Source organism: Pseudomonas sp. AFG_SD02_1510_Pfu_092 (assembly GCF_003331055.1).
GTDB lineage: Bacteria > Pseudomonadota > Gammaproteobacteria > Pseudomonadales > Pseudomonadaceae > Aquipseudomonas.
This window is the reverse complement of sequence record NZ_PUQD01000043.1, coordinates 1-46,359: the sequence shown is the minus strand read 5'-3', so window position 1 is coordinate 46,359 and position 46,359 is coordinate 1. Positions and strand designations below refer to the sequence as shown.

Annotated in this window: 42 protein-coding genes and 1 pseudogene; 31 read left to right on the top strand and 12 right to left on the bottom strand. The window is 66.0% G+C overall.

The window, feature by feature from the left end:
• Positions 1-394 precede the first annotated feature (394 nt).
• Positions 395-1,273: a LysR substrate-binding domain-containing protein gene (locus tag C6A77_RS17705; protein WP_114170629.1), complete on the bottom strand. Its 879-nt coding sequence runs from the start codon at positions 1,271-1,273 to the stop codon at positions 395-397.
• Positions 1,274-1,370: 97 nt separating this feature from the next.
• On the opposite strand from C6A77_RS17705, the gene C6A77_RS17700 reads away from it, so the two are divergent.
• The 4 genes from C6A77_RS17700 (at position 1,371) to guaA (ending at position 5,943) form a co-directional block, all read left to right on the top strand.
• The gene (locus C6A77_RS17700; protein WP_114170628.1) at positions 1,371-2,126 is read left to right on the top strand and encodes a sulfite exporter TauE/SafE family protein; all 756 of its coding nucleotides are present in this window, start codon (positions 1,371-1,373) and stop codon (positions 2,124-2,126) included.
• 47 nt (positions 2,127-2,173) lie between these two features.
• Positions 2,174-2,731: a sugar ABC transporter ATPase gene (locus tag C6A77_RS17695; RefSeq protein ID WP_114170627.1), complete on the top strand. Its 558-nt coding sequence runs from the start codon at positions 2,174-2,176 to the stop codon at positions 2,729-2,731.
• Positions 2,732-2,817: 86 nt separating this feature from the next.
• Positions 2,818-4,287, top strand: a complete 1,470-nt coding sequence (gene guaB / locus C6A77_RS17690; RefSeq protein WP_114170626.1) for an IMP dehydrogenase — start codon at positions 2,818-2,820, stop codon at positions 4,285-4,287.
• 78 nt (positions 4,288-4,365) lie between these two features.
• Positions 4,366-5,943: a glutamine-hydrolyzing GMP synthase gene (guaA, locus tag C6A77_RS17685; protein WP_114170625.1), complete on the top strand. Its 1,578-nt coding sequence runs from the start codon at positions 4,366-4,368 to the stop codon at positions 5,941-5,943.
• A 123-nt stretch (positions 5,944-6,066) separates the two neighbouring features.
• Here the strand turns inward: guaA and C6A77_RS26185 are convergent, their stop codons facing one another.
• Positions 6,067-6,402 (bottom strand): hypothetical protein, encoded by a 336-nt coding sequence (locus C6A77_RS26185; RefSeq protein ID WP_346330248.1) that lies wholly within the window; start codon positions 6,400-6,402, stop codon positions 6,067-6,069.
• Positions 6,403-6,448: 46 nt separating this feature from the next.
• On the opposite strand from C6A77_RS26185, the pseudogene C6A77_RS26180 reads away from it, so the two are divergent.
• Positions 6,449-6,637 (top strand): annotated as a pseudogene (locus C6A77_RS26180) (type II toxin-antitoxin system death-on-curing family toxin); the annotation flags it as partial.
• A 297-nt stretch (positions 6,638-6,934) separates the two neighbouring features.
• Here C6A77_RS26180 and C6A77_RS17670 read toward each other — a convergent pair.
• Complete coding sequence (locus tag C6A77_RS17670) at positions 6,935-7,879, bottom strand: AraC family transcriptional regulator (RefSeq protein WP_114170623.1); 945 nt, start codon at positions 7,877-7,879, stop codon at positions 6,935-6,937.
• 177 nt (positions 7,880-8,056) lie between these two features.
• Here C6A77_RS17670 and C6A77_RS17665 point away from each other — a divergent pair, with 177 nt between their 5' ends.
• The 6 genes from C6A77_RS17665 (at position 8,057) to tadA (ending at position 13,273) form a co-directional block, all read left to right on the top strand.
• The gene (locus tag C6A77_RS17665; RefSeq protein WP_114170622.1) at positions 8,057-8,497 is read left to right on the top strand and encodes a hypothetical protein; all 441 of its coding nucleotides are present in this window, start codon (positions 8,057-8,059) and stop codon (positions 8,495-8,497) included.
• 2 nt (positions 8,498-8,499) lie between these two features.
• Positions 8,500-9,159 carry a hypothetical protein gene (locus C6A77_RS17660; RefSeq protein WP_114170634.1) on the top strand — a complete coding sequence of 220 codons (660 nt, stop codon included), beginning with the start codon at positions 8,500-8,502 and terminating at the stop codon, positions 9,157-9,159.
• Positions 9,152-9,817 (top strand): hypothetical protein, encoded by a 666-nt coding sequence (locus C6A77_RS17655; RefSeq protein ID WP_178082390.1) that lies wholly within the window; start codon positions 9,152-9,154, stop codon positions 9,815-9,817. Before C6A77_RS17660 ends, C6A77_RS17655 begins: the two co-directional genes overlap by 8 nt.
• Positions 9,814-11,322 carry a M48 family metallopeptidase gene (locus C6A77_RS17650; protein ID WP_241507437.1) on the top strand — a complete coding sequence of 503 codons (1,509 nt, stop codon included), beginning with the start codon at positions 9,814-9,816 and terminating at the stop codon, positions 11,320-11,322. Before C6A77_RS17655 ends, C6A77_RS17650 begins: the two co-directional genes overlap by 4 nt.
• 89 nt (positions 11,323-11,411) lie before the next feature.
• A complete protein-coding gene (locus tag C6A77_RS17645; RefSeq protein WP_114170621.1) occupies positions 11,412-12,794 on the top strand; it encodes a multicopper oxidase family protein in 1,383 nt (460 codons plus the stop codon).
• The gene (gene tadA, locus C6A77_RS17640) at positions 12,794-13,273 is read left to right on the top strand and encodes a tRNA adenosine(34) deaminase TadA (protein WP_114170620.1); all 480 of its coding nucleotides are present in this window, start codon (positions 12,794-12,796) and stop codon (positions 13,271-13,273) included. The genes C6A77_RS17645 and tadA overlap by 1 nt, the downstream gene beginning before the upstream one ends.
• A 111-nt stretch (positions 13,274-13,384) precedes the next feature.
• Here the strand turns inward: tadA and mltF are convergent, their stop codons facing one another.
• Positions 13,385-14,842: a membrane-bound lytic murein transglycosylase MltF gene (gene mltF, locus C6A77_RS17635; protein WP_114170619.1), complete on the bottom strand. Its 1,458-nt coding sequence runs from the start codon at positions 14,840-14,842 to the stop codon at positions 13,385-13,387.
• 245 nt (positions 14,843-15,087) lie between these two features.
• On the opposite strand from mltF, the gene purL reads away from it, so the two are divergent.
• Positions 15,088-18,987, top strand: a complete 3,900-nt coding sequence (gene purL, locus C6A77_RS17630) for a phosphoribosylformylglycinamidine synthase (RefSeq protein WP_114170618.1) — start codon at positions 15,088-15,090, stop codon at positions 18,985-18,987.
• A 3-nt stretch (positions 18,988-18,990) separates the two neighbouring features.
• Positions 18,991-19,302, top strand: a complete 312-nt coding sequence (locus C6A77_RS17625) for an NGG1p interacting factor NIF3 (RefSeq protein WP_114170617.1) — start codon at positions 18,991-18,993, stop codon at positions 19,300-19,302.
• 106 nt (positions 19,303-19,408) lie between these two features.
• Here C6A77_RS17625 and tatC read toward each other — a convergent pair whose 3' ends face one another.
• From tatC to tatA, 3 genes are read right to left on the bottom strand one after another with little or no spacing between them, the layout of a single operon-like run.
• A complete protein-coding gene (gene tatC / locus C6A77_RS17620) occupies positions 19,409-20,167 on the bottom strand; it encodes a twin-arginine translocase subunit TatC (protein WP_114170616.1) in 759 nt (252 codons plus the stop codon).
• A complete protein-coding gene (gene tatB, locus C6A77_RS17615; protein ID WP_114170615.1) occupies positions 20,164-20,454 on the bottom strand; it encodes a Sec-independent protein translocase protein TatB in 291 nt (96 codons plus the stop codon). Before tatB ends, tatC begins: the two co-directional genes overlap by 4 nt.
• Positions 20,454-20,684 carry a twin-arginine translocase TatA/TatE family subunit gene (tatA, locus tag C6A77_RS17610; RefSeq protein ID WP_114170614.1) on the bottom strand — a complete coding sequence of 77 codons (231 nt, stop codon included), beginning with the start codon at positions 20,682-20,684 and terminating at the stop codon, positions 20,454-20,456. Before tatA ends, tatB begins: the two co-directional genes overlap by 1 nt.
• Positions 20,685-20,830: 146 nt before the next feature.
• On the opposite strand from tatA, the gene gspK reads away from it, so the two are divergent.
• Positions 20,831-21,796 carry a type II secretion system minor pseudopilin GspK gene (gene gspK, locus C6A77_RS17605; protein ID WP_114170613.1) on the top strand — a complete coding sequence of 322 codons (966 nt, stop codon included), beginning with the start codon at positions 20,831-20,833 and terminating at the stop codon, positions 21,794-21,796.
• A 258-nt stretch (positions 21,797-22,054) separates the two neighbouring features.
• Here the strand turns inward: gspK and C6A77_RS17600 are convergent, their stop codons facing one another.
• Positions 22,055-24,115, bottom strand: coding sequence for a PhoX family phosphatase (locus tag C6A77_RS17600; RefSeq protein WP_114170612.1), 2,061 nt, complete (start codon positions 24,113-24,115; stop codon positions 22,055-22,057).
• Positions 24,116-24,339: 224 nt separating this feature from the next.
• Between C6A77_RS17600 and C6A77_RS17595 the strand changes: the two genes are divergently transcribed.
• The 12 genes from C6A77_RS17595 (at position 24,340) to gspN (ending at position 34,948) form a co-directional block, all read left to right on the top strand.
• On the top strand, positions 24,340-25,980 hold the full coding sequence (locus tag C6A77_RS17595; protein ID WP_114170611.1) for a lipoprotein UxpA: 1,641 nt from the start codon (positions 24,340-24,342) through the stop codon (positions 25,978-25,980).
• On the top strand, positions 25,977-26,402 hold the full coding sequence (locus tag C6A77_RS17590) for a pilus assembly protein PilZ (RefSeq protein ID WP_114170610.1): 426 nt from the start codon (positions 25,977-25,979) through the stop codon (positions 26,400-26,402). Before C6A77_RS17595 ends, C6A77_RS17590 begins: the two co-directional genes overlap by 4 nt.
• A 3-nt stretch (positions 26,403-26,405) precedes the next feature.
• Positions 26,406-28,196, top strand: coding sequence for a type II secretion system secretin GspD (gene gspD / locus C6A77_RS17585; protein ID WP_114170609.1), 1,791 nt, complete (start codon positions 26,406-26,408; stop codon positions 28,194-28,196).
• Entirely contained in the window at positions 28,196-29,644 is a 1,449-nt protein-coding gene (locus tag C6A77_RS17580) for an ATPase, T2SS/T4P/T4SS family (protein ID WP_114170608.1), read from the top strand. The genes gspD and C6A77_RS17580 overlap by 1 nt, the downstream gene beginning before the upstream one ends.
• 3 nt (positions 29,645-29,647) lie before the next feature.
• On the top strand, positions 29,648-30,850 hold the full coding sequence (gspF, locus tag C6A77_RS17575; RefSeq protein WP_114170607.1) for a type II secretion system inner membrane protein GspF: 1,203 nt from the start codon (positions 29,648-29,650) through the stop codon (positions 30,848-30,850).
• 17 nt (positions 30,851-30,867) lie between these two features.
• Positions 30,868-31,302: a type II secretion system major pseudopilin GspG gene (gspG, locus tag C6A77_RS17570; protein WP_114170606.1), complete on the top strand. Its 435-nt coding sequence runs from the start codon at positions 30,868-30,870 to the stop codon at positions 31,300-31,302.
• A gap of 3 nt (positions 31,303-31,305) precedes the next feature.
• The gene (gene gspH, locus C6A77_RS17565) at positions 31,306-31,743 is read left to right on the top strand and encodes a type II secretion system minor pseudopilin GspH (RefSeq protein WP_114170605.1); all 438 of its coding nucleotides are present in this window, start codon (positions 31,306-31,308) and stop codon (positions 31,741-31,743) included.
• Positions 31,740-32,108 (top strand): type II secretion system protein GspI, encoded by a 369-nt coding sequence (locus C6A77_RS17560; protein ID WP_114170604.1) that lies wholly within the window; start codon positions 31,740-31,742, stop codon positions 32,106-32,108. The genes gspH and C6A77_RS17560 overlap by 4 nt, the downstream gene beginning before the upstream one ends.
• Positions 32,109-32,245: 137 nt before the next feature.
• Entirely contained in the window at positions 32,246-32,836 is a 591-nt protein-coding gene (locus tag C6A77_RS17555; protein ID WP_114170632.1) for a prepilin-type N-terminal cleavage/methylation domain-containing protein, read from the top strand.
• Entirely contained in the window at positions 32,833-33,909 is a 1,077-nt protein-coding gene (gene gspL, locus C6A77_RS17550; protein ID WP_114170631.1) for a type II secretion system protein GspL, read from the top strand. The genes C6A77_RS17555 and gspL overlap by 4 nt, the downstream gene beginning before the upstream one ends.
• Entirely contained in the window at positions 33,906-34,292 is a 387-nt protein-coding gene (gene gspM, locus C6A77_RS17545; RefSeq protein WP_114170603.1) for a type II secretion system protein GspM, read from the top strand. Before gspL ends, gspM begins: the two co-directional genes overlap by 4 nt.
• Entirely contained in the window at positions 34,289-34,948 is a 660-nt protein-coding gene (gspN, locus tag C6A77_RS17540; protein ID WP_114170602.1) for a type II secretion system protein N, read from the top strand. Before gspM ends, gspN begins: the two co-directional genes overlap by 4 nt.
• A gap of 33 nt (positions 34,949-34,981) precedes the next feature.
• Here gspN and C6A77_RS17535 read toward each other — a convergent pair whose 3' ends face one another.
• The 4 genes from C6A77_RS17535 to C6A77_RS17520 form a co-directional block, all read right to left on the bottom strand.
• A complete protein-coding gene (locus C6A77_RS17535) occupies positions 34,982-39,508 on the bottom strand; it encodes a hemagglutinin repeat-containing protein (RefSeq protein WP_114170601.1) in 4,527 nt (1,508 codons plus the stop codon).
• Positions 39,509-39,535: 27 nt separating this feature from the next.
• A complete protein-coding gene (locus C6A77_RS17530) occupies positions 39,536-41,218 on the bottom strand; it encodes a ShlB/FhaC/HecB family hemolysin secretion/activation protein (protein WP_114170600.1) in 1,683 nt (560 codons plus the stop codon).
• Positions 41,219-41,378: 160 nt separating this feature from the next.
• Complete coding sequence (locus C6A77_RS17525) at positions 41,379-41,933, bottom strand: L,D-transpeptidase family protein (protein WP_114170599.1); 555 nt, start codon at positions 41,931-41,933, stop codon at positions 41,379-41,381.
• A gap of 22 nt (positions 41,934-41,955) precedes the next feature.
• The gene (locus tag C6A77_RS17520) at positions 41,956-42,507 is read right to left on the bottom strand and encodes an NUDIX hydrolase (RefSeq protein ID WP_114170598.1); all 552 of its coding nucleotides are present in this window, start codon (positions 42,505-42,507) and stop codon (positions 41,956-41,958) included.
• A 123-nt stretch (positions 42,508-42,630) separates the two neighbouring features.
• On the opposite strand from C6A77_RS17520, the gene C6A77_RS17515 reads away from it, so the two are divergent.
• The 5 genes from C6A77_RS17515 (at position 42,631) to purT (ending at position 46,157) form a co-directional block, all read left to right on the top strand.
• Positions 42,631-43,230 (top strand): CoA pyrophosphatase, encoded by a 600-nt coding sequence (locus C6A77_RS17515; protein WP_114170597.1) that lies wholly within the window; start codon positions 42,631-42,633, stop codon positions 43,228-43,230.
• 44 nt (positions 43,231-43,274) lie between these two features.
• A complete protein-coding gene (locus tag C6A77_RS17510) occupies positions 43,275-43,799 on the top strand; it encodes a gamma carbonic anhydrase family protein (RefSeq protein ID WP_114170596.1) in 525 nt (174 codons plus the stop codon).
• Positions 43,792-43,992, top strand: a complete 201-nt coding sequence (locus tag C6A77_RS17505) for a DUF1289 domain-containing protein (RefSeq protein WP_114170595.1) — start codon at positions 43,792-43,794, stop codon at positions 43,990-43,992. The genes C6A77_RS17510 and C6A77_RS17505 overlap by 8 nt, the downstream gene beginning before the upstream one ends.
• Before the next feature lie 439 nt (positions 43,993-44,431).
• Positions 44,432-44,899, top strand: coding sequence for a VUT family protein (locus C6A77_RS17500; protein WP_114170594.1), 468 nt, complete (start codon positions 44,432-44,434; stop codon positions 44,897-44,899).
• Positions 44,900-44,975: 76 nt separating this feature from the next.
• Positions 44,976-46,157 (top strand): formate-dependent phosphoribosylglycinamide formyltransferase, encoded by a 1,182-nt coding sequence (gene purT, locus C6A77_RS17495; RefSeq protein WP_114170593.1) that lies wholly within the window; start codon positions 44,976-44,978, stop codon positions 46,155-46,157.
• Positions 46,158-46,359 lie beyond the last annotated feature (202 nt).

The following is a 46,359-nucleotide window of genomic DNA, read 5'->3' as shown; positions in this document are numbered from 1 at the left end:
TGGGAGCGGCCGCGGCCGCGAACACCGGCGCAGCCGGTGCCAGCCACCGCGTCGCCTGCTTCGCGGGCTTGCCCGCTCCCACAGGTACTGCGCTGGTTTCGGGTTCAAACGGTACCTGTGGGAGCGGCCGCGGCCGCGAACACCGGCGTAGCCGGTGCCATCCACCGCGTCGCCTGCTTCGCGGGCTTGCCCGCTTCCACAGGTACTGCGCTGGCTTCGGGTTCAAACGGTACCTGTGGGAGCGGCCGCGGCCGCGAACACCGGCGCAGCCGGTGCCATCCACCGCGTCGCCTGCTTCGCGGGCTTGCCCGCTCCCACAGGCTGCGCGGGCTTCGGGTTCAAATGGTACCTGTGGGAGCGGCTTTAGCCGCGAACACCGGCGTAGCCGGTGCTATCAACCCTGCATCGCGGCCACGAATTGCCTGACCATCTGCCCCGCATCCCGCCGGCAAGCCAGCGCCACGGTACTCTCGCAGCCCCCTTCCAGCGCCACGAAGCTGACCGAGGGCGGGGCAAGCTCACGCATGCACTGCGGCAACAGCGCCACCCCGAACCCCGCCTGAATCAGCTGCAGCTGGGTAGTCTTGCGCGACAGCACTTGCGCCGCCTGCGGGAAAAAGCCCGCGTCCATGCACAGCGACGCCGACAGGTAACTGAGCCCGCCACGGTCACGGTGCGGGATCGAAATGAAGCGCTCTTCGCGCAATTGCTCCAGTTTCACCTGTGCCGCGCCGGCCAGGCGATGGCCGGCGGCGACCGCCAGCAACAAGGGCTCGCTGAACAGCGTATGCAGCACCACACCTTCGTGCTGGCGCAGCACCGGCAAGCGCAACAGGCCGATATCCAGCCGCCCGCCGGCAATATCCTCCAGCTGCGCTTCCGACGACTGCTGGGCAATCTCCAGCGAAACCCCTGGGTTGTCGCGCAAGTAGCCGCCCAGGCGGGCCAGCAGTGGGCCGATCAGTGGTACGGTACTGGAATGGTTCAGGCGCAGGCTGCCCTGCAACCCTTCGCCGATATCGCGGGTCAGCCGCTCCGCCTGCACCAGGTCGGCCAGCAAGCGCCGCGCCCGTTCCAGAAAAGCCTGGCCGGCCAGGGTCAGGCGTGGCAGGCGCGCGGTGCGCTCGAACAGTGGCGTACCCAGTTGCTGCTCCAGCTCCTTGATCTGCCGGCTCAGCGCCGACTGGGCGACGAACAGCCGCTCGGCGGCAGCGCTGAAGCTGCCGCATTCAGCGATTTCCACGAAGTAACGCAACTGGCGAATCGACGTCATGTCATGCCTTTTCAAGATGGCTGTGGCGATAAAGGCATATTAGTCGGCATGGCTCATGGCTGGCTAACCTTTGCCTGTCTTCCGAGGAATTGTTGCCATGCTCGCCCAATTGTCGTTTTCCGGCCTCGACTGGCTGCCCATCCTGTTCGGTGTCGGCGCTGCCTACATCGTTTTCGGCATTGCCGGCTTTGGCACTGCGCTGGTGGCCGGCCCGGTGCTGATCCACTTCATGCCGCTGTCGCGGATCATTCCGCTGCTGGTGCTGCTGGACTTCGTCGCCGCCTTCGGCAACCTGCTGCCGTCACGCCGCGATGTCGTACGCGGCGAGTTGCTGCGCCTGCTGCCGTTCATGGCCGTTGGCTGCACCCTGGGCGTGGTTTTCCTGCTGCAGCTGAAATCCGACCTGTTGCTGTTGTTGATGGGCGTGTTCGTGACCGCCTATGCGTTGTACGGCTTGGCGGTGAAAGTGCGGCCGGCCAGCCTGTCGCCCTTCTGGGCGGTGCCGATGGGCACGGCAGGCGGGCTGTTCGGCGCCTTGTTCGGCAGTGGTGGTTTTCTCTACGCGCTGTACCTGAGCGCGCGGCTGCAGGCAAAGGAGCAGGTGCGTGCCACCCAGAGCGCGCTGATCAGTTGCAGTACAGTGGTGCGCCTGTCGCTGTTCCTGATCGCCGGCGTATATGCCGACCAGAGCCTGTTGCTGCTCGCGGCCTGTCTGTTGCCGGTCATGCTGGTCGGCCTGTGGCTTGGGCGCCGGCTGACCCACCGCTTGTCCCGCGAGGCCTTCGTGCGCCTGGTCACCTGGCTGGTGCTGGCCAGCGGCCTGGCGCTGATCGGTCGCTACCTGAGCGCCTGAGCGGTAGAATTGCGCGATTACCGCAGTTTTGCAGGCTTGTCCCGTTCATGAACACCCAGAGCATCATCGTTCCCAAGCTGTCTACCGTCCCGGTGCATGAAGCCCGTGCCCGCGCCATCCTGCGCTGGCTGGTGCGCGAGAAAGTGGTCGAAGAGCAGCTCACCACCTGTGGCCGCACCGGCAACCGCATGGGCCATGCCCTGGCCGCAGGGGCACGTAAAGTCGCCCTGCAGCCGGAAAAACTGCCCTTCGGCGAGCCGGTCAATGGCCTGGAAGTGATGCTCAAGCGCTGCATCTATACCCCCACCGAAGGCTTCCTCGAAGAAGCCGGCTGCCCGCAGTGCCGGCGCGAGGTGGGCGAGCCACTGTTCGAGAGCCTGGAAGAATGGATGCCGGCGGTCAGCGACAACTTCACCTGCCCGCTGTGCGGCTTCGAAGATGACATCAATGGCTTCATTTACCTGCAGCCATGTGCCTTTTCCAACCTGGGGTTCATCTTCAACAACTGGGGCGAGGCCGGGTTCACCCAGGCCTTTCTCGACAGCTTTGCCGACTGGCTCGACCAGCCGGTGGCCGTGGTCCAGGTGAAACTGCCACGAGGCTGACCGAAGGCCCTTATTTTGCATTGAGCGGCGCGCCGTGCATGAGTATAATGGCGCGCTTCCATTTTTCCCGCCCGGGAGCCCCCGCGATGCTGCGTATCAGCCAAGAAGCCCTGACCTTCGACGATATCCTCCTTGTACCTGGCTATTCCGAGGTACTGCCCAATGAAGTCAGTCTCAAGACCCGTTTGACCCGTGGCATCGAGCTGAACATTCCGCTGGTTTCCGCCGCCATGGATACCGTGACCGAAGCGCGCCTGGCCATTGCCATGGCCCAGGAAGGCGGCATCGGCATCATCCACAAGAACATGACCATCGAACAGCAGGCCAGCGAAGTGCGCAAGGTCAAGAAGTTCGAGGCTGGCGTGGTCAAGGACCCGATCACCATCGACGCCGACGCCACCGTGCGCGACCTGTTCGACCTGACCCGCCTGAACAACATCTCCGGCGTTCCGGTGCTGGCCAACGGCGACCTGGTCGGTATCGTCACCTCCCGTGACGTGCGCTTCGAAAGCCGTCTGGATGCCAAGGTCCGCGACGTGATGACGCCGAAAGAGCGTCTGGTCACCGTCCGCGAAGGCGCCGACAAGAACGAAGTGCGCGAGCTGCTGCACAAGCACCGTCTGGAAAAAGTGCTGATCGTCGACGACAAGTTCAACCTCAAGGGCATGATGACCGTCAAGGACATCGAGAAGGCCAAGGCCTACCCGCTGGCCAGCAAGGACGACCAGGGTCGCCTGCGCGTCGGCGCTGCGGTCGGCACCGGCAAGGACACCGGCGAGCGCGTTGCTGCCCTGGTCGCTGCCGGCGTTGATGTGGTGGTGGTCGACACCGCCCACGGTCACTCCAAAGGCGTGATCGACCGCGTTCGCTGGGTCAAGCAAACCTACCCGCAAGTGCAGGTGATCGGCGGCAACATCGCCACCGGCGCTGCCGCCAAGGCCCTGGCCGAAGCTGGCGCCGACGCGGTCAAGGTCGGTATCGGCCCAGGCTCGATCTGCACCACCCGTATCGTTGCCGGTGTCGGCGTGCCGCAGATCAGCGCCATCGCCAACGTCGCGGCGGCACTGGAAGGCACTGGCGTGCCGCTGATCGCCGACGGCGGTATCCGCTTCTCCGGTGACCTGTCCAAGGCCATCGTCGCCGGTGCTTCCTGCGTGATGATGGGTTCGATGTTCGCCGGTACCGAAGAAGCCCCGGGTGAAGTCGAACTGTTCCAGGGCCGTTCCTACAAGGCCTACCGCGGCATGGGCTCGCTGGGTGCCATGGCACAGGCGCAAGGCTCCTCCGACCGCTACTTCCAGGACTCCTCGGCCGGCGCCGAGAAGCTGGTACCGGAAGGCATCGAAGGCCGCGTACCTTACAAGGGCGCGCTGGCCGCGATCATCCACCAGCTGATGGGCGGCCTGCGTTCGTCCATGGGCTACACCGGCAGCGCAACCATCGAAGAGATGCGCACCAAGCCGGAATTCGTGCGCATCACCGGTGCCGGCATGGCCGAGTCCCACGTGCACGATGTGCAGATCACCAAAGAAGCCCCTAACTACCGCGTAGGCTGAGGCTTCCGGCACTACCTGTTAGCGGGGCTGTCACGACAGCCCCGCGTCGTTTCCGATTTCCACTGACGAGATTGAGTCATGGCCCTCGACATTCACGCTCACCGCATCCTGATCCTCGATTTCGGTTCCCAGTACACCCAGCTGATCGCCCGCCGCGTGCGCGAGATCGGCGTGTACTGCGAGCTGCACCCGTTCGACATGGACGATGAAGCGATCCGCGAATTCAACCCGCGCGGCATCATCCTCGCCGGCGGCCCCGAGTCGGTCCACGAAGCCAACAGCCCGCGCGCGCCACAGGCCGTGTTCGACCTGAACGTGCCGGTACTGGGCATCTGCTACGGCATGCAGACCATGGCCGAGCAAATGGGCGGCAAGGTCGAGGGTTCCGACCTGCGTGAGTTCGGTTATGCCCGCGTCGACGTAGTCGGCAAGAGCCGCCTGCTCGATGGCATCGAAGACCACATCGACGCCGACGGCGTACTGGGCCTGGACGTGTGGATGAGCCACGGCGACAAGGTCACCCAGATGCCGGGCGACTTCCACGTGCTGGCCAGCACCCCGAGCTGCCCGATCGCCGGCATGTTCGACGACGCCCGCGGCTACTACGGCGTGCAGTTCCACCCGGAAGTGACCCACACCAAGCAAGGCGGTCGTATCCTGTCCCGCTTCGTGCAGGACATCTGCGGCTGCGAAGCGCTGTGGACCCCGTCCAACATCGTCGAAGACGCCATCGCCCAGGTGCGTGAGCAAGTCGGTTCGGCCAACGTCCTGCTGGGCCTGTCCGGCGGCGTTGACAGCTCGGTGGTTGCCGCGCTGCTGCACCGCGCCATCGGCGACCAGCTGACCTGCGTGTTCGTCGACAACGGCCTGCTGCGCCTGCACGAAGGCGACCAGGTGATGGCCATGTTCAAGGAGAACATGGGCGTCAAGGTCATCCGCGCCGACGCTGAAAAGCAGTTCCTCGACAACCTGGAAGGCGAAGCCGACCCGGAGAAGAAGCGCAAGATCATCGGCCGTACCTTCATCGACGTGTTCGACGCCGAAGCCAGCAAGCTGGACAACATCCAGTTCCTCGCCCAGGGCACCATCTACCCGGACGTGATCGAGTCGGCTGGCGCCAAGAGCGGCAAGGCCCACGTGATCAAGTCGCACCACAACGTCGGTGGTCTGCCGGAGGAAATGAACCTCAAGCTGGTCGAGCCGCTGCGTGAACTGTTCAAGGACGAAGTGCGCAAGATCGGCCTGGAACTGGGCCTGCCGTACGACATGGTCTACCGCCACCCGTTCCCGGGCCCAGGCCTGGGCGTGCGTATCCTCGGTGAAGTGAAGAAAGAGTACGCCGACATCCTGCGTCGCGCTGACCACATCTTCATCGAAGAACTGCGCAAGGCCGACTGGTACCACAAGACCAGCCAGGCCTTCGTAGTGTTCCAGCCGGTCAAGTCGGTCGGCGTCGTGGGCGACGGCCGTCGCTACGCCTGGGTCGTGGCCCTGCGCGCCGTCGAGACCGTGGACTTCATGACTGCACGCTGGGCGCACCTGCCGTACGAGCTGCTGGAAACCGTCAGCGGCCGTATCATCAACGAAATCGACGGCATTTCGCGCGTTACCTACGACGTGTCGAGCAAGCCGCCGGCGACCATCGAGTGGGAATGATCCCGCGTCTGGCATAAGCCGGCAGCAAGCCCAGGAAGCCCGCGTAATCGCGGGCTTTTTGCGTTTTGTGTTTGGCACGTGCAACGATGCATCAGAACCAGCTGGCAGCTGGCGCTTGTAACCTCAATCCGTCATGGACGGCCCCGACGGGCCAACAAATGCCGGACAACCTTCTCGGCGCTGGGAGGTTATGGCTCGGTGCGTGTTGTCTCTTTGTGTGCTACCTTGCGGGTAGTAATTGATCAAGCTGTTCGGGATACTGAAGCTATGAATCACAAGCTGAGCACCTATGGCGTATCCATCGTCGACAGGCCAAAAATCAAAGCCACCAAGAAGCTGGACCTGAGTGGCGAACAGGGTAAGCAGATTGTTTTTTCCGAAACCAAGCTCGCTCTCAGAACTCATAAAAAGACCTTCCAGAAGTTGGCTGACATGTAATGGAATTGATTTTCTTTCCATTTGAGCGTGTCATTGAGATAAATAGATACTGACTACTGAGCCGGGCATGAAGGGGGCAGTAAGCATTTCGATGCTGCAAGACGCATTGGCCCGAATCGACAATGCGATCGTTTATGACGGCCTCGACGATGTATTTGAAATTGCCGCTAAGTACACTGCTAGTATCGCACGAGCTCACGCACTCCCTGACGCTAACAAGCGCACCGGGCTTGCGGTTGGATTGGAGTACCTCTCGCTCAATGATTATGAAATTACCTTGGATAATGATTTGCTAGCGGATGCCGTTAGGGATTTTGTTATCGGGGATATTAACGAGCATGATTTCGCCGATATTCTCTACTCGTGTTTCATCGCATCAGAAAATCAGCCTTGGTGTCAGGACGACTTATGCGTTCTGAACCCCAGCCAGGCGGCGGTCGGTAGTAGGCGAAAAAAGCTGCGCAACACCTTTCCAGTGAAACGCGTCGGGAGATTGATCGCTCAAGCTAAACGGGCCTGCATTGCAGGCCCGTTTTTTTATCCGGTAAAAACCCTACTCAGCCCCGGGAGAGTGCCCGAAATACGCCTTGTACGCATTGCAGAAGTTGGCAGCGTTGGCGTAGCCGACCTGATAAGCAACCTGCGACACCTGCCAGCGGCGTTCCAGCAGCAGGGCACGGGCCAGCTCCAGGCGCTGTTGCCGCACGTATTGCAGCAGCGACTGGCCGAACTCGTGGCTGAATGCACGGCGCAAGGTGGTCTCGCTCACGCCCAGTTGACGGGCGAGGGTGGCGGCGGTCGGCGGCGCCTGCAGCTGGGTATCGAGCTGGCGGCGCGTTTCCATGGCCAGGTCGCGGCGCCCGCGGTCCTGGGTTTTGTCGGCAAGCTTGTGGCCAGTGAGGTGGGTGGCCAGCTCCAGCACGATGGCCAGGCTCAGGCTTTCGCAATGCAGGCGCCTGAGCGCGCCCGTGTAAGGCGATAGATACAGCTGCTGGAACAGGCGGCTTACCGTTGGCCACTGCGGCAACTGGTCGAAGCGCATGCCATCGGCGGCCAGGGCCAGCAACGGCATCAGCTGCGCGTCATCCCTGGCCAACTCGTGCAGGTAATCACCGGCAATGCGCACCCCGGCCATGCGGGCGTGGCTGTTGGCCGGCAGCTGGTCCTGCGCTTCCAGGCTTTCGCCCAGGCCCAGCAGGTGCAGTTGACCCGGGGCATAGCTGTTGAGCGTGCCGTCGACCTTGTGCTGCCAGGCGCCATCGAACACCTGCACGATGCACAGGCTTTGCGGCAACACCTTGTCGATCCGCAGTGGCTCCGGGAATTGCAGGTTGCAATCGAAGTACTGCAACCCGCCATGTACCGTCTGCGCCCGGTAGTGGCCGGTGGCGCTGCCCATCACCCGCGCGCTGCTCGCGTCCAGTACACCGGCCTCGGCGAGCGAGCCGGGGCTGTCGAAGGAAAAGGCGGTGTCGAGGTAAGGGCTGATCGATCGCATGGGCGCTAGGCATCCTTGGCTGAGGGCGGCATGGCCAGAAATGGTAACGCGTGCACATTTCCGGCGACAGCCATTGTGCGCACGGCGCTGTCTGTTGTGCGAACCGGTCAATGGGGTTGGCAGCGCGGGCCTGGCTTATTTCAATGGGCGTTTGTTCCGCTTCAGGATGGAAAAGACATGCTCGCTTATCGCAAATGGACAGCCCTGCTGGTGGCTGCGCTCAGCCTGTGGCTGGGCCAGGTTCACGCTGAACAACGGCCGGAGGTAGCCGACCAGGTAGTTGCCTACATGGGCACGCAAGGGGCCAAGGTATGGACGCTGCGCATCGGTGAACGTGCCGCCAACGAAGCGCTGGTGCAGATCGAAGGCGTCGATCACGACTGGAACATGCGCATCCAGAAAATGCAGGTGGAGAAGACCAGCCGCGATACCCGTTACTCCACCACCGTGGACGGCAAGAAGTACGTGGTGCTGATCATCCAGGGCAGCTGGGGCGGCGAACTGTATCTGCCGGGTGAGGCGCAGCCACTGCAGGTTGGCTATTCGGAAGGGCTGTCGCATCAGGGCAATGCCCAGGCATTCCTCACCGATTACCTGGCGACGCAGGAGGCGCAATGACCATGAGCGAGTTCAACGACCCGCTGTCCGAGCTGTCCGGTTCGCTCGGCCAGGACTATGAGCAGACCCGTGCCGCCCAGCGCGACCGGGTGATCGCCGAACTCAAGCAAGTGATCGAGCGCGTGCCCGAGCAGAGCGAGTTCACCAACTCCCGGCGGTACCGGTTCTGGGGGCCGGTCATGTTGCTGGGCTCGCTGATTCTCACGGCGGTCTGCTTCAACCTGGAACGCATGGGCGCGGTCGCCGCCTGTGCCTTCACGGTGTTAATCGCCGCAGCGGTGACCTGGCAACATCGCAATGCCGGTACCCAGGTGTTCATGCGCCTGACCCGCCGCCAGCTGTTCGTCGATACGCTGGACGCCCCGGTAGACCTGGCCGAGGTGGAGGATGTCGCGGTCAAGGATGAAGGGCTGGTCATGGTGCAGACGCTGGAAATGAGCAGCGAAGCCGTGCTGCCCAAGCATCATGTGGTGAAACTGCAGTTCTTCGGCAACCAGGCCATGGTGCTGAAAAAGCCGCGCCCGCAGGTGCGCATCATGTCCGCAGGCCTGGCCAGCAACGGGCGCAAGCTGGGCAACGAGGAAGTGCTTGCGATACTGGCAGCCTACCGCGATGCGGCCCATGCGCAACGGCAACTGGACCTGTTGCAGGCTGATGGATAACGACGAACGCGAAGCCCACCTGGCTTACCTGCAGGCGCAGGCCGATGGCCCTGTCGAGGGCTTCGAACTGCGCGAGCGCTCGCTCGGCAAGGCGCTGGCCTGTGCCGTGGCTGGCCTGTCGCTCGCCGCACTGGGTGCATGGCTGATGGCGCTGGCGGTGCAGTTCGCTCCCCAGGCGGGCAGCGGCGTTACCTGGCTGCTCGCGGGCTTCGGTCTCGGTCTGGCCGTTCCCGGGCTGGCGGCGCTGGCCTGCGCCGCAGTGCTGTATCGCCGTCAGGGTAAGCTGGCGCTGAGCGTGACGGCCGATACCCTGTGCTTTGCCAACGCGCAGGCGCCAACCCCGCTGCATGCCTTCGACGGCTTCGAGATCGAGCAGGGGTATTTCAGTACCCGGCTGATTTTCAGCGTGTCGGCGTCCAGCCGCGCGCCAGCGCTGGCGCCGGCCTGTTTCAAGGCACTGGCCGCGCCTGACGCGGTCGCCGTGGCGGGTGGCTTGCGCGTCAGGCTGTGGTTGTGCACGCCTGTGGTGGGCGGGCGCCGTCTGGCCCTGCAGGAACTGGTGGATCTGCTTTACGCCTATCTGCAAGCGGCCCAGGCCAGGCATACCCTGGCGCAGCTGTTCCCGGGCGTGGCGCGCCTGGGCGAAACCGCCCGATGAGCCTGCTCGCGCCCCTCGGCGCTGCCGGGGCAATCAAACGCGTTGGCTGGGGCCTGGTGCTGCTGCTGTTGCCGCTGGTGCTGTTCGGCTGGGGTAATGTGCAGCACTGGCGGGCCGACACGGCTCAGGAGCAGGCCCGGGTCATCCGCCAATGGCTGGCCAGCCCCAGCGATGCACTGCTGCAACAATTGCCGTGGGAAGCGCGCAAGCAGCTTGCCAGGCATGTCGAACCGCGCCAGGCGCTGCAAGGCCAACTGGAGCAGCTCGACGCGGATCGCCGGTGGACAGGCATGCGCAAGCTGATGGCCAGCCTGACCTGCTGGCTGGCACTGGCGGCGCTGCTGATCGCCCTCGGGGCCTGGCTCAAGTTGCGTTTCGACGCCTGGCGGGCGCTGCGTTCTTCCAGCTACCTGTACCAGGGCATGACAGCCAGTTGGCAGAGCCTGGGCCGCTGCCTGAGCGCCTACATGCTCATGCTTGCCGCGTCGTTGTGCCTGGCCTTGCTCTACGAGGCCAGTTCCGCAGTGAGCCATGCAGCGCAAGGTGGCATGAGCGTGCTGGTCGTGGTGCTGCCGTTGGCCTCGGTGTTCATCGTGTGCATGCGCCAGGTCTGGCGAATGCGCCGGCATTGGCCGCTCATGCACTCACCGAGCGCCAGCTTTCTCGCGCGCCCGCTCGGCAAGCAGGCGGCGCCAGCGCTGTGGCAGTGGGTCGAAGGCCTGGCAAAGCAACTGCACGCGCCGGCCCCGGACCATATCGTGGTCGGGCTGGACCAGGGGTTTTTCGTCACCAGTGTGCCGATCCTGCTGCAGCCCGCTGGGCAAGCCCTCACCGGGCGCACGTTGTATCTGCCTCTGCCTTGCCTGGCCGCCCTGAGCCAGGCCGAGGCGGCGGCGATCATCGGCCACGAGCTGGGCCATTTCCGGCGCCGTGACACGGAGCGAGGCAGCGAAACCAGTGCCCGTTTCAGCCTGATGTGCGCGCACTATTCGGCCATGCTCGGTGACGAGCATGCCCCGCACTGGGTGGTGCGGCCCATCCTGTGGCTGGCCGGGCAGTTTCTGCACCGTTTCCAGGTTGCGGTTCATCACTGGGGGCGTGCGCAAGAGTTGCTGGCTGATCGGGCGGGTGCCGAAGTCGCGGGCCCGAAGCTGTTCGTTCAGGCGCTGTTGCGGGTCATCGCCCTGGGCAGGGTGATCGACGGCTTGCTGGTCGAGCAGGGTGGCGACGGTTTGCTCCCGGCGCTGAAGCTGCAGTTGCAGCGCATGCCGCTGCAGCTGGGCGAAGAGGCGCTGGAACAGGCCATCACCCATCCGTTCGATACCCACCCCGATATCGCCACGCGCCTGCAGAACCTCAACGTCCTGCTCGACCCGCAACTGCTCCAGGCCGCCTTGCGTGTGCCCTCCAGCGCTGACCAGCAGTGGTTCAATGCGCTTTGTTCAGCCCCCGGCAGGGCTGCCGATGGCAACTCTACGGGCAGCATCGCAAGAGACTTCACTTAATCTTTCCCATTTGCAGGTGTATCGTATTCGCCCTTGATCGCCAGCCATGCTGGCAGCTTGATTGCGCAGAACACGAGGTACCCGCACCGATGTCCTTCACCCGTCGACAAATGCTCAAGGGCCTGACCGGCCTGGTTGTGGTTGGCCTGGGCGCCGGTGGCGCGGCGCGTTACTGGCTGGGCAAGGTGGAAGACGACAACGCCGGCCACGACTACGAGCTGATCGCCGCGCCCCTGGAGGTCGAGCTGGTGCCGGGCTTCAAGACCGAGGCCTGGGCCTTCGGCCCCTCGGCACCGGGCACCCAGTTGCGGGTCCGCCAGGGCACCTGGCTGCGGGTGCGCTTCATCAACCATCTGCCGGTGGAAACCACCATCCACTGGCACGGCATTCGCCTGCCGCTGGAAATGGACGGCGTGCCTTACGTGTCGCAGCTGCCGGTCAAGCCGGGCGAGTACTTCGACTACAAGTTCCGCGTACCGGATGCCGGCAGCTACTGGTACCACCCGCATGTCAGCAGTTCCGAGGAGCTGGGCCGCGGGCTGGTAGGCCCATTGATCGTCGAAGAGCGCGAGCCGACCGGGTTCAGCCATGAACGCACCCTGAGCCTGAAAAACTGGCATGTGGACGAGCAGGGCGCCTGGCTGCCCTTCAGCATCCCCCGCGAGGCCGCGCGCAACGGCACGGCGGGGCGGCTGATCACCATCAATGGCCAGGCCAACGCGGTCACCGAACTGCCGGCCGGGCAGGTGGTCCGTGTGCGTCTGTTGAACCTGGACAACACCTGGACCTACCGCATCAACCTCAAGGGCAACTGCGAGGCGATGATCTATGCGCTGGACGGCAACCCGGTGACGCCGCGCGTGCTGGAGGACGATTACTGGCTAGGCCCGGGCATGCGCATGTGCCTGGCCATTCGCATTCCCCAGGCAGGCGAGGAAATTTCCCTGCGTGACGGTTTCGTGCGCCTGGGCACCCTGCGTTCGGTGGCCAGCGACGACGCCCCGGGTGACTGGCCGCCAGCGCTGCCGGCCAACCCTGTGGCCGAACCGGACCTGGAGAATGCCGAGAAGCTCAACTTCAATTTCGAGTGGGCGGCGAAAGTCTCGGTCAGCACCGACCAGGACAAGCCGTCGAGTATGTGGCAGATCAACGGCCAGGCTTGGGACATCACCGACAAGACCTGCGCCGAGCGGCCCATCGCCACCTTGCAGAAGGGCAAGAGCTACATCTTCGAGCTGAAGAACATGACCCAGTACCAGCACCCGATCCATCTGCACGGCATGAGTTTCAAGGTCATCGCCTCCAACCGCCACGACATCAAGGAGCCGTGGTTCACCGACACCTACCTGCTGGGCAAGAACGAGCGCGCCCAGGTGGCGCTGGTGGCGGATAACCCGGGTACCTGGATGTTCCACTGCCATGTCATCGACCACATGGAAACCGGCCTGATGGCCGCGATCGCGGTGGTCTGATGCGTCCGCAGATCATCGATCGCAGCCGCGACCAGGAATTCATGCGCCTGGCCCTGGCCCTGGCCGGCGAAGGCGCGGCCATGGGCGAGGTGCCGGTGGGCGCGGTGCTGGTGCAGCATGGGCAGGTGATCGGCCAGGGCTTCAACCGGCCGATCATCGACAGTGACCCCAGCGCGCATGCCGAGATGGTGGCCATTCGCGCGGCGGCGAAATCGGCGAGTAATTACCGGCTGCCCGGTAGCACCTTGTATGTGACCCTGGAACCGTGCAGCATGTGCGCGGGGTTGATCGTGCATTCGCGGGTGATGCGTGTGGTCTACGGCGCGCTGGAACCCAAGGCTGGCATCGTGCAGAGCCAGGGGCAGTTCTTCAGTCAGGGCTTTCTCAACCACCGGGTGATGGTGGAGGGCGGGGTGCTGGCGGAGGAGTGCGGGCAGATTCTCAGTGAATTCTTCAAGGCGCGCCGGGCCAAGTCTTGACCTGTTCCGGCCCCTTCGCGGGTAAACCCGCTCCCACAGGAATACCACTATCTCCAAAACCTGTGATTGACCTGTGGGAGCGGGCGAGCCCGCGAAAGGGCCAGTGCGGGCTTACATCGGCGGCGACTGTTCCGCCGGCTTGTCCTTGTTCACCCCCGGCACATGCAGGTTGCCCTCGGCCACCTGGCCTTCGAGCTGCGGCTGGGTCACCCAGGTGAGAATGTCGTAATAGCGGCGGATGTTGGCGACGAAATGCACTGGCTCGCCGCCCCGGGCATAACCGTACTTGGTCTGCCGGTACCACTGCTTCTGCGACAGGCGCGGCAGCATCTTCTTCACATCCAGCCACTTGTTCGGGTTGAGCTTTTCGCGCTTGGCCAGGGTGCGGGCGTCTTCCAGGTGGCCGGTGCCGACGTTGTAGGCGGCCAGGGCGAACCAGGTGCGGTCCGGCTCCTGGATGCTGTCGTCGAGCTCGGCCTTGATCTTCATGAAGTACTTGGCGCCGCCCTGGATGCTCTGCTTCGGGTCCAGGCGGTTGGACACGCCCATGGCCTGGGCGGTGCGCTGGGTCAGCATCATCAGGCCGCGCACGCCGGTCTTGGAAGTGACCTCCGGCTGCCACATCGATTCCTGATAGCCGATGGCAGCCAGCAGGCGCCAGTCCACCTGCTCGACCTTGGCGTAGCTCTTGAAGTGCTTCTCGTACTTCGGCAGGCGCTGCTGCAGGTGCTGGGCGAAGGTGTAGGCGCCGACATAGCCGAGGACGTCGACATGCCCGTAGTAGCGGTCCTTCAGGCGTTGCAGGGTGCCGTTCTTCTGCGCCTTGTCGAGGAACTCGTTGACTTCGTTGAGCAGGCTGTTGTCTTCGCCCGCAGCCACCGCCCAGCGCTGGTCGCGGGTGTCGCCCAGGTCGAAGGCGACCCGCACGTTGGGGAAGTACACCTGGTTCATCGCCAGTTCGTTGGAATCGACCAGGGTCAGGTCGATCTGCCCTTCGTCGACCATGCGCAGCAGGTCGACCACCTCGACAGCGTCGGACTCTTCGTATTCAAGGCCCGGGTACTGCTTTTTCAGCTCGGCCAGCTGGTCGGCGTGGCTGCTGCCCTTGAGCACCATGATCTTCTTGCCGACCAGGCCCTTGGCATTGGTCGGGCGCGCCCGGCCGTTGCGGTAGATGACCTGCGGGGTCACCTCCAGGTAGGGATGGGAGTACTTGACCTGGGCCTTGCGCCGTTCGCTGGTGACCAGGCCGGCCGCCGCCAGCACCGGGCCGGAAGGCTTGCCGAGGGCGTCGTACAGCTCGTCTAGGTTGTCGGCGGTCTCGATCTGCAGCTTCACGCCGAGATCGTCGGCAAAATGCTGGACCAGCTCGTACTCGAAGCCGGTTTCGCCGTTGCGGTCCTGGAAGTAGGTGGCCGGGCTGTTGCGGGTGATCACGCGCAGCACGCCGTCCTCCTTCACGCGCTCGAGGGTGCTGGGTTTTTCAACGCAGGCACCGAGCAGCAAAAAGAGTCCGGTTGCGAAAAGCCATCTGGCGCAACGCTGGCGCAAAGCAGTGTGGGCGAACATAGGTTGCAGTATACGCAAAGGACTGGCCCAACCATATCTCGACAACTGTTAGCTTGTCTGGTAGCGCTTGATGTGCAATGGCAGCCTTGCCCCAAGGTGGGCGCGCATCGGCGGCGCTATTTTTTTGACCCGAAAGTCCGGTTCCACCGCCCGGCAGGCGTGGCGTAGAGCGGGTGCCGAAACCCTTCGAATTAGGCTAGAATGCACGGCCTCTAAGCACACCCCTTCCTGAGGCTGTCCCGACGATGTTGATCCTGCGCGGCGCTCCTGCCCTTTCTGCCTTTCGCCACGGTAAATTACTCGCGCAACTGAGCCAGAAAGTCCCCGCTGTTACTGGTTTGTATGCCGAATTCGCCCACTTCGCCGATGTCGACGGCGAGCTGACCGCCGACCAGCAGCAGGTGCTGGGCCGTCTGCTCAAGTACGGCCCGAGCGTGCCGGTACAGGAGCCGAGCGGCCGCCTGTTCCTGGTCGTGCCGCGCCTGGGCACCATTTCGCCATGGGCCAGCAAGGCCAGCGATATTGCCCACAACTGCGGCTTGCAGTCGATCCAGCGCCTGGAGCGCGGCATCGCCTACTACGTTGCCGGCAACCTGAGCGAAGCCGACGCCGAACTGATCGCCGCCGAACTGCACGACCGCATGACCCAGCGCGTGCTCGGCCAGCTGGAGCAGGCGGCCGACCTGTTCAGCCACGCCCAGCCCAAGCCGATGACCTCGGTGGACATCCTCGCCGGTGGCCGTGACGCCCTGGCCAAGGCCAACATCGACCTGGGCCTGGCCCTGGCCGAAGACGAGATCGACTACCTGGTCAACGCCTTCCAGGGGCTCAAGCGCAACCCGAACGACATCGAACTGATGATGTTCGCCCAGGCCAACTCCGAGCACTGCCGCCACAAGATCTTCAACGCCAGTTGGGACATCGACGGCCAGGCGCAGGAAAAAAGCCTGTTCGGCATGATCAAGAACACCTACCAGATGCACAACGAAGGTGTGCTGTCTGCGTACAAGGACAACGCCTCGGTGATCGTCGGCAACGTCGCCGGCCGGTTCTTCCCGAACCCTGAAACCCGCCAGTACGGTGCGGTGCAGGAGCCGGTGCACATCCTGATGAAGGTGGAAACCCACAACCACCCGACCGCCATCGCCCCGTTCTCCGGTGCCTCCACCGGCTCCGGTGGCGAAATCCGCGACGAAGGTGCTACCGGCCGTGGCGCCAAGCCCAAGGCCGGCCTGACCGGCTTCACCGTGTCCAACCTGCGTATCCCGGGCTTCGAGCAGCCGTGGGAGCAGGCCTACGGCAAGCCTGGGCGCATCGTCGATGCCCTCGACATCATGATCGAAGGCCCGCTGGGTGGCGCTGCGTTCAACAACGAGTTCGGTCGCCCGGCCCTGACCGGTTACTTCCGTACCTTCGAGCAGGCCATCAACACCCCGCACGGTGAAGAAGTACGCGGCTACCACAAGCCGATCATGCTCGCCGGCGGCATGGGCAACATCCGCGAAGACCACGTGCAGAAAGGCGAAATCACCGTCGGTGCCAAGCTGATCGTGCTCGGTGGCCCGGCCATGCTGATCGGCCTGGGCGGCGGCGCCGCTTCGTCGGTGGCCACCGGTGCCAGCTCGGCGGACCTCGACTTCGCCTCGGTACAGCGCGAAAACCCGGAAATGGAGCGCCGTTGCCAGGAAGTCATCGACCGCTGCTGGCAGCTGGGCGACGCCAACCCGATCGCCTTCATCCACGACGTCGGCGCCGGTGGTATCTCCAACGCCTTCCCCGAGCTGGTCAACGACGGTGGCCGTGGTGGCCGCTTCGAACTGCGCAACGTGCCCAACGACGAGCCGGGCATGGCCCCGCACGAAATCTGGAGCAACGAATCGCAGGAGCGTTACGTGCTGGCCGTCAGCGCCGTCGACTTCGAGCGCTTCAAGGCCATCTGCGAACGTGAGCGTTGCCCGTTCGCCGTGGTCGGTGAAGCGACCGAAGAGCAGCACCTGACCGTCAGCGACAGCCACTTCGGCAACACCCCGGTGGACATGCCACTGGATGTGCTGCTGGGCAAGCCGCCGCGCATGCACCGTTCGGTCACCCGCGAAGCCGAGCTGGGCGATGATTTCGACCCGAGCCAGCTGGACCTGGACAACGCCGTGCAGCGCGTGCTGAACCACCCGGCGGTGGCCAGCAAGAGCTTCCTGATCACCATCGGCGACCGCACCATCACCGGTCTGGTTGCCCGCGACCAGATGGTCGGCCCATGGCAGGTGCCGGTGGCCGACTGCGCCGTTACCGCCACCAGCTTCGACGTCTACACCGGTGAAGCCATGGCCATGGGCGAGCGGACCCCGCTGGCACTGCTGGACGCCCCGGCGTCCGGGCGCATGGCCATCGGCGAGACCATTACCAACCTGGCCGCTGCGCGCATCGACAAGCTGTCCGACATCAAGCTGTCGGCCAACTGGATGTCGGCCGCCGGCCACCCAGGTGAAGACGCGCGCCTGTACGACACCGTCAAGGCCGTCGGCATGGAGCTGTGCCCGGAGCTGGGCATCACCATTCCGGTCGGCAAGGACTCCATGTCGATGAAGACCAAATGGAGCGATGACGGTGTCGAGAAGAGCGTGACCTCGCCGATGTCGCTGATCATCACCGGCTTCGCCCCGGTCACCGACATTCGCAACACCCTGACCCCGCAACTGCGCATGGACAAGGGCGAAACCGACCTGATCCTGATCGACCTGGGCCGCGGCAAGAACCGCATGGGTGCTTCGATCCTGGCGCAGACCTACGGCAAGATCGCTGCCCAGGCACCGGACGTTGACGACGCCGAGGACCTGAAAGCCTTCTTCGCAGTGATCCAGGGCCTGAACGCCGACGGCCACCTGCTGGCCTACCACGACCGTTCCGACGGCGGCCTGCTCACCACCGTGCTGGAAATGGCCTTTGCCGGCCACTGCGGCCTCGACCTGCACCTCGACCCGCTGACCGACAGCAAGGGCGACGTACCGGCGATCCTCTTCAACGAAGAGCTGGGCGCAGTCATCCAGGTTCGCCAGGATGCCACCCCGGACGTACTGGCACAGTTCAGCGCCGCTGGCCTGGGCGAAGGTTGCGTCGCGGTGATCGGCAAGCCGGTCAACAACGGTGAAGTGTCCATTAGTCTGAATGGCGAAGTGCTGTTCGACGACGACCGTCGCATGCTGCAGCGCCAGTGGGCCGAGACCAGCTACCAGATCCAGCGCCTGCGTGACAACGCCGACTGCGCCGACCAGGAATTCGACCTGCTGCTCGAGGAAGACAACCCGGGCCTGTCGGTCAAGCTGGGCTTCGACGTCAACGACGACATCGCCGCGCCGTACATCAAGAAAGGCGTGCGCCCGCAAGTGGCGATCCTGCGCGAGCAGGGCGTCAACGGCCAGGTCGAGATGGCGGCTGCCTTCGACCGCGCCGGCTTTGCGGCCATCGATGTGCACATGAGCGACATCCTCGCTGGCCGTGTCGACTTCGAAGCCTTCAAGGGCCTGGTTGCCTGCGGTGGCTTCTCGTACGGCGACGTACTGGGTGCCGGTGAAGGCTGGGCCAAGTCGGCGCTGTTCAACAGCCGTGCCCGCGATGCCTTCCAGGCCTTCTTCGAGCGCAGCGACAGCTTCGCCCTGGGCGTGTGCAACGGTTGCCAGATGATGTCCAACCTGCACGAACTGATCCCGGGCACCGAGCACTGGCCGCACTTCGTGCGCAACCGTTCGGAGCAGTTCGAGGCGCGCGTGGCCATGGTCGAAGTGCAGAAGTCCAACTCGATCTTCCTGCAGGGCATGGCCGGTTCACGCATGCCAATCGCCATCGCCCACGGTGAAGGCCATGCCGAGTTCGCCAGCGAAGAGGCACTGCTGGCCGCCGATCTGTCCGGTTGCGTGGCCCTGCGCTACGTCGACAACCACGGCAGGGTCACCGAAGCCTACCCGGCCAACCCGAACGGCTCGCCGCGTGGTATCACCGGCCTGACCAGCCGCGACGGCCGCGTGACCATCATGATGCCGCACCCGGAGCGGGTGTTCCGCGCCGTGCAGAACTCCTGGCGCCCGGACGAGTGGCAGGAAGATGCGGCGCTGATGCGCATGTTCCGCAACGCTCGGGTGTGGGTGAACTAAGGCGTGTACAAGCTGGCCTTCTTCGTCCCCGCCAGCCATGTCGAAGTGGTCAAGGCCGCTGTGTTCGCTGCTGGTGGCGGGCGCATCGGTGACTATGACCACTGCGCTTGGCAAACCTTGGGCCAGGGCCAGTTCCGCCCGTTGGACGGCAGCCAGCCGTTCCTCGGGCAGCCCGGCCAGGTCGAGGTGGTGGAGGAGTGGAAGGTGGAGCTGGTGGTGGCTGACGAGCTGGTAGCCCAGGTCGTCGCCGCGCTCAGGCAGAGCCACCCGTACGAGACGCCAGCCTACGAGGTCTGGCGGCTCGCCGAGTTCTAGACGGCATCAAGGCTATTCGCGGGTGAACCCGCTCCCACAGGTATCGCACCGCTCTCAAGCATTGTGCAGTACCTGTGGGAGCGGGTTTACCCGCGAAGAGGCCAGTTCAACCAGCCACAATCCCCCGGTTTGCCTCAGGCCGCTTCAACACCCCGCAAGCCAGCAACCCCACCTCGAACAGCACCCACATCGGCACCGCCAGCATCGTCTGCGAAAACACATCGGGCGGCGTCAGGATCATCCCCACCACAAAGCAGCCGACGATCACGTAGGGCCTGCTGCGGCGCAAGGTGGCCACATCGGCCAACCCCACCCAGACCACGATAAAGGTCGCCACCGGTATCTCGAATGCCAGCCCGAACGCCAGAAACAGCGCCAGGATGAAGTCCAGGTACTGGCTGATATCGGTCATCATCGCCACGCCGTCCGGCGTCACGCTGGCGAAGAAGCCGAACATCATCGGGAACACCAGGAAGAACGCGAACGCCATGCCGGCATAGAACAGCACGATGCTCGACACCAGCAGCGGCAAGGCAATGCGCCGTTCCCGGCGATACAGCCCCGGCGCCAGGAAGCCCCAGGCCTGATGCAGCAGCAGCGGCATGGCCACGAACAGCGCGCACATGGCCGTCAGCTTGAATGGCGTCAGGAACGGCGAAGTGACGCTGGTGGCGATCATGCTTGCGCCTTCCGGCAGAAACCGCCGCAACGGTTCGGAAATCAGCGTGTACAGCGTCTGGGCGAAGGGGAACAGGCCGGCGAACACCAGCGCCACCAATGCCAGGCAGCGCATCAGGCGCTTGCGCAGGTCGCGCAGGTGCTCGGTCAGCGGCATGTTCGCCGCCGGGTCCATGGCGATACTCATGAGGCGTTTTCCTTGGGTAGCGCGACCGTGGCCGCATCATTGGCCGGCACCGCGTTCAGGCTGATGCCCTGGCGCATTTCCTGCTCCAGGCGCTGCAGGGGCGCGCTGCCCAGGTCGGGCATGTCGATCTCCCGCTCCACCTGTGTGCGCAAGGCCTGCATGGCCCGGCGCGCCTGGCCCAGGCCACGGCCGAGGGTGCGCGCCGCCAGCGGCAGGCGCTCCGGCCCCAGCACCAGTAGCGCGACGATGCCGACCAGCAGCAACTCGCTGAAACCTACCTCGAACATCAGGCCTGGCGGTCCGTTTGTTGCTGCGCAGCCTGACCGGTCAGCGGGCAGGGCTGCTGCACCGGCGCCTGGCCTGGGGCTGCGCTGGCGTTATCCCCGCCCATGGACTTGCGGAAACCCTGGATCGCCTCGCCGACATCGCTGCCCAGGCCCTTGAGGCGCTTGGTACCAAACAGCAGGAATACGATCAGCAGTACGATCACCAGTTGCCAGATTCCAATGCCACCCATTGCGACCACTCCTGTAAGGCCATGAAAAGGAAGGACAATCCTGCATCGCGCAGATGACAGGCGGATGACGAATGGGTGATTGCCATCTGCCTGCAACACGCCGGGTGTTGACTGGCGTCTTTCTTTCGCGAGCGAGGTGTGCACGGATGGCTGGCAGGCAACAGCGGGGCGCGGCCCTGCTGATGGTAATGGTGGTCCTGGCAGTGCTGGCGGCGGGCATGGCCTGGCTGGTAGAGGATGGCCGGCGCCAGGTGGATGAAGTGCGCCTGTTGCACCAGCGGGTCCAGGCGCGGGCCATGGAGCAGGCGGGGCTGGCCTACGCCGCGCAGGCCCTGCGTGACCCCGCCTGGCGCCTGAGCCCGCTGTTCTGGCAGGCCCTGCGCGGGCAGCCGCTGAATTACGACTTTGGCGCCGGCCAGGCGCAGTTGCGGGTACGCGACCAGCACACCTGCTTCAACGTCAACGCACTGCTCGGTGCCGATGGCGAACGAGCCGAGCACCAGTTGCGCTACCTGCTGGGTGACGACCTGGCAGCCGAGCGCCTGGTCGATGCCCTGGCCGACTGGCTCGACGCCGACAGCGATGCCCGCCTGCAAGGCGCCGAGAGCGCCCAGTACCTGCGCCAGCAGCCACCGCGTCTGGCAGCCAACCAGCCGATGCTCGACACCAGCGAGCTGAACCTGCTGCTGACGCCGGATGCCGGCCGCCAGGGCCGCTACCCGATGCTCTGCGCCTTGCCGCAGACCAGCGGCTGGCGGCTGAATGCCAATGCTCTGGGGCTGGAGCATCTGCCGCTGCTGGAGGCGTTGTACGAGGGGCGCTACCCGCGTTCTTTGCTCAGCCGCATCATCAGCGGCAGACCGGCGTCGGGGTATGTGGATGCAGCTGCGCTGCGCCAGGCGCTGGGCGCGGTGGATGACGAAACGTTCGAGCGCCTGAGCGAAGGGCTGCTGTTGAACAGCGGCTATTTCCTGTTGCAGTTGTCGTTCGCCGAGGAGGGGCGGGTGATACGCAGCGAGTTCCAGGTAGAGGCGCTGGGGGTGGTGCAGTGGCATGCCCGGGTACCGGCGCAGCAAGTGCGGGTGCGCAGCCGCGAGCCGATAGCCTGGTAACGCCGCGTGAGCCATAGGCCTGCACGATTCCCTGTGGGAGCGGGCAAGCCCGCGAAGCAGGCGACGCTGTGGATGGCACCGGCTGCGCCGGTGTTCGCGGGCTCGCCCGCTCCCACAGGGATCATCGCGCCAGCTTTTAGAACTTGAGCAAGACAGTTGCTCCCAGAGGGTGGGCACAAGCCTCGAGAGCAATGCTGTACCTGTGGGAGCTGGCTTGCCGGCGAAAGGGCCGCAAAGCGGCCCCCGTGCACAGATCGATCAGGCAGTACCAATCTCCCCACCATCAATCCGCTGAATCACTACCGTCGCCGCCCGCGGCCTTACCGTCGCCCCGGCCGGTGTGGCATCGGTGGCCTTGTCGGTATACGGCCAGTTTTCCGGGTGCTGGATGTTGACGAACAGCGTCTTGTTGTCGGGCGTGAAGGTAATCCCGGTGACTTCACAACCATTCGGCCCGACGAAGAAGCGGCGCAGGTCCACCTGGTTCTGTGCGTTCACCGGCACCTGCTTGCCGCTGGCATCCACCAGGTTGGTCGGGATCACCGCCAACAGCTGGTCGTTGGTGTAATCGGTCACGCTGCTTTCGCCGTTGTCGGTCTCGAACCACAGCACGCCACGGCTATCGAAGCTCATGCCGTCCGGGCTGGCGAACTGGTTCAGTTCGGTCAGGCCCGAGCGGTTGATGTCGGCGGTACCGGCAGCGTTGGCGCCGAACACGAAGATGTCCCAGGTGAAGCTCAGTTGGTCGTCGCTGTCGTGCCAGCGAATGATGTGGCCGTGACGGTTCGGGCCGCGCGGGTTGGCAGCATCGACCTTTTCCGGGGTGCGCGCACTGTTGTTGGTCAGGGTCAGGTACACATCGCCGTTCAGTGGGTTGACCGTGGTCCATTCCGGGCGGTCCATCGGCGTTGCGCCCACGGCATCGGCAGCCCCACGGGTGTTGAGGATGATCCCCGGCAGGTCGCCATACAGTGCGCCCAGGGTGCTGCCTGCGGTGGTCGCGGTGGCGACGTCCAGCAGCAGCCACACCCCGGTGCCGTCGGCATTGAAGCGCGCCACGTACAGTTTGCCCTGGTCGAGGTATTTGGCCCCGGTGGCCAGGCGGTCGGCCGGGTTGGCATCGGCCGCGTCCCATACGGCGGTGGACACCCACTTGTACAGGTACTCGTTGTTCGAGTCGTCACCCATGTACCACACCAGCGGCTTGCCGGCGACCGGCAGGCCCGGCGCGCAGCCCTCGTGGCGGAAGCGGCCCAGCGCGGTGCGCTTGGTGGCCAGGGTGTTGCTGTTGTACGGGTCGATCTCGACGATGTAGCCGTAGGTGCTGGCTTCGTTACGGTAGTCGTCGGTGGCGCTGGCGCCCTTGACGGTGACGTCGAAACGGGCGAACTCGTCGGCCACTTCGCTGCTGTCACCGGCTGCGGTTTCCCACTTGTACTGGCCGCTGGAGGTGCCTACGCCAATGCGGCGCTGGTCTTCAGGGCGGGTGCCCTTGTTGACGAAGATGCCTGGCCAGTTCTCTTCACAGGTCAGGTAGGTGCCCCAGGGGGTGTAGCCGTTGCCGCAGTTGTTGTTGGTGCCGCGGCAGTGGGTGCCGGCGCTGGAGTATTTGGTCTTGACGTGCTCGGTACCGCGCAGCGGGCCGGTGATTTCCATGCGCGAGGCGGTGGTGAAACGGCGGTTGAGCGGGTCGTTGTCGACCACCTGCCAGCGGCCGTTGACCTTCTGCAGGCGCACCACGCCGGCGCCGTGGGCGTTGATTTCCTTGCGCACTTCTTCGACCGGGCGCTTGCCGTTGACATCGGTGGTCGGCCCGGCCGGGTGCAGCGCGGCAGTGTCGATGTACTCGAAGTTGATCGCCAGCAGGCCGTCCTCGGAGCTGCCGTTGATGGGGAAGAAGTGCATGCCGTCATGGTGCATGCCCATGGCGTTGGCCTGGTCGCTCGAGGTATTGCTGCCATCGGACTTCCACGGGTTGCCGTTGCTGTTGATCGGCGTGCCCCAGGGCGCCAGCACGTAGGCGCTGTAACCGGTAGCCACCACGCAGGCGTCGGTGCGCGAGCCGGGGATGGACTGGAAACCCAGCGCCAGTTTCGGTACTTCCGGCTCGGTTACCGGTGGCTCGGTGACCGGATCATCGTGATCGGAACCCCCACCGTCGAAGCAGCCCGTCAGGCCGGTACCGGCGATCATGGCGATGGCGGCGCCCAGGCTGCCACGCATCACGCTGCGGCGGCTCAGGTAGGCGTCCATGACGTTGGCCATCGGCAGGTTGCCGCTCTGGTTCCGGTCCAGGTTGTCGCCGGTATCTCGACTCATCAGGGTGTCCTTATGTTGGCTGAGTTGGAGGAAACCGCGACTTTAGTGCGCAAATATGATGATTCATTGGCAGAAATGTTAAAGCGCTTTTAAAACCGCTCGCTCTTAACAGCGTGCTGTACAGAGCCATTTGGAATGGTTGTCGGATTTCTGCCATCAAACTGTAATACCAACGCCGCAACATCCGGTGCCCTGACAGAGCATGGATAAGGATGGCGGGTTCGATGGCGAGCAGTGTGCACAGGCGCGAAGTGATCGGCTGGATGGGTGTCGGTGCATTGGCACCGTTACTCGGCGCCTGCTCTGCCTTGCCGGGGCAGCAGGGCGGCAACGCCCGCCTCGACCTGCTATACGTGGCCGATACCCTCGACGCCCGCCAGCCGGGCCAGGCTGTGGTGCCGGCCACCCGCCTGGGGCCCGTCAGCCACCTGGGCCGTGCGCCGTGGATGACCGGCAGCAGCGCCAGTGTCGCCTACCCGCAGCTGGCGCCACTGCTGGATGCCAGCCAGGCTGCGTCTGCCCAGCTGGGTGGCTATGCGGTGCTGGCAGCGTTGCTCGAGCAATTGCGCGCAGAGGCCGGGCCCGGCAACAGCCTGACCCTGGAAAACGGCCAGGGCTGGAATGGCAGTGGCCTGGCTTACCTGACCCAAGGTGAAAGCGGCCTGCAGGGCAGCCAGTTGCTGGGCAGCGAGGCGCGGGTCAGCAGCGACGAGCGCGTGCTGTGGCCGCAGCGCAGCCCGGCGCTGTATCGCCAGGCTAGCGCCGTGACCCTGGGCGCCGGGCTGGCCGAGCCGCAACGCCAGGCCCTGGGCCTGCAACCCTTGCAGGTTTTCGAGCGCGGTGGCGTGCGGGTTGCCGTGGTCGGCGTGACCGACCCCTATGCCCAGGACCAGAAAGCCTCGCTGAAACAGTGGTACCAGTCATTGCAGCCGGTGTTCGAACAGGCCCGGCGCGAGGCCGACCTGGTGGTGGCCCTGGCCGATGTCGGTACCGGGCCGGGCCTGTGGCTGGCCGAGCGGGTGCCGCAGGTCGATGTGCTGCTGTGCGCCCGTGGCCAGGATTTGTGGCCGGCGCCGGTCGAGGTCAGCCAGGCCAGCGGGCGCCGGGTGCCGGTGCTGTTCGCTGGTTGTCGGGGCAGTGGCGCGTTCCGCCTGCGCTGCCAGCGCAGCGCCGGGCAGTGGCAGTACGACGGGCGTTTCTTCCCGGCTTTCGAGCAGCAACTGGCACCTGCCGCACAACTGCGGGTCGCGCCCTTGCAGGCAGAACTGCACCGCCAGCGCGCCGGTCACGCGGCCTGGCTCGACCAACCGCTGGCACGCGCGCCCGAGGCCCTGTATCGCCGCGACACCCGTGGCGGCAGTTGGGACCGCCTGCTGCACCAGGCCCTGGCCGACGACAGCGGCATGCCGGTGCTGTTGCCGGGCCTGCGTTATGACTTCCCGCTGCCCGCAGGGGCCGCCATCACCCGCGAGCACCTGATCAGCCTCACCGGTGGTTACCCGGCACCGGTGGTCGAAGCCCCGGCGCGGCAGGTCGAACAAGTGCTGGAGAACGCCGCCGAGCAACTGTTCGGCGACCCGCTGTTGCTCGACAACAGCCAGGACCTGCCGCGCTGGCAGGGCCAGCCCTGGCGGGTCAGCTACAGCCCGCAAGGCAAGCGCATCGCCGATCTGCAGCCCGTGCAGGGCCTGTGCCGCACCTTTGGCCTGCAATTCGAAACCCAGGCCGGCGAGCCGCTGTGGCAACGGCTCGAAGCCTGGCTCACGCGCCAGGCGCCGGGCTGGCGGCTGGCCTCGCTGCAACTGCCGGAAGTGCGCTACATACAAGGGCACCCAGGCTGGCACCCCAGGCGGCTGGCCTCGTGAGGCTCGCCCCGCGCCTGCTCACCGGCGCCGGCCTGACCTTGGCCGGTTGGCTGGCCGCCCAGTGCGTGCTGCAACTGGGCCGTCAGCCGCAACCGGCCACTGCCGCCACAGCGCCCGACCAGCCGCTGCCTGGACTGATGGTCGGCCACTGGCAGGCCCCCGTCGATGACGGCGCCATCGCCATCACCCGCCTGCCGCTGCATTACCTCGGCGGGCTCAAGGCCCAGCCGTTGGGCGCCAGTGTGTTGGTGCTGCGCTACGGCGAGCGGGTGCTCACCCTGGCCCGCGGCCAGCGCCTGGCGCCGGGGATCGTGCTGCAGGACATCGACAGTGATGGCCTGACTTTCAACAACCAGGGGCGGCGTGAACGCCTGCCCTGGCCGCCACGCCCCGCCGTGACCGGCTTCAAGCGGCAAGGATGAACGATGCCTGTTAGATATTGCGCGGCGGCCGCGCTGAGCCTTGCGCTGGCCATGGGCCTGCCGCTGGCGTGTGCCGAAGAGCCGGTGTTCGACGACAACGGTACGCCCATGTACGAGGTGAACTTCGTCGACACCGAACTGGGCGAGTTCATCGACAGCGTGTCGCGCATCACCGGCACCACCTTCATCGTCGACCCCCGGGTCAAAGGCAAGGTCACCGTGCGTACTGTCGACCTGCACGACGCCGATGCCATCTACGATATCTTCCTGGCCCAGTTGCGCGCCCAGGGCTTTGCCGCCGTCGACCTGCCCAACGGCAGTGTGAAGATCGTCCCTGACCAGGCCGCGCGCCTGGAGCCGGTGCCTGTCGAACCGACCGGGCAGCAGCAGGCAGGCAGCGACAGCGTGGCCACCCGGGTATTCAACGTACGCAACGCTGCCAGCGAGCAGGTGCTGGGCATTCTCAAACCGCTGATCGACCCACGGGTGGGGGTGATCACGCCGTACCCGGCTGCGCATCAACTGGTGGTGACCGACTGGCGCAGCAACCTCGACCGGATCGCCAGCCTGCTGCAACACCTCGACCGCCCGGCTGAAGTGGCGAGCAACAGCGCTACCCAGGTGATCTACCTGCGTCACGCCAGTGCCAGCGAAGTGGTCAAGGTGTTGCGTGGCCTCAGCCAGGAGGGCGCCGTGCCCGCCGAGGGCAGCGCGCCGGGCGAGACCGGGGAGCGCCCGGTGCTGGCCGCCGCTGCCAGCTCGGGCATCCGCCTGGAATACGAAGAAGGCACCAACGCCGTGGTCATGGTCGGCCCTGACAGCGAGCTGGACGCCTACCGCGCCATCGTCGAACAGCTGGACATCCGCCGGGCGCAGGTGGTGGTCGAGGCGATCATCGCCGAAGTGTCCGACAGCAGCGCCCAGGAGCTGGGCGTGCAGTGGCTGTTCGCCGACGACAAGTTCGGTGCCGGCATCGTCAACTTCGACAGCAACGGGGTGAACATCGCCAACGTCGCCGGGGCCGTCGACAGTGGTGACAACGAGGCGCTGGGCAAGCTGCTGTCCGGTACCACCGGCGCGCTGGCGGGTATCGGCCATTTCGGCGGCGGGTTCAACTTCGCCATGCTGATCAATGCGCTGAAGGGCAAGAGCGGCTTCAACCTGTTGTCCACGCCGACCCTGCTGACCCTGGACAACGCCGAGGCGTCGATCCTGGTTGGCCAGGAAGTGCCGTTCGTCACCGGTTCGGTGACGCAGAGCAACGCCAACCCGTACCAGACCATCGAGCGCAAGGAGGTCGGGGTAAAGCTGCGCATCAAGCCGCAGATCAACATCGACAACAGCGTGCGCCTGGACATCGTCCAGGAGGTGTCGTCGATCGCCGACTCCAGTGCTGCCAGCGATGTAATCACCAACAAGCGCGAGATCAAGACCAAGGTCATGGTCGACGACAATGGCCTGGTCATTCTCGGCGGCCTGATCAGCGACGAACTGAGCACCAGCAACCAGCGTGTGCCGTTGCTCGGCGATATCCCGTACCTGGGCCGGCTGTTCCGCTCCGATGCTACCCGCAATACCAAGCAGAACCTGATGGTGTTCATCCGCCCACGCATCCTGCGTGACGGGCCGAGCCTGGCCGGGCTCAGCGAAGGCAAGTACCGCACCCTGCAGCAGACCACGCCGCTGCAACTGCCGGAGCTGGCCGATGCGCAAAACGCCGACGCGCCAAAAGCCACGCCGCTGTTGCAGGTGTTCCCCGCCAGCCGCGCGCGCCTTGAAGGCGGTGCCTGGTGATGCTGGCGTACCGCCAGGCGCGCCTCAGCGGCGTGGCCATGGCCCCGGCCGAGCAGGGCTGGCAGCTGTGGCTGCGGCCCGATGCCGACAGCGCCCAGTTGCACGAGCTGCTGCGCGTGCACGGCCGGCCCAGCGTGCTCGAATACCTGGAGCCGGCGCTGTTCGACGAGCGCCTTGGCCAGCTGTACCAGGCCGGCGATGCCGCCACTGCGGCGTTGATCGAAGGCATCGGCGACCAGGTTGACCTGGACAGCCTGATAAGCGAAATGCCGCGCATCGAGGACCTGCTGGAAAGCGACGACGAAGCCCCGGTGATCCGCCTGATCAACGGCCTGTTCGCCCAGGCCCTGCGCCTGCGGGCCTCGGACATTCATATAGAAACCTTCGAGCAAAGCCTGGTGGTGCGCCTGCGCGTCGATGGCCACCTGCGCGAAGTGCTGCGCCCGCCGCGTGCGCTGTCGGCCATGCTGGTGTCGCGGATCAAGGTCATGGCGCGTCTGGACATCGCCGAGAAACGTCAGCCTCAGGATGGCCGCATCAGCCTGCGCGCGGCCGGGCGTGAAGTGGATGTGCGGGTCTCGACCCTGCCTGGCATCCACGGCGAACGGGTGGTCATGCGGGTGCTCGACAAACAGGCCAGCCTGCTGGCGCTGGGCAACCTGGGCATGCCGGCAACGGTGTTGCAGGGCCTGCGCAGTTGCCTGGCGCGGCCCAACGGCATCGTGCTGTCCACCGGCCCGACCGGCTCGGGCAAGACCACGACCCTGTACGCCAGCCTCAACAGCCTCAATGATGGCAGCCGCAATATCCTCACCGTCGAAGACCCGGTGGAATATGCCATCGCCGGCATCGGCCAGACGGCGATCAACCCGCGTGCCGGGTTGACCTTCGCCAGCGGCCTGCGCGCCATTCTGCGCCAGGACCCGGATGTAATCATGCTGGGCGAAATCCGCGACCAGGAAACCGCGCAGATTGCCGTGCAGGCCAGCCTCACCGGCCACCTGGTGCTGTCGACCCTGCACACCAACAGCGCGGTGGGCGCGGTGACGCGCCTGCGCGACATGGGCATCGAACCGTTCCTGATCGCCTCGTGCCTGCGCGGCGTACTGGCCCAGCGGCTGGTCCGGCGCTTGTGCAGTTGCGCGCTGGCGCACCCGTTGCAAGCGGCCGAACGTGAGCTGTGGCCCGAGTTGGCGGCGCTGGGCAGCAGCTACCACGCGGTGGGCTGCGAGCAGTGCCAGGGCAGCGGTTACCTCGGGCGCCTGGGCCTGTACGAATTCATCGAACTGGACGCCGGGCTGATCGGCCTGCTGTACGACGGCGCCAGCGAACTGGCCATGCAGGCCTACCTGGCCGATCGCCGGCAGAGCCTGCTGGCGATGGCCAGCGATTGCCTGGCGCGTGGCGAGACCAGCCTGGCCGAAGTGCTGCGCGTGGTGCAGGGCTGAGCCATGCCGACCTATCGCTACCTGGCCGTCGACCTCGCCGGCAAGACCCACAAGGCCAGCCTGCAGGCCGACAGTGAACGCCATGCGCGCCAGTTGTTGCGCGACCAGGGCCTGTTCGCCCGCCAGTTGCAGCGCCACCAGGCCGGCACCCGGCAACCCCGCCGCCAGCGCCTGAGCCGCGCCCAGCTGTGCGAGCTGACCCGCCAGCTGGCCACCCTGACCGGTGCCGGCATCCCCCTGGTCGACGCCCTGGCCACCCTCGAACGGCAGCTGCGCCAGCCCGCCTTGCACAGTGTGCTGGTGGCGCTGCGCGGCTCGCTGGCCGAAGGCCTGGGCCTGGCCCGCAGCCTGGCGCGCCAGGGCGCACCGTTTGGCGGCCTGTACTGCGCGCTGGTCGAGGCCGGCGAGCGCTCCGGTCGGCTGGCCCAGGTGCTGACCCGCCTGGCCGACCACCTCGAGCAGGTGCAGCGCCAGCAGCACAAGGCGCGCACGGCATTGATCTACCCCACGGTGCTGATGGGCGTGTCGCTGGCCGTGGTCATCGGCCTGATGACCTTTGTCGTGCCCAAGCTCACCGAACAGTTCGCGCACGCCGGGCAAAGCCTGCCGCTGATCACTTCGCTGCTGATCGGCCTGAGCCAGGGCCTGGTGCTGGCCGGGCCGTGGTTGCTGGGGCTGGCTTTGTCGCTCGGTGCGCTCGGTGCCTGGTTGCTGCGCAAGCCGCACTGGTGCCTGCGCCGCGACCAGTTGCTGCTGCGCCTGCCCCGTATCGGCAGCCTGCTGCAGGTGCTGGAAAGCGCGCGCCTGGCGCGCAGCCTGGCGATTCTCAGCGGCAGCGGCGTGGCCCTGCTTGAAGCCCTGCAAGTGGCCACCGAAACCGTCGGCAACCGGCGTATCCGCCTGGCCATGGAGCAGGTGCGCCAGCAGGTGCAGGGCGGCACCAGCCTGCACCGCGCGCTGGATGCCAGCCAGCAGTTTCCGCCGCTGCTGGTGAACATGGTCGGCAGTGGCGAGGCCAGCGGCACCCTGGCCGACATGCTCGAGCGCGTGGCCGACGACCAGGAGCGCGGTTTCGCCCGCCAGGTCGATACCGCCATGGCGCTGTTCGAACCCCTGATGATCCTGGTGATGGGCGCCGTGGTGCTGTTCATCGTGCTGGCGGTGCTGCTGCCGATCATGCAACTCAACCAGGGCCTGCAACTGTGATGACAAGGAGTACTGCCATGCAGCATCGACGTAACCGCCAGCGCGGTTTCACCCTCATGGAAATCATGGTGGTGATCTTCATCATCGGCCTGCTGATCGCCGTGGTCGCGCCCAGCGTGCTGGGCAACCAGGACAAAGCCATGAAGCAGAAAGTGATGGCCGACCTGGCCACCCTCGAGCAGGCGCTGGACATGTACCGCCTGGACAACCTGCGCTTTCCCAGCAGCGAGCAGGGCCTGGCGGCGCTGGTGAAGAAGCCGGCGCAGGAACCGCTGCCACGGGCCTGGCGCAGTGACGGCTACGTGCGCCGCCTGCCGCAAGACCCCTGGGGCACCCCGTATCAGTACCGCATGCCGGGTGAGCATGGCCGGATCGACGTGTATTCGCTGGGCGCCGATGGCCTGCCGGGCGGTGAAGGCCAGGATGCCGACCTGGGTAACTGGGAGCTGTAAAGGGTGCGCCGACAGCGGGGTTTCAGCCTGATCGAACTGCTGGTGGTGCTGGCCATTGCCGGGCTGATGACCGGTTTGGCAGTGGCCGGGCTTGGCACCAGCCAGGCCAGTGTCGAGCAGGCCTTGCAACGGCTGGCGGCCGAAACCCGGACGCAGGCTGCGCTGGCCCGGCATGCCGGGCAATTGCGTGGGCTGCGCTGGAATGGCCAGCGCCCGGAGTTCGTGCGCCGCGAGGGCAACGGCTGGGTGGTCGAAGCGGTCGCGCTCGGCGACTGGCCCAAGGGCCTGCAGCCAGACTGGCCGGCCAGCCGGCAGCCGCCGCTGCTGTTCACCCCGCACGGCTGGGCGCAGCCGGGCAGCGTGCGCTGGCGCTGGGCCGATGGCAGCCAACGCTGGGCCTGGAGCCGCGACGGCCGCTTGCACACAGCGGTCGCACCATGAAGCGGCGGCAGCGTGGCTTCACCCTGCTGGAAGTCACGGTAGCCCTGGCGATCGCTGCGGTGCTGGCGGTGATTACCAGCCAGGTGCTGCGCCAGCGCCTGGCGGTGCAGGGCAACCTGCAACAGCACCGCCTTGGCCTGCTGTGCGCGCGCGAACTGCAAACCCGCTTTGCCGTCGAGCAGTACTGGCCCGCTGAAAACCAGGTTGGCGGTGAACTGCGCCAGGGCGGCCAACGCTGCCACTGGCAGTTGCAACTGCGCCGCACCGGCGTGCGCGACCTGCGCCGTGGTGAACTGCAGCTGTTCGCCGACCGCGACCAACGCCTGCCACTGGGCCAGTACACCGTGTTTCTGGAGCGCCCATGAAAGCCCGCGCGATCCCTGTGGGAGCGGGCATGCCCGCGAATCAGGCGACTCGGTGGATGGCACCGACTGCGCCGGTGTTCGCGGGCGCGCCCGCTCCCACAGGGTCGGCGAGCGCCTGTCGCTCCACAGTCCGGTCCATGAAGCGCAAACAGGCCGGCCTGACCCTGATCGAACTGATGGTCGCCCTGGCCCTTACCGCCGTGCTCGGCATTCTTCTCGCCGCCCTGGTCAACGGCTGGCTCAAGGTGCGCGAGCGCCTGCAAGTCAGCGCCGAGGAAACCTCGGTGCTGGACTTCTGCCTGGCGCTGGAGCGCCGTTTCGATAGCCCGGTAATGCGCCGTGTCTACGACCAGCGCCTGCCACTGGCCAGCCGCTGGCTCGACTGGCAGCCGGCCAGCAACCAGTTGCTCTGGGTCGCCAGCACCGGCCTGCCGGAAGCCGAAGGCGGCGCGCGCCTGCAACGCCAGCGCCTGCGCTTCGAGGCCCGCGAACAGCGTCTGCTGCTGGAAAGTTCGGCCGACCTGTACGCCGCTGCCGCCCCGCGCTGGGTGCAACGCGAGCGGCTCGAGCGGGTCGCTGCCATCAATGTTCTGTATTACCAGGGCGGCCGCTGGCTGGCCTGGCCTTCCGACCAACCAGCGCACCCCGGCCGTGGCGTGCGCCTGGAACTGCAGCATGACGGAGCACCCTATGTCTGCACCTTTGCCCTCCCGTGGGGGCGCTCATGAAGTTTGAATGGCGGCGGCAAACAGCAGCCCGGCCATGGCTGCTGCTGCGACCGGGCGCTGAGTGGCACTGGGCGCTGGTCGAAGGTGGCCTGCTGCAACGCCAGGGGCAGGGCGAGCCCCCGGCGAACCTGCACGCCCGGGTTGCGCTGGTTCTGCCTGCCGAGGCCTGCAGCCACTTCCGTGTGCCGGCACCGCCCGGGCTCAAGCGTGAAGAATGGCCGCTGCTACTCGAAGACCGCTTGTTGCAGCCCATCGACGAGGTCACCTGCGCCTGCCTGGCCCGCGAGCCCGGCCACCTGCGGTTACTGGTGGTGGCTCGTCGGCAATTGGACGACTGGCGCGAACACTGTGCCGAATGGGGCTTGCCGGTGACACGCTGCTGGGCGGAGCTGCAATTGCTGCCGCCCGCCGAGGCAGGCTGTGCCTGGCAATGGCAGCGCACACCGGGCATGTGCTTGTACAAAGGGCTGGGCGAAGACGGCCAGGAGCACTGGCTGGCCTGGCCGGATGCACTCGGCGAGGCGCCACGACAGCCATGGGCGGCGCTGCACAAGGCCGCGCTGAGCGGCGCCTGGCCAGGTGCCTGGGCAGCGCTGGATACGCTGCCCGGCCTGTTCGAACCCGCCCGCAAGGCACCCTCGCTGCCGGTGGTTTCCCGGGCGCAGCAGCGCCTGCTTGGCGCATGCCTGGTGCTGGCTGCGGTCTGGGGCGGGTTGTGGTTGAGCCAGCAATGGCGCCAGGCGCAACTCTGGCGCAGCCAGGTGCTTGCCGTGACCGGCGAACAAGCCAGCCCCCGGCACGCAGCGCTGGCCCTCAAGCGCCTGCGGGAAAGCGAACTGCAACAGCAACTGCGCGCCCGCCAGCTCGAAGACCTGCAAGCGGCCTTGCAAGCCTGGTTGCGCGAACATGCCGGCTGGCGCCTGCACGCGGTGCGTTTCGATGGCCAGCGCTGGCACGTGCGGCTGGAAGGCGAGGGCAGCGCGCCGCCGTGGAACGACATGGCCAGCGCTGCTGGCGCCACGGTTCAGGTGCAAGATGGCCAGGTGGTCTTCGACCTGGGAGCGGCCTCATGAACCGTGACGGCTTGCAACGGCATCGTTTGAAGTTCGCCTGGGCGCTGATCGTTCTGCTGCTGGCCTTCCTGGCCCTGCGTGCGGGCCTTGCACAATGGCAGCAGCTCAGCCAGTGGCGAGCGCTGGCCGAACAGGCGGTCAGCCTGCAAGGCGGCCCAGGGTTGAGCCTGGAGCGGCTACGCCAGTCGGCCCAGGCGCGGCAGATCGAACTGGCCGAGGTCGATGCACAAGGCCAGGCCTGGCAGCTGCACGGTCAGGTGGCCGATGAGCGGGTGTTGCAAGGCTGGTTGCAGAGCCTGCGCGCGGAAGGCGCACAGCCGCTGCAATGGGCGCTGGAACAGGACGGCAAGGGGCTGCGCTTCGACCTGGTGGTGCAGCCATGAGCCGCACGGCTGTGCTGTGGATGCTGCTGGTTTTCGCCCTGACGCTGTTGATCGAGCTACCGGCCAGTTGGCTGGCGCGTGCCTGCGGCCTGCCGGTGCGAGACGTCAGTGGCAGCCTGTGGCAAGGCCAGGCCCGACAGCTGGGGCCCGTCGGGCCGCTGCGTTGGTCGCTGCAGCCCTGGCGTTTGCAGGCAAGCGCAGAGTTGGGCTTCCAGGGCCAGGCCTGGCAACTGCGCGCCGAAGGCTGGCCATGGCGTTGGCGGCTGCAAGCCACGGCCATGGGCGCCCAGGCGACAACCGCGACAGATTACCGCTTGGCCGGCCAGTGGCAGGGCACGCTGCGTATGCAAGGGGGAGGGCGCCAATGCCGCGCCAGCGAAGGCCGTCTGACCGTGACTGACCTGGCGCTGAGCGAGCCGTGGTCGCTGGGCCTGGGCCAGGGCTGGCTGGAAATGGACTGCCGCAGCGGCTGGCACCTGCGCGGGCAACTGGCACAGCAAGGCCAGCATCAACTGGCGATGGATGCCGACCTGCCGGGGCGCCGGGCGCAGGTCGTGTTCGAATTGCAGCCCGAGGCGGCGCTGACGCCGTTGCTGCGTGGCGCACAGTGGCTCGGCCCGCAGGCCTTGGCGGGCCAGCGCGACCTTCGTTGGTAGACGCGCCCGCTCCCACAGGTTGCGCGGCCTGCTTCAGTTCTTCTTGCCTTGCACACTCGAGGCCCATTTCTCGCTGCGGTTATGCCCACTGGTCCTCAGCAACCCCAGGTCCAGCGCATTTTCCCCCTCCGCCGCGCCCTTGCCCTTGGCGATTTCGGCCACTGCCGTGCCCAGGTCCACCGGTGAGTTGGACGCATCGATCGTCACATCCCGGCGGTAATCAGTGCCGGTCAGTGTTTCCCGGGTCACTGACTGGGCATCGAGCGTCGCAGCGCCTTTGGCCGCGTGCACCCGTGCGCCCACCAGGTGCGCGCTGCCAGCGACCTGCACGTCGATGCCGTCGCTGCCTTTGAGCGTGGTCTGCTGGGCTACGCTGTCGCGTTGCACATGCGACACATCGACACTGAAGGTTGGCGACAGCCCCGGGTCTGCCTTGCCCAGGGCGGAACCGGCCTTGTCCTTGACCTTGCTCCCCAGCGGCCCGGCCACCGAAGCGGCCGCGTTGACGTAACCCTGCGGGTTTTTCTCCTGGCTCAGACGGGCATCGCCTTTCACGCTCAAGGTGTCGATGCGGTCCTTGCGGCTGGCAATGTGCAGGTCGCCGTCGACCGTACCGCCGATATGCCCGGCGTCCAGGGTGGCGCCTTCGATGAAGCTGTCACCGGCGCTTTGCAGGTCGATGCGCTCGGCGCGCAGGTTGCTGTTATTCCAGGTCTGGTTGTCGCGCTGGTCGAGTTCCACCTTGACGCGGCCATGCAGGCCGCGGGTATCGAGCGTGCCCTTGGCCATGTCGAAGCCGGCCCCGGCGGTGATGTCGAGGTCGTTGCGGCGCTCCTGGTTGGAGGAAGCCTCCACCCGCAGGCCACCGTTGGCAGCGTCGAGGGTTATCTGCCGGGCCGTGGCCTGCAGGCCTTGCAGATGCACGGCGATATCCTCCCGGGCGCTGCTGCCGATGGTCAGTTTGCCGTTGCTGGCAAACTGCGCATCGACAGCCTGACGGGCATCCTGGTCCAGCTTGCCGTGGCTGAAGTGGCCGCCGATGGCGCCGCCCTTGGTGCTGCCAGCCTTGACCGCCAGCTCCAGGCCGCCGCCAAGCTTGGCGCCCGTGGCCTGCTGGGTATCGCTGGCCGCCGTTACCTGCAGGCGGCCAGCGCTTTGCAGCTGTATGTCGCCCGTTTTCGCCTCGCGGCTGCCAATGCGTGTGCCTTCGAGCAACAGGTCGCCCTCGCTGCTCAGCCGTACCTGGCCCTTGGCGTCGATCTGGGCCACCTGGGCCTTGGTCTGGCTGCTCTGCTGTTGGCCATGGTCGAGGTAGCCACGGCCATCGACACCGGTGCCGCCCGGGCGGTTGCCGACTTTGGCCCAGGCGTTGCCGTCCAGTTGCGTTGCCTGCTGTTCGGCACGGTCAGTGGCCTGTGGCAACGCCAGCGAACCAGCGCTGTGGATCACCACGCTGCCTGCACCGCCATCGATGCGCGTCCCTTCATAACGGCCGTCACTGCCCAATTGCACCTGAATACCCTGTTGCCCATACAGGCTGCCGGGCACGGCGGTGCTGGTGCTGTCCATCTTGCCCAGCGAACCGCCTTTGCCAGCGGCGCGGACGTTCAGGTCTTCGCCGGTGCTGGTGTCCAGGCGCGCGTCGCCGCCATAGGCCAGGCGCTGCACACTGCTTGCCTGGGTGTTCTCGGCAGCCTGCACCTGGTGTTGCCGGGCCTCGATCTGCAATGTGCCGGCGTTGGCGCGCCAGGCGGTGCCCTGGTCGGCGATGCTGTCGGCCTTGACCGCGACCGTGGCGCCGGACAGCTCGCTGACCTGGGCGAAGCCGCGACGCTGGTTTTCCAGGCGTTTGAGGTGCTCCACGGTCATGTCGGCGCCGACACTGGGCGGCGCCATGGCGTCTTCCGGCGACGCTTGCTGGAAGCGCGCGGCTTCTTCGCCCAGCACCAGGCGCTCGATGGGGCGGGTAAGGTCGCGGTACTCGACGCTGGCGCCGAGGCTGCCCGACCAGTTGTCACGGCGTTGCCCGCGTTCCTCGGTGTCCTGCACCACGCGGTTGTCGATGCGTTTGGCGTTTACCTGAAGGGTGTTGCCGGCCTTGACGCGTGCCGCCTCGGTGACCAGTTCGTCGCTATGCAGCTTGAGGTCGCCGCTGGCTTGCAAGGTGCTGCGCTGCGCCTTGCTGTCGCGTTCGGTCTGCACCTCGCGGTTGTGATGGCCTTCGAACAGGCTGCCCAGCCGGTCGATGCCGCCGGTCACCGTCAAGCCGCCACCACTGTGGGTGCTGCTGCTGGTCGCGTCGCGGTCGCTGCGGGTGGCGCCCAGGGTCACCTTTTTTGCCTGCACGTCAAGGTCTCCTGTCGTGGCCTTGACCGTGGAGCCGTTGACCTGCAGGTGCGCCCCGCTGTCAAGCTTGACCGAAGCGCCCTTGAGCTCACTGGCCAGCTGATCGCGGGTGCGCTGCTGGCGGGTGCTGGTCGCGACGTCATAGGCGACGCCGGCCGCGTACTGGCGGGACTCGGGCTTGCCATCCTCGGCCTCCTGGGTCTGCCTGGCGCTGGCGGTGAAGCCGCGTTGCTGGTCGCGGGTTTCCCGCTCGGCGACCGATTGCGTGCTGGCGATCAGCAGGTCGCCCTTGGCCTCGACCTGCAGTCGCTTGCCGGCTTCGACCTTGGCGCCCTGGATGCGCAGTTCTTCGGCGCTGGCCAGGCGCAGGTTGCTGGCCGAGCGGACGTCGCTGACCAGTACCTGCTGCGTGCGGTCGGTACTTTTCCGGTCACTGCCGATCAAGCCGAACAGCTTGCTGTCGTTCGCATGGTCGGTGGAGGTGGTGTTGCCATGGTCTGCCAGGATGGCCAGCGCGCCCTTCTGGCTGTACAGCACCGCGTCCTGTTTACCATGCACGCTACTGCCTTTGATGGTGACCTGGTCGGCGGTCACGCTGAGCTTGCCATCTGCTTTGACACTGCTGCCGGCGACGGCATCGCCCTGGGTGTCATTGCCCTTGCGATCACCGAAGAACGTGCCGGACACCAGGTCGCCTCGGTAATCACGCCGTGTCCCGCGCTGCTGCAGGCTGCTGGTGCCGATGTTCGCTTGTCTGGCCTCGACCACCATGTCGCCGCCGCTGTGCAGGCTGCTGCCCTCCACATTGAGGGCGCCCTTTGCCTTCACCGTCATGTGCCGGGCGTCGAGCGTGCTGCCCTGCGCCGTCTCCGTGTACTGGTCAGTGTCACTGTCGCCTCGCCACAAGTCCTTGCGGTGTCGCACTTGCTCTTCGGTGCGCTGGCTGTCGATGCCGGCGACCACGTCCAGGTTGGCGGCGCTTTCCAGGGTCATCTGCTCACCTGCAGTCACTTTGGCCGCGACCAGGCGCATATCGTCGCCGGATTGCAGCAGCACGCTGTCGCTGGCCTGTAGTTGACTGCCTTGCTGTCTGCGATTTGTGGTGGTGGTCTCGCTGTCGTAGGTTTCGCGGGTGACGAACAGGAACTTCTTGCTCCAGCTGTCGCTGTCTTGCTCGATGTTTTCGCGGGTGGCGGCGTCCAGCGTGAGCTTCTTGCCTGCCCTGACCTCGATTCGCCGGGCTTGCCCAGCGACAGCCTCGAGCGTCAGGTTATCGGCGGCGGTCAGCTGCAAGTCGCCGCGTGTACTGAGCAGTTCGACGGGCTTGTCCGCCTTGCCATTGACCAGCAGGGCGCCAGCCGAGCGGATCTCGACCCCCTCGATGCCGACCACCTGGGGCGCCCCCACGCGCACCCCCGCACCTTCGGCGGTGCTCACCACGCGAATGCGCCCGGCGCGCATGGCACCGAACAGGCTGGCGTCGATGCTGGAAGGCGTACCGGGCAGGTGCTCGACGATCTCGCCACTGCTGCGGTCGATACGGTTGCGCCCGACGGTGATATCCAGCGCTTTACCGGCCATGAGCACGCCTTTGTTGTCAACGCGCGGGGCGATCAGTTCAAGGGCACCGTTGGGGTTGCGCTGGCCGCGTTCGAGCACTTGCAGGGTACCGCTGGCCTTGAGCGTGTCGAGGTACTTGAGTTGCTGTTCCTCGAACTCGGGGGTACCCACCACGAAGCCGGCGCGCGTGGTGTTAATGAAACTGCCGCCATTGAGGGTGATGCCGTTGGGGTTGGCGAGGATGTAGTCGGCCGGGCGCCCGAAGATTTCCTGCGGGCCTTCGATCAGCGAGGCGTTGCGGCTGACCACCTCGTTGAGGATGGTCGAGGCGGCCTGGCCCTGGAATTGCGGGTTGGCTGCCAGGGCGCCGGCCAGTTCCGACTGCCCGGCCTGAGTGGCGTTGTTCAGCACCACCCCGGGGTGACCGACGTTGTAGTCGAGAAACTGGTTGTGCGAAAGCCCGCTGGCGTTTGGCGGGACGATATCGATGATCGGGACGCCATGGCCGTCGTGGATGACCGGCGTGCCGGCAGGGCCGCTGGTTGCTGCCAGCCCTCCCTGGGCCAGTGCGGAACCCGGCCCGAGCAGGGCGAGGAAGATGGCCCAGCGCAAGGTGTCCGGGCGGATAGACGGTGACTGCGAGAGTGTTTGCATTTTCTCGTTCTCTTTGTTGTGGGTGAATCAGATGTTCAGCGCCAGCTCCACTACCCAGAAGCCGGGTTCCAGCTGTGGGCGGGGCAGGTCGCTGGCGTACAGGGCGCGTTGGTAGCCCAGGCGCAGCTGGCTGCCGGGCAGGCTCAGTTCGGCGCCGACCGTGGCGCCGGCAAGGCGTTGTGAGGGCTTGTTTTCGGCGGTACGGGTCCAGCCCAGGTCCAGGCCGATGTAGGGGCGCACTTGCAGCGGCTGGGTCCAGCTCGCCGGCAGTTGCTGGCTGAGGGTATTGCGCCAGACCGCGCTGCTGGCCCCGGAATAGGTACGCACACGAAACCCGCGCACTGTCGAATCGTCGCTGGCCAGCAATTGCTCGACGGCGGGCAGCGGGTCACTGCTGTATTGCAGGGCCAGCTCGCTCTGCCAGCGCCAGGGCTGGCCGGCTGGCCCCTGGCGCAGGTGCAACAGGTTGGCGCGGTATTTGCGAAAGTCCGGGCGCAGGCGTTCTGCGCCCAGCGGCAAGCGATCGGCGCCCAAGGCGTCCAGGCCCTGGGCGACCCCGAGGTAGCCATTCCACAAGCCACCTTGAAGCCACAACAGGTTGATACCCGCTTCGACGCTGGCCAGGGTCGGGCTCTGCTGGACGATCACCGCGCCTGCGCTGCGGTTGACCAGCTGCTTGCGCTCCAGCCGCGTGCTGGCGCTGAGCATGCCGCGCTGGTTGCGCCACAGTACCCGCTCGACGCTCAGGCCCTGGTAGCGGCTGCTGCCGTCGGCTACCTGGCGGCTGTGGGGCAGGGGCGCTTCGTAGCGCAGCTGGCTGGCGCTGAGGGCGAAGGTCCAGGCGCCGTAGGGGATGCTGTAGTACAACGAGACACCCTGGCTTTGCCCCGGTGCATCGAGCACCGTGCCGGTCAGTGACAGGCGCAGGTCATCGTTGACACCCAGCGGGCTGTCCAGGCCCAGGCCAAGGCTCAGGCGATGGCGCCCGGTCAGCTCGCTGCCACGGTTGTCGAGGCGGCTGTCCACATGCCAGCGCGAAGCCACCGTGCGTGGCTGCACGACCACCCGGGTGCCGCCTTGCAGCTCGCCGGGCAGCAAGTCGGCGCTCAGTTCATAGGCGCGCAGGCGGTTGAGCTGGTCGAGGCCTTGTTCCAGGTCGGGCAGGTACAGCGGCTTGCCGAGCTGGCCAGGAAAGGCGCCAGACAGCGACAAGGGCAGATCGGCTTCCGCCAGTTCGATCGACTCGACGAAACCTTCGATGACGACCAGCTCCAGCGCTGCCCCTTCCTGCGGCGGTTGGCGCAGGTATGGCCGGCTCGCCGGGTAGCCGGCTTGCACGTAGCGCTGGGTGATGGCTTTGAGCAGCCGGTTGATGTCGGCGATGCCCATGCACGGGGTGATGAGCGCGCGCAGGGTCGGCGCCAGCGCCGCGTTGGAAAGCTTGCGGTTGCCGGTCACACGTACGCCGCTGATGGCCCAGCAGCGCTGGTCTCGCGGCAGCGGGGCGCTGGTGTCCGGGCGTTCAGCCGGGGCGTGCTGGCGCTGCCAGCGTTGCAGGCGCTGCTGCTGTTCCAGTTGGCGCAGTGTCTGCTGCTGATCGCGCAGCTGTTGGCTGGCAGGGTCGTCGGCGTGCGCCCGGAGGGCGGGCATCAGCCCGCAAAGGCAAGCGGCCAGCGCCAGGACGGCGACAGGACGGATTTGGCATGGCATTCAGGCACCCCGCAAATGGTGTACGGCTTACGTACTCGTTTGCGTGGATGCTAAGAATTCGGGGGGTGGCCTGGATGCAGTACCCTGCCTAAGCGCCTGTCAGGCAGAGTCTTGTTTGATTGCGGGAAGTTTCCTACAGCTTTGCCCGAACGGCTCTAGCTCAAGGGCGGATCTCGATCAGTGTGCCATCGCGCACCAGGTCCCAGACCTCCTGCATGTCGCGGTTGCGCATGGCAATGCAGCCATCGGTCCAGTCCAGGGTATGGAAATACCACTCGGGGTACTCATCATCGATCGGCGTGCCGTGGATCATGATCATGCTGCCGGCGCTCACCCCTTCGCGGGTCGCGCGGGCGGCATCGCTGATGTTCGGGTAGTTGATGTGCATGGCCAGGTTGAAGCGATCGCTCTGCTTGCGCCAGTCCAGCCAGTACAGCCCCTCCGGGGTCTTCTTGTCGCCCTCGCGCTCCTTGGCCCCCTTGGGCTGCTTGCCCAGCGAGATGCGGTAGGTTTTCAGCGGCTCGCCACGGCTGATCAGCTGCAGGCGGCGCTCGGACTTGATCACCAGCACCTTGTCGATCAACGGCTGCATGGCCTGTTGCGAAGGCGACGGCGTTTGCGCTGCCGGCTGGGGCTTGCGGATGATGGTCTCGGTGAAGGCCGCCTGGGACACCGAGGTAACGCAAAGGCAGAAGAGGGCAAACAACCAGCGCATGTAACGGTATCCCTGAAGGCTGCTAGGTAATGGTCGAGACGTTCATCGGCGGCAGGTATTCATGGCCTATGGGGTAGTGCTGCCCGATGCGGTCGCGATAGTAGCATTCTAGTGTGCGAGTGACGGTGCGAAAAGCCAGCGCGTCCCACGGTATCTCATGTTCTTCGAACAGCCGTACCTCCAAGCTTTCGATACCGACGGCGAATTCCAGGTCGGCCAGCTCGGCGCGGAAGAACACATGCACCTGGTTGATGTGCGGCAGGTCGAACAACTGGTACAGGCTCATCGCCCCGACCCGGGCGCAGGCTTCTTCGACGGTTTCGCGACGGGCGGCCTGGTCGAGGGTTTCGCCGTTCTCCATGAAACCCGCGGGCAGGGTCCAGAAGCCGCGGCGTGGCTCGATGGCGCGGCGGCACAGCAGTACCTGGCTGCCCCAGGTCGGCAGCACACCGGCGACGATGTTGGGGTTCTGGTAATGGACGGTACGGCATGCCCCGCAGACATAGCGCAGGCGGCTGTCGCCCTCGGGGATCTGCTGGGTGACCGGTTGGCCGCAGGCGCTGCAGTAGTTCATGTGGGTTCCTTTTGCTCAGGCGTATCTTGGCGCGACGGCCGGCTTGCCGCAAGCGCACGGGGCTTGGGTGCTTTGCGGCTTTGGTGCATCATGCTAGGCAGGCCTTGGATACGAGCGTGCGCAATGCTGGACGAGCTACTTCGCCGAATGAGCAACCACCAACCCGCATCACTGGAAACCGACCGTCGGTTCCCCGAGGCGGCGGTTCTTTTGCCCATTACCCGCTGCGAAGCGCCCGAACTGGTCCTGACCCTGCGCGCCAAGGGCCTGTCCACCCACGGCGGCGAAGTCGCCTTCCCCGGTGGCCGTCGCGACCCGGAAGACCCGGACCTGATCTTCACCGCGCTGCGTGAAGCCGAAGAGGAAATCGGCCTGCCGCCCGGTCTGGTGGAGGTGATCGGCCCGCTCAGCCCGCTGATATCGCTGCATGGCCTGAAAGTGACGCCATTCGTCGGGCTTATTCCCGACTTCGTCGAATACCAGGCCAACGACGCCGAGATCGCGGCAGTATTCACCGTGCCGCTGGAATTCTTCCGCCAGGACCCGCGCGACCATACCCACCGTATCGATTATCAGGGGCGCAGCTGGTATGTGCCCAGCTATCGTTACGGCGAATACAAGATCTGGGGGCTGTCGGCGATCATGATCGTCGAGCTGGTCAACCTGCTGTTCGATGCCGGCATCAGCCTGCACCAGCCCCCTGAGCGTTACATCGAAAACTGAGCGGGGCCAACCCCGTCGTCTGCGTTGCAGCCTGAGGAGCAAGCATGAAATACCGCCTGGGCGACCTGCGGGTCGAAAGCCACCCCACCAGTTGGGCCGCACCCAACGCCACGCTGATCGGCAGCGTGCGCCTGCAGGCCAATGCCAGCGTGTGGTTTGGCGCAGTGTTGCGCGGCGATAACGAGCTGATCGACATCGGCGAGGGCAGCAACGTGCAGGACGGCACGGTGATGCACACCGACATGGGCTCCCCGCTGACCTTGGGCAAGGGCGTGACCGTCGGCCACAACGCCATGCTGCATGGCTGCACGGTGGGCGATTACAGCCTGGTCGGGATCAACGCGGTGATCCTCAACGGCGCGCGGATTGGCAAGCATTGCATCATCGGCGCCAACGCCCTGATCGCGGAAGGCAAGGAAATCCCCGACGGTTCGCTGGTGATGGGCTCGCCGGGCAAGGTGGTGCGCGAGTTGACCGAGCAGCAGAAGCGCCTGCTCGAAGCCAGCGCCGCGCATTACGTGCACAACGCCCAGCGTTATGCGCGGGACTTGGCAGTTGACGATGAGTGAGGTTGTGGAACGGCCGGTGGCCTCGCCGTGCGTGAGTATCTGCGCGCTGGACGAGCAGGATATCTGCACCGGTTGCCAGCGCAGCGTGGCCGAGATTGGCCGCTGGGGGCGGATGGACAATGACGAGCGCCGGGCGGTGCTCAAGCGCTGTCATGAACGGGCCGTGGCTGCCGGTCTCATCCTCCAGCCCTGACGCGCTACCTGTGGGAGCGGCCATGCACCGCGCCGCCTGCTTCGCGGGTGAACCCGCTCCCACAGCGGACGGCGTATGCCCCGGGCTCACGCGGTAACCTGTGGGAGCGGCCATGCACCGCGTCGCCTGCTTCGCGGGTGAACCCGCTCCCACAGCGGACGGCGTATGCGCCGGGCTCACGCGGTAACCTGTGGGAGCGGCCGTGGCCGCGAACACCGGCGTAGCCGGTGCCGTCCACCGCGCCGCCCGCTCCCACAGGTACAGCGCTGACTTCGGGTTCACACGGTACCTGTGGGAGCGGCTTTAGCCGCGAACACCGGCGAAGCCGGTGCCATGCACCGCATCGCCCCACACACAGGTACAGCATCAGCCTCCGAAGCGGGTTTACCGGCGAACGGCCCGGCGGTACTCTGTGCGGCTTGCCCACAGACTACCCGCCATGCTCTATCTGATTGCCTATATCAGCAGCGTAGTGCTGATCAACTACGCCTTCTCCAGTGCCCCGCACCTGGACATCATCTGGTCCGCCTGGGGCGGGCTGGTGTTCATCCTGCGCGACATGGTGCAGACCCGCTTCGGCCATGGCGCCCTGGTCGCCATGCTGGTGGCCCTGGTGCTGTCCTATGTCACTTCGGAGCCGGCCATCGCCCTGGCCAGCGCCACCGCGTTCTTCATTTCCGAGCTGATCGACTGGCTGGTCTTCAGCATTACCCGCCGACCGCTGCGCGACCGCCTGTGGCTCAGCTCGGCGTTGAGCATCCCGGTAGACACCTTGATCTTCTTCAGCATGATCGGCGCCCTCAGCCCGGCCGTGATCGGCACCGCCATGGCCTCGAAATTCGCCGGTGTCACCGCCGTGTGGCTGGCCATGGCATTTCGTGCGCGGCGGGCTGCCGTACCGGGTTGATGGTGTAGAATGGCGGTCCTTTTTCAGCGGGTGGCGCCAAGCCTGGTGCGGCCCCGGACGCCTTCGAGGACCTGAAATGACCCGTATCGGAACCCCCTTGTCGCCCACCGCGACCCGTGTACTGCTCTGCGGCTGTGGCGAGCTGGGCAAGGAAGTGGTGATCGAGCTGCAGCGCCTGGGCGTCGAAGTGATCGCCGTCGACCGCTACGCCAACGCCCCGGCGATGCAGGTGGCGCACCGCAGCCACGTGGTCAACATGCTCGACGGCGTTGCCCTGCGCGCCGTGATCGAGGCCGAGAAGCCGCACTACATCGTCCCTGAGATTGAAGCCATCGCCACCGCCACCCTGGTCGAGCTGGAAAGCGAAGGTTTCAACGTGGTGCCCACCGCCCGCGCCACCCAGCTGACCATGAACCGCGAAGGCATCCGTCGCCTGGCCGCCGAAGAGCTGGACCTGCCAACCTCGCCGTACCACTTTGCCGATACCTACGAGGACTACGCCCAGGCCGTGGCCGATGTCGGCTACCCATGCGTGGTCAAGCCGGTGATGAGCTCGTCGGGCAAGGGCCAGAGCCTGCTGCGCAGCGATGCCGACCTGCAGCAGTCGTGGGCCTACGCCCAGGAAGGCGGTCGTGCCGGCAAGGGCCGGGTGATCGTCGAAGGCTTCATCGACTTCGACTACGAAATCACCCTGCTGACCGTGCGTCATGTGGGCGGCACCACCTTCCTCGAGCCGGTCGGCCACCGCCAGGAGAAGGGCGACTATCAGGAGTCGTGGCAGCCGCAGGCGATGAGCCCGAAGGCGCTGGCCGAGTCGCAGCGCGTGGCCAAGGCTGTCACCGATGCGCTCGGCGGTCGCGGCCTGTTTGGCGTGGAACTGTTCGTCAAGGGCGACCAGGTGTGGTTCAGCGAAGTCTCGCCACGCCCGCATGACACCGGCCTGGTGACCCTGATTTCCCAGGACCTGTCGCAGTTCGCCCTGCATGCTCGCGCCATCCTCGGCCTGCCGATTCCGGCCGTGCGCCAGTTCGGCCCGTCGGCGTCGGCGGTAATCTTGCCGCAAGGTCAGTCGCAGCAGACCAGCTTTGCCAACCTGGGCGCTGCCCTGAGCGAGCCGGACACGGCCATTCGCCTGTTCGGCAAGCCGGAAATCAACGGCACCCGGCGCATGGGCGTGTGCCTGGCGCGTGACGAGTCGGTCGAACTGGCGCGCGCCAAGGCGACCCGGGCCGCGCAGGCGGTCAAGGTCGAGTTCTGATCCGGGACTGTAGGGGCCGCGTTGCGGCCCTTTCATCGGCAAGCCAGTTCCCACAGGCATTCCACAAGGCTTGAGGGCTGTGGAGGCCTTTGTGGGAGCTGCCTTGCCGGCGATGGGCTGCAAAGCAGCCCCCCTACCAAAAAATGCAGTATAACGGGGCGGGTTAAGGCAAAGCCCGGCAATAAGGCAGATCACCCCCCCC

Excerpts from the sequence above, each read along its gene's own strand:
- C6A77_RS17705 (WP_114170629.1), bottom strand. The coding sequence starts at position 1,273 with ATGACGTCGATTCGCCAGTTGCGTTACTTCGTGGAAATCGCTGAATGC.
- C6A77_RS17700 (WP_114170628.1), top strand. The coding sequence starts at position 1,371 with ATGCTCGCCCAATTGTCGTTTTCCGGCCTCGACTGGCTGCCCATCCTG.
- C6A77_RS17695 (WP_114170627.1), top strand. The coding sequence starts at position 2,174 with ATGAACACCCAGAGCATCATCGTTCCCAAGCTGTCTACCGTCCCGGTG.
- guaB (WP_114170626.1), top strand. The coding sequence starts at position 2,818 with ATGCTGCGTATCAGCCAAGAAGCCCTGACCTTCGACGATATCCTCCTT.
- guaA (WP_114170625.1), top strand. The coding sequence starts at position 4,366 with ATGGCCCTCGACATTCACGCTCACCGCATCCTGATCCTCGATTTCGGT.
- C6A77_RS26185 (WP_346330248.1), bottom strand. The coding sequence starts at position 6,402 with ATGGAAAGAAAATCAATTCCATTACATGTCAGCCAACTTCTGGAAGGT.
- C6A77_RS17670 (WP_114170623.1), bottom strand. The coding sequence starts at position 7,879 with ATGCGATCGATCAGCCCTTACCTCGACACCGCCTTTTCCTTCGACAGC.
- C6A77_RS17665 (WP_114170622.1), top strand. The coding sequence starts at position 8,057 with ATGCTCGCTTATCGCAAATGGACAGCCCTGCTGGTGGCTGCGCTCAGC.
- C6A77_RS17660 (WP_114170634.1), top strand. The coding sequence starts at position 8,500 with ATGAGCGAGTTCAACGACCCGCTGTCCGAGCTGTCCGGTTCGCTCGGC.
- C6A77_RS17655 (WP_178082390.1), top strand. The coding sequence starts at position 9,152 with ATGGATAACGACGAACGCGAAGCCCACCTGGCTTACCTGCAGGCGCAG.
- C6A77_RS17650 (WP_241507437.1), top strand. The coding sequence starts at position 9,814 with ATGAGCCTGCTCGCGCCCCTCGGCGCTGCCGGGGCAATCAAACGCGTT.
- C6A77_RS17645 (WP_114170621.1), top strand. The coding sequence starts at position 11,412 with ATGTCCTTCACCCGTCGACAAATGCTCAAGGGCCTGACCGGCCTGGTT.
- tadA (WP_114170620.1), top strand. The coding sequence starts at position 12,794 with ATGCGTCCGCAGATCATCGATCGCAGCCGCGACCAGGAATTCATGCGC.
- mltF (WP_114170619.1), bottom strand. The coding sequence starts at position 14,842 with ATGTTCGCCCACACTGCTTTGCGCCAGCGTTGCGCCAGATGGCTTTTC.
- purL (WP_114170618.1), top strand. The coding sequence starts at position 15,088 with ATGTTGATCCTGCGCGGCGCTCCTGCCCTTTCTGCCTTTCGCCACGGT.
- tatC (WP_114170616.1), bottom strand. The coding sequence starts at position 20,167 with ATGAGTATCGCCATGGACCCGGCGGCGAACATGCCGCTGACCGAGCAC.
- tatB (WP_114170615.1), bottom strand. The coding sequence starts at position 20,454 with ATGTTCGAGGTAGGTTTCAGCGAGTTGCTGCTGGTCGGCATCGTCGCG.
- tatA (WP_114170614.1), bottom strand. The coding sequence starts at position 20,684 with ATGGGTGGCATTGGAATCTGGCAACTGGTGATCGTACTGCTGATCGTA.
- gspK (WP_114170613.1), top strand. The coding sequence starts at position 20,831 with ATGGCTGGCAGGCAACAGCGGGGCGCGGCCCTGCTGATGGTAATGGTG.
- C6A77_RS17600 (WP_114170612.1), bottom strand. The coding sequence starts at position 24,115 with ATGAGTCGAGATACCGGCGACAACCTGGACCGGAACCAGAGCGGCAAC.
- C6A77_RS17595 (WP_114170611.1), top strand. The coding sequence starts at position 24,340 with ATGGCGAGCAGTGTGCACAGGCGCGAAGTGATCGGCTGGATGGGTGTC.
- gspD (WP_114170609.1), top strand. The coding sequence starts at position 26,406 with ATGCCTGTTAGATATTGCGCGGCGGCCGCGCTGAGCCTTGCGCTGGCC.
- C6A77_RS17580 (WP_114170608.1), top strand. The coding sequence starts at position 28,196 with ATGCTGGCGTACCGCCAGGCGCGCCTCAGCGGCGTGGCCATGGCCCCG.
- gspF (WP_114170607.1), top strand. The coding sequence starts at position 29,648 with ATGCCGACCTATCGCTACCTGGCCGTCGACCTCGCCGGCAAGACCCAC.
- gspG (WP_114170606.1), top strand. The coding sequence starts at position 30,868 with ATGCAGCATCGACGTAACCGCCAGCGCGGTTTCACCCTCATGGAAATC.
- C6A77_RS17560 (WP_114170604.1), top strand. The coding sequence starts at position 31,740 with ATGAAGCGGCGGCAGCGTGGCTTCACCCTGCTGGAAGTCACGGTAGCC.
- C6A77_RS17555 (WP_114170632.1), top strand. The coding sequence starts at position 32,246 with ATGAAGCGCAAACAGGCCGGCCTGACCCTGATCGAACTGATGGTCGCC.
- gspL (WP_114170631.1), top strand. The coding sequence starts at position 32,833 with ATGAAGTTTGAATGGCGGCGGCAAACAGCAGCCCGGCCATGGCTGCTG.
- gspM (WP_114170603.1), top strand. The coding sequence starts at position 33,906 with ATGAACCGTGACGGCTTGCAACGGCATCGTTTGAAGTTCGCCTGGGCG.
- gspN (WP_114170602.1), top strand. The coding sequence starts at position 34,289 with ATGAGCCGCACGGCTGTGCTGTGGATGCTGCTGGTTTTCGCCCTGACG.
- C6A77_RS17535 (WP_114170601.1), bottom strand. The coding sequence starts at position 39,508 with ATGCAAACACTCTCGCAGTCACCGTCTATCCGCCCGGACACCTTGCGC.
- C6A77_RS17530 (WP_114170600.1), bottom strand. The coding sequence starts at position 41,218 with ATGCCATGCCAAATCCGTCCTGTCGCCGTCCTGGCGCTGGCCGCTTGC.
- C6A77_RS17525 (WP_114170599.1), bottom strand. The coding sequence starts at position 41,933 with ATGCGCTGGTTGTTTGCCCTCTTCTGCCTTTGCGTTACCTCGGTGTCC.
- C6A77_RS17520 (WP_114170598.1), bottom strand. The coding sequence starts at position 42,507 with ATGAACTACTGCAGCGCCTGCGGCCAACCGGTCACCCAGCAGATCCCC.
- C6A77_RS17515 (WP_114170597.1), top strand. The coding sequence starts at position 42,631 with ATGCTGGACGAGCTACTTCGCCGAATGAGCAACCACCAACCCGCATCA.
- C6A77_RS17510 (WP_114170596.1), top strand. The coding sequence starts at position 43,275 with ATGAAATACCGCCTGGGCGACCTGCGGGTCGAAAGCCACCCCACCAGT.
- C6A77_RS17505 (WP_114170595.1), top strand. The coding sequence starts at position 43,792 with ATGAGTGAGGTTGTGGAACGGCCGGTGGCCTCGCCGTGCGTGAGTATC.
- C6A77_RS17500 (WP_114170594.1), top strand. The coding sequence starts at position 44,432 with ATGCTCTATCTGATTGCCTATATCAGCAGCGTAGTGCTGATCAACTAC.
- purT (WP_114170593.1), top strand. The coding sequence starts at position 44,976 with ATGACCCGTATCGGAACCCCCTTGTCGCCCACCGCGACCCGTGTACTG.